We start from the raw sequence: 57,671 nt of genomic DNA on the forward strand, positions 1-57,671 counted from the left end.
CAGCATGGCGTAGGCAGCCACCTCTTCCTGCTGATAAACATTTCGTTCCAAGGCCTGCAGCTGCTGTTGCGCCCAATCATTTTTCCGGGCCAGCGCTTCATACACCGTGTTTATTTCAGTATATTTACTGCGCGCACCATCATACAACTCCAGACCAAATTCAAGGTCAGCCAGCAATTGCATCAGGCGAAATTCCCACTGTGCCTGATCATTTGTACGAATACTCGTTAAAAGATCAGCGAACACCCTTCGCGCCTCTGCCTCACGAAGCGTTTTCAGCAACGACTGCCCATAAGCAAAGGTCGTATCAAAGGATGGAACCTGCCCTGCCTCCAGAGGCAAGGTTTCGTAGAGAGAGATCACCTCTCCATACTCACCATCGGTATAGGCTTTTTTTAGCAGCAATTCCTGTGCATACAGGCTCCTGGTCATTATCGGGGTACCGGATGATGGAATAATGGCCTCGCCAGCCATCAGCTCGCTGCACTGCCCCTCCAGATAGGCGATATCCTTTTCACTGATGCGCAGCAGAGATTCTCCGGCAAGAAGCTCGGCAGCCGCAAGTTCATCCTTTTGCAGCAATCGCTGATGCAGGGCATTGTACTCGACCAGCACATCCTGCAGCTGGACACGACAGTCACTCAATGTATTAAGCGTTTCCTGCGCCGTTGAGAGCGATGCCGTCTCAGCCTGAATGGTCTTCAGCTTCTCCAGCTTTTGTTCATAGGCGTATATACGGTCATTGATAAGCGTCAATGTCGGCAGAAGGACATCCTTGACCTCCATCACCGGTGCAACGTCCTCCTGCACCTGGGACTTTTCTGCAGGTAGCGGGCCGTCGACACCCATTGCCGCTTTTTCACGCTGCTGCCGGGAGGCATAGGGGTCCACCATCCGTTTCTGCGCTACACAACCACTCAGCAGAAGGATGCAGCAGGCAATTGCCGTTGTCCACCTTTTTCCTTTCCCAGGAAATGTTTTGTGACGTATCATTGAAAAATCGCGTATATATTGGTCGTATCTGCTCCGGATTGTCACCTGCATTCCGCAGAACCGGCATGGATGGTGTTCGTCTACTTGCTTGGAAAACTGGTAACCGATAAGGGCCGTCTGTGGTTTCACTTAAAGAAAAAACGGTATCTTACACCTCAGCATTTGTCCAAAAAACCCGGAAACCAAAGAAAATTTGTGGAAGGATATCAAATAAAACAGTGAGGGACAATTGGTTTCTGCCGCTGATCGGCAAAAATCAATCTCCGCATACCATGACGGCCCAGAGCCTGAGTTGAGCATATGTTTTGTTATTCAAGGCACTACACCCATGCATTAATGTATACTCAGGCACACCTGCTGGGCTGGCAACGGATTGATTAACTGCAGTATGATCAATGGCGCTACCACCTTGTTGCTCCACTAAGGAATCCGGCGAAAGAACACCCTCCAGCGAGCAACAGCTTGTTTTTCTTGCGCCCTGTCCCCTATTGCCAGCTGTGGTCCCCTGCTTCATTTCTCCAGAACGGACGAAATGCGCGTTCCGGTTCAAAATGGCTGTCCCCTCCGAGAAACTGTCCATAGCTGAGAATGCTGGACCAGGAAGGGGCCACCTCCTGCCGCAACCCGCCATCGCCTCTGCGCAGTTTTCCGCCTTGTTCAGGGTCAACCGGTAAAAAAATCTGTCCCTGTGCAGGATATCTCAACACCAGCCCGTTAAACGCAAGGTCAATCGGATCCACCCGGTCCCCGGTCCGTTCACTCTGCAGCAGTGTATCAGCCACCTTACTCCACACCGGTAATGCTCCCTGTGCTCCACTTATCCTGTTGCTTCCCCTAACCATAGGGGCGTTGGTATCGTATCCGGCATACACCCCCACCGCGTACCCCCCCTGGAGAGAAAGCATGGTATTCCCGTTGCCTTCCAGTACCGGGACATAGCCAAGAAAGGTAGCGTTTCTATATCGGTTGGCTGTACCGGTTTTTCCCAACATCGGCACCGAAACATTCAAAGCAGCCAACTCCTGTTCACGTTCCGGGTCGCTGCTGTGCAGACGAACGCTATCCCGTGCGAATTTCCCCGTTCCATGCAGCACTGTATTCTCCAGGATATTGGAAATCGCAGCAGCAGTCTGTCCGTCAAACACACGCTCAGGGACAACGCTCTGCTCATAGATAATCTCCCCGTCCGGGGCCTCGATCCGCTCAATAACGGCAAGACCTTCCCGGTCGAACAGGTCTTCATCGTTCCCTTCGAGCGCCTTGCCGCCAGCAGAAAATAATCGGCCGGTCACCAGCGTCTCATACAACCTGGTCGCCTCCAGCAGGGTGATAACATTGGACCCAAGGGGAAAGGAGAGCACCGGCTCCAGTTGGCTGCGAATGCCGCAGGCTTGGCCCAGGCGTAAAAGGTAGCGCAGCCCGAGCATTACACGGAAGTCGCGCACCTCCATCAACACGTCTAGGGAGTAGGGCTGCTGGGAAAACAGCTGCGCTGCTTCGCGCTGCATCTGGTCCTTGAGCTGCCGGTAGGAGCGGATGGAAAGCAAATCCTCCATTTGCACCCCAGCCCAGAAGCCTTCCTGCTGCTGCCGATTGAGGGACTGGACAAAGCTCACAACCTGATCCATGGGCCACCGCTTCCACCCTTCGGGAAATGCATCTGTCCTTTTGAGGGTAAAATGCACCTCGCCCTCCGCGTCCTGCACCAAAAATCCCTGGGGATAGCTTTGCTGCGCTGGCAGCGTTCTGCCATAAATTCCCTCTGCAGAGCCGGCCTGATTTTCCACGTAACGCCGGTACGCTTCAAACAGGCGAACAATCTCTTCCACGCGGACAAAACTCCGCTGAAGGATTTTCTGCCGTAACTGCAATTCGCTGCGCGCCCGTGTGTTTAAGGACCCGTCGCTGAGCTGCTGTTGAATCTCCTCAGCAAAGCGATCGAATGCTCCACCGTATTCCATGTGTTCCAGGCGTCGATACTCAGCAATCCGGTTGTCAAAGAAAAAATCCGCACGAAGGGCTTTTTTGGCCTTATCAAAGGCGGCCTGCTCCAAAACGCGGCGATTGACGACGATCCCCAATCGATCGCGAATCCTCTGCTTATACTGTTGATAAGGCTCCACCTTGCCATTTTCCGCCTGCGGTGCCATCCCTAAATGGTCGGCAAGCTCGCCCAGCTGTATGGGTGACAGCTTATCTGTCAGGTGATAGAGCAGCCAAACTGCCGCAAGGTTTTCCGACTCTACACCAGCCCAGCTCATGGAAACCCAATCGTGCGGACTCCGGTGATCCGGCCGTGGATAATAGGGTGTATTCATGAACACAAAAACGTTTCGCCGATTATCCAGCAGATCAACAGTGCTCCACCCCAGTTGGAGGGCCGCTGCAAAAACAAAGGGTTTCAGGGTTGAACCCATCAGCCGCCTGGCGTCAACGGCACGGTTGAAATACCGATCGGACATTCCTCCCGCCATGGCCCTCACGGCCCCCTGCTGTAAGACCATAGCCGCGCCTTCAACCCTGGGGAAACGCTCCAGGTCGGCTGCAAACATACCGCCTTCTCTGCTTTCTCGAATGCTGATATACGCCATATCACCCAGCTGCAGCTGCTGCAGGAGATTACGGCGATCTTTTTTTTCCGGCTGCGCCCAGCGATTTCGCGAATAACGGGCAAGCTCGGCAACCAGGCCTGCAATCCCCGCCTCGTCAACCAACGCGGTGGCTTTTCCCTCACCAATGTCAACAGTCATCTGCACGCCGGTCTGCGGATCATCCAGTATCTGGGTAATCTCGCCAAAAACGAAAGCCCCCTGCCGCAGCTCAGAATCCCCTCCATACTCCAGCTCACTGTATTCGTCCTGAACCTCCTGCCGAGCATAACCGCGGAGACGGGCATCAAGTCGGGAAAGATGCTGGCGCAAGGCATACAGGGTTTGGTGTTGGATATTTTGATCAATAGTGGTCACTACCCGAATGCCGGAAGTGGAAACATTGGATACCCCGTGCTCCTCCAGGGCTTGCTGAATGACATTAGTGCGCAGTCCATCTTTGACCAGGTCCATGGAGGTGTTGAGACGGTAGGTCATCTTTCCCCGTTCAAATGCAACATCACTATGAATGGCGGCGGCATACTCTTCCTCGGAAAGCATGCCGGCCTGCACCATTCTCTGCAGCACATAACCGACGCGTTCATCCACCTTCTTCCGGGCAGCCACAGGATCCGCCTGATTTCGTTTAGTAAAGGGATTGTAGTAATTGGGACGCTTGACGCTCCCGGCAATAAACGCACATTCCAGCAGGGTAAGCTGCTGGGGCTCTTTGTTAAAATAATACCTTGCAGCAACGCCCACCCCATGGCCATTACCGCTGACAAAGAACTGATTGGAGTAAAATTCAAGTATCTTTTCCTTGGAATACCGATATTCCAGGCGCAAGGCGTAGAGGAGCTCCTTGAGTTTCGCTCTGTAGCTCCGAGAGGAACGTTTGAACAGATTCTTTGCTGTCTGCTGGGTGATGGTACTGCCGCCCTGCACCACTCGTCCTGCGCGGATATTGGCTATCATGGCGCGAACAATGCCCGGAATATCTACCCCGTAGTGAGAAAAAAAACCGTCGTCTTCAGCTGCGACGATGGCGTTGACAAAATGTTTGGGAAGCGCCTCAAAAGGGAGATACTGCCGATGAACATCCTGAAACAACACGCCAAGTTTGGTCCTCCCGTCACGATAGTACACCGGACTTTCCCTGCCGAGAATATTTTCGATATACTCTTCTTCAACCTCCTCTCCCGGGTTGACGACGACCAGATAGTAGAGACCGCCTGAAATTGCGGCCGCAATGAGCAGAGCGAGCCCCATCAGGCTCACCAAGAAAAACTTTATGAATTTCGCCATAACTCTATGTGGAGAAGTGTCATTCACCCCTGCCAATGCACAAGGGCACACATTGTAGCACAATCCTGGTGCACACATGCGATCGGGCGAGCCAGCGGTGGAAAAAAACGATCAACTTTCAACGCTACCGAAAAAAAACACCTAACCGTACAATTTTCCTTGTAAAAAATAACCAATAAGTGGTAAGAAAGTCAAGGTTGTGCCGATAGCGGTCCAATCATACTGCTGATTAAAAATAAAACAATATGATTTCAAAGAAATATCAGCATAGCCTCACACACCGGATTTCATGACCTCATACTACCGCATCGTTTCCTGCTGCCTCTTTCCTCTCTGTCTTCTACTGCTCACAGCCTGCAGTTCCATCACTTCCCTTCAAGACACGCAGGCCTTTCATTCTCTGTTCAATGAAGAAGAGGACATTGATGCACCTACGGCTGAAGAAATTTCCTACCTTGAAATAGAACAACCGGCCCAAAATCTGGCAGAAGAGCTGGCAGCTCTTGAAAAAACCGGCTCCTGGGAACCCCTCAAAGGCAATGACCTTGCACTTGCCGAGGAAGAGACTGTCACCTATGATTTTCCGATCACCATCAATAAACAGGTCCAATTTTACCTGGATCAGTTTCAGGGCAAGCAGCGTCGGCATTTCAGCCGCTGGCTGGCACGCTCAACTCAGTACCAACCCTATATTGAGGCAGAACTGAAAAAGGCAGGGCTTCCGCTTGACTTGGTCTATCTGGCCATGATTGAATCGGGATTCAATCCCTCCGCCTACTCTAGTGCACATGCAGCCGGCCTGTGGCAATTTATCCGAGGAACGGGAAAGAATTATGGTTTGCGGATTAACAACTGGGTCGATGAGCGTAGAAATCCGCAAAAGGCAACTCTTGCCGCCATCGAGTATCTGTCCTGTCTGCATGAGGAGTTTGACGATTGGTACCTGGCGGTTGCCGCGTATAACGCCGGAGAAGGGAAAATCGCCAGGGCTATCAAGCGCTACAATACCCGAGATTTCTGGGAACTGGCAAGTCATCGGTACCTTGCCCTGGAAACCAAGCGATATGTCCCCAAGCTGATCGCAGCCATTCTCATCGCTCGAGATCCAGCCAAATATGGATTTACTGACATTCCCTACAAACAGCCTGAATCCTACGATGTCATTACCCTGCCTCCGGCAACCGATCTGGCAGCAGTCGCGGTTACTGCCCACACCTCGGTCAAAAGTCTGCGTAAGCTCAACAATGAACTGCGTAAAAACCAGACTCCGCCGGGGAAAAAAGATTACGTCCTCCGTATACCCGAGGGCACCAAAAACCTCGTTGCCCGCAACCTGGATCGTCTCCATCCGGTGATCACCACTGCCTACACGACCCATACCGTTCGCAAAGGCGATACCATAACCTCCGTGTGCAGAAAGTATAAAATCAATAAAACTATCCTGCTTAAGGCCAACAACCTGAGGACGGCAGCGCTCAAAGGCGGGCAACGCCTGCGCATCCCCTACCGCACCACGAAGTACATCCTGCTGGCTGAAGGGGAAACACCCGAGAGTCGGTTTGCTGCGGCCGGTAAGGATGGCCGTATGATCCTCCATACCCTGAAACGGGGTGAGACGCTCTCGAAAATCTCCAAGCAGTATGATGTGCCGGTCAAGGTAATCATGCAGTGGAATGACATCACCAACGTCCGCAAAATCCGGGCCGGTGATAACCTGGCCCTGTTTCTCCACAGCCCCTCTCCCTATGCCGCCTCCGAGGTTATGTTGGCCAACTCCTCTACCAACGCCCAATCAGTGGTTATCCTCAAGGGACAGAAAAAATGGTCAGAAACCACGCTGAACAGCCGTGAGACATGGTATAAAGTACAGAATGGTGATTCCCTGTGGACCATTGCCAGAAAATTTCAGGTCTCCGCCCAACAGTTGCGTCGCTGGAACAACCTGGCCTCCAACCTGATTCATCCCGGAACCCGTCTGGTAGTGAAGAAGGGGTAACAGCACAGCTGCCCTCTATCTGCGGCCGCCTGAAACAGGCCTGTACCATTTCTTCATCGCCATTGTCTGCATTTTTTGCCTACGAGTGGGTATAATTCCCTTTCACCCTGTATTGCAATCCCGAACAATCGTCTTTATACTGTAGCCAAAGGTAAGCAGACACTGACGTTCCCCTCATCAACCCGCTCAATGCTCGCCCTGGACGGTTAGCCGACCAGGGTGTTTTTTCGGAAATATTCCATGAACGACATACCCTTTCCTCGTGGTGAGTATGCACAGGATGTCACCACCATCCAGCACGACCAAAAAACCATACTGCTTGTAGGTACCGCCCATATCTCCCAAGAATCAGCTAACCTGGTGGAGGAGATCATTGCCACGGAAAAACCAGACATGGTGTGCATTGAACTAGATGAAAAACGATTTGATGCGCTTTCAAAACGTCAACGGTGGGAAAACCTTGATCTCAAGCAGGTGGTTCGCAATAAGCAGCTCTCCACACTCATGGTCAACCTGATCCTTTCCTCGTACCAGAAAAAACTCGGTGGTCAACTGGGCGTCCTTCCCGGAACAGAACTGCTTGCCGCCGCCCAGGCTGCTGAAAAAGAAAACATTCCGGTTTGCCTCTGCGACCGGAATATTCGAGTAACCCTACGCCGGGCATGGCATGCCACCTCCTTTTTCAAAAAAAGCTACCTGCTAGCAACCCTGTTCGCCAGTATGTTCGATAAAACCCAACTGGACGAAGAAAAGCTTTCCGAGCTCAGGCGCAAGGATGTCCTTTCCGAATTAATGGATGAATTAGGTCGGACTTTTCCTGACACCAAACGGGCCCTGATCGATGAACGCGACATTTACATGGCAGAAAAAATAAAGGAAGCCGAGGGCCGTCGTGTCGTTGCCGTGGTTGGTGCAGGCCATGCTGCCGGGATCGAACAGATTCTCCATCAGGACAACAGTCATCTGATGGATGAAATCTCCACCATTCCTCCGGTTTCCAAGATGTGGAAGGTACTCGGCTGGTCCATCCCTGTACTTATCATCTTGTCCATTCTGCTGATTGGCATGAAACAAGGTATGGGAGAGGCTGGTGCAAATGCGCTCTACTGGGTCCTGGCCAATGGCATTCCCTCTGCCATCGGAGCACTCTTTGCATTGGCTCATCCGGCGACCATTTTTTCTGCTTTTGCTGCAGCACCGATTACCAGCCTTACTCCAGTCATTGGGGCCGGTTATGTCTGCGCCTTTGTCCAAATTTTAACCAAACCACCGGTGGTCAGAGAATTTGAATGCGTGGGAGAGGATATTTCCTCCCTCACCGGATGGTGGAAGAATAAACTCCTGCGGGTTTTTCTGGTCTTTATCCTTACCGGGCTGGGCTCCAGTATCGGCACCTGGGTAGGAGGATACCGAATAGTCTCCAATCTTTTCAGCTGATCGGCAACTTCAACTCCTCAAACAGATACATCGCTTTTTTCACCAGGAATACACGACACCCTACCGACTAACAACAATGCATCATGGATACCCACGATTCCTCCCCATTTCCCCTCAGCGTCAAACAACGAAAATTTCTGCGCGGTCTTGCTCATCACCTGGAGCCGACCGTTTATGTGGGCAAAGAGGGCCTCTCCTCCGCTCTCCTACAGGCGGCTGAAAGCGCATTGAAAGCCCATGAGTTGATCAAGATAAAACTGGGACAAAATTGCCCGCACGCCAAGCATGATGCTGCTGACGCCCTAGCCCGCTCTACGTCGTCGGCTCTGGTGCAGCTTATCGGTAAAATGGTCATTCTCTACCGCCCTAACCCCGACCTGGCTGCCGATAAACGCATTGAGCTGAACTAGCCAAAAATGCGCATGAACATTGAACGCACAGGCACGCTCCTTCGACGAAAGGCAACGCTTGCAAGGTAGAGGGTGTTTTCACTGGGCTTGAGAAAAACCTGTCCTTCCTACATACCACTTTCACCTTTGAGGCTGCAGCTATGGGGAACTCCTTGGTTGATCAACTGAAAAAAACTGGATTGATTGATGAAAAAAAAGCCAAGCAGGCAAAAAAAGAACACCACCAACAGCGAAAGCGGAAAAAGGGCAAGCAGCAGGCTCAGCCAGCAGGCGGCCAGCAACAGGTAATAAAAGCCCAAGCAGAAAAAGCGGCCCGGGACAGGCAGCTTAATCTACAACAAAAGCAGGTTGCCGAGAAGAAGGCCCTTCAGGCGCAGGCAAGACAGATGATCGAGCAACACCAAATCAAGGAGGAGGGGGGTGGCATCCGCTACCACTTCACCGACGGCACAACGGTGCAACGTTTGTTTGTCTCAGAATCTATACACAGTCAGCTCAGTGCCGGCAAATTAGCTATTGTAAAAACCGACGACAGCTACGCAGTCGTTCCCGTCGAGGTAGGAAGAAAAATCAAGGAACGTGATCCCGATTCGTTCATCACGGTTGCCTCCCCAGCCAACACCCCCTCCATGGAAGATGATCCTTATGCACAGTACCAGGTTCCTGATGACCTAATGTGGTAGGCAACTTTCACCCTGTATTCCAACGCAACGCCGCCCCCTCGAAACAGTTCCCTGGACAGCGGGACAGTGCAGGTGCCTGGTGATCATCCGGAAAATTTCACCAGTCCCGCTGTTACAATGACGAAGCCTTCCTCAAGCGATCGTGATTGAAGCAGAGTTTTTTTCGCCAGCACGGTGCAAAGCGGACACCCCCCCAAAAAAAAAGCCACTCTCAAATACAAAAGAGTGGCCAGGCGTCCAGCTGCTTCGCGCAGCAGGTCGACGCACATGATCAGGGTGTGGTCACCCTGTTTCAGAGATCTCCACGATCAAAAAGGTCTCGTCGATCCTCAACAAACCAGTTAATGAATCGCTCGAGTCCGTTTTGCAGAAAACGATCAAACTCCCAGGGGTCAGAAGAAAGCAGATTCAAATATTCATCTTTGAATGCATAGGCCCAGGCGTTTTTGACTGACCCGTCAGCAAGGGTTATCGGCACGACAACCCGTTCATATTTATCGCCTTCAAAGGCATCAAGTTTTTCCAGTGCTTCCTCATCGATGCCCCAGTACAGTTTTCCGGTTACCCGTTGGCCCTGCTCTTGAATAATGCCCGGGTATTCTGTTTTCTCCACACGATACCTGGCCCAGTCAAGTAATGTGGCCTCCTGCCCATCATAGGCATTGCCGGTGACCGCTTTCATAACCAGTGGCGATTGTAACGTGCCGTAACAAAAAAGTGACTCTGTTCCCATATCCGTCCTTACCTGTTGTAACCAAGTCCAGCGTTTAACCGCTTCCCATGCTGCCATGAATGAAAAACGTTCAGGACACTTTCTTCATGGCTGCCATTGGATGCTCTCTCCTTCTCCTCTCGATGATGCCCATCGCATTAAACTCTGCACTCTAACGCAACTCGCCTCTTTTTCCAAGAGCGTTAACAAAAAACAAAGGACAGATAACCGGGCCCCAGACAGGCTTTTCCTATTTGGCAACAAGGGCTTCTTCGAGAAACAGAAGAAAGCGGGCCCAGGATTTTCGATCAGCACCCTCGCGATAACGCGCAGTTCCAAAAACAGTAAACGCGTGCGGTGCTCCGCTGTAGGTCGTCATTTCATGCTTTACTCCGCTCTGTTCAAGTGATTGAGCAAGGGCTGCAAAGTCGTCCATGGAGACCGCAGTATCGGCAGTGCCGTGAAAAATCAGCACCGTTCCCTGTACCTGCTCATAATTCTGGTTTTCCGGTGTGGCCAATCCACCGTGAAAGCTGACAAACCCTTTCAGATTCGCGCCGGAACGGGCAAACTCCAGGACTGATGCCCCGCCAAAGCAATACCCGGCCACCACGGCATTGGCAACATCACCACCAAGATCACTTGCCGCCTGCAGTCCTGCCGCAAGCAGCTTTCGCATGCGGGGTCGATCACTGTAGAGAGCTCTGGTCAAGCGCTGTTTTTCCTCTCTTACCGTTGGGCGAACACCTTTACCAAACAAATCCATGGCAAACACCGAGTACCCTAAATCCGCCAGCATGGCAGCCCGACGCTTTTCATAGTCGGTAATACCATCCCAATCGTGAACCAGGAGCACCAGGGGCGCCGGTACCTTCTGGGCAATAGAGTATCCCTCAAACACTTCATCTCCCACCGTGTACTCCACATCACGACCGGCGGCAAAAGAGAGCGTGGTGGCACAGAGAACAACACCAAAGATAACCAGTAACCGCATGATACGCCTCCATAGGGTTATTGAGCATGACGTTACAGAAGGGGGGGCATTGACTCTCCTGAATGCGAACATCCTCCCTTCTTCCTGGCTATACACATTAGTATCGGCAAGTTAAAAATCAACCAAGACTGATCGGGTACAGCTGCCGTTCGTGCACTCTTCAGGTAAGCAGGCAGGCGGCTTAAACAGGCAATGCCTGAGCTCCAGCTGTTTTTTCTCCTGTCCATGCAGAACGGGGTTGATTATGCTGCCGCTCTGTTATACAGATGAAAGATTATTTGTTCATACCCCAAAAGGAAAATGCAGAGAATATATCGCCGGATAATGGCGACCTTTCGCGGCCTGATGAATAATCAGCACGCGCAGCACAAACCTCAGATTACCTAATCGGTTCATTCAGCCATTTTCGAAGTCCACATAGCCAAGGAGACCAGATGAAAAATCTGCAGCAACACGACTCACAGATATATGACCTCATACAAGAGGAGGAAAAACGCCAAGCCAGTAAAATTCGCATGATCGCTTCGGAAAACTATGTTTCCTCGTCGGTCATGGAAGCCACGGGATCGGTCTTTACCAATAAGTATTCCGAAGGATACGCTGGTAAACGGTACTATGAGGGACAACAGTACGTCGACCAGATCGAAAATCTGGCAATTGCACGGGCCAAGGACCTTTTCGGGGCCGAACATGTCAACGTACAACCCTACTCGGGTTCCCCAGCCAACCTGGCCGTCTACCTGGCCTTTATCAAGCCTGGTGATACCATACTCGGTATGGCGCTCCCTCATGGCGGGCATCTGACCCATGGTTCAAAGGTGTCGATTTCCGGTAAATTCTTCAATGCCGAATCCTACAGTCTTGACCGGGAAACCGGTAACCTTGACTATGCGGCAATCAGGGAAAAGGCCAAAGCATGCCAGCCGAAAATCCTGATCGCCGGTCACTCCGCTTATCCACGGATACTTGATTTCAAAGTCTTCCGGGAAATCGCCGATGAAGTTGGGGCGCTGCTTCTGGTTGACATGGCTCACTTCTCCGGACTGGTAGCCGGTGGAGCACATCCCTCCCCTATTCCCTATGCCGACGTGGTCACCACGACGACCCACAAGTCCCTGCGCGGACCTCGCGGTGCCATGATCCTGTGCAAACAGGAGTATGCCCAAGCTATCGACAAGGCTGTTTTCCCTGGCATTCAGGGGGGACCGCACAACAGCACCACTGCCGCCATCGCCGTGGCCCTGAAAGAGGCATCCACCGACAGCTTCAAGCAGTATGCAGCTCAGGTGGTGGCCAATGCCAAGCGGCTGGCCGCCGTACTGACAGCAAAAGGGTTTAACCTGGTCACCGGCGGGACCGACAACCACCTTATGCTGATCGACCTCACCAATAAGCAGGTTACCGGTAAGGTTGCAGCAAAGGCTTTGGATGCTGCCGGCATCGTTTTAAACTATAACTCCGTACCCTTCGACACCCGCAAGCCCTTTGACCCCAGTGGAGTACGTCTGGGCACGGCCGCTGTCACTTCCCGCGGGTTTTCGGAAAAAGAAATGGAGCAGACAGGAAAATGGATTGACTCGATCGTTTCTGATCCTGAAAACACAGACCTGCAAAGAGATATCGCCAAGCAGGTGGCTGATCTCTGTACACAATTTCCGGCCCCCGGACTGGAACATCTCGCCGCCAAATAGCGGCTCCTCGCCTGCCCTTCTCTTCTCCACCAGGGGCCGCAACCTGCGGCCCTTCGGTGAAGAAGCCCGCAACGATCAATCACTCCTCTCTCCCGTGTGCACCCAGCAGGCCTTGCACAATCTCCACTTTTGCATTTCCACCATCGCAGCGCCTACCAGGTCAAGAACACCTGATTCTTCTGGTAGCCATCCTGGTCATGATTCTGGTCAGCACCCTGCTCGTCGTCACGTGGCTGAAAGCACCAGTCCGGCGACTCACTGAACTTGCCGATATATATAATCAGGGCCAACTCGACCTGAAGAGAAGGGGAGTGGAACGAAACGACGAAATAGGACAGCTCAGTCAGACCATCGAGCGTTTGTGCACAGGTATTTGCCTGGCCATGAACTGGCTGCAGATAAAGAAGTCCTGATCACCCTTGTCTTGCCACCACTAAAAAAGGCAGCACCTGCAGTGCTGCCTTTTTTCAAATAACCGGGAATGCCTATTACAGTATTCGGCTACATAATGGTTCCAACGATCGATCCGGCAGTTGCGATAATTTTCGCAGGCAGCGCGCCCATGAGCATAATCATCAGGACCAGCGCAATGCCGGTAACCTTGGTAAGGTAATCCACCGTAACTTCTTGATCGTTTACAGGGACATCAGTGTAGGCGGTTTTCACGACCGAAAGATAGTAATAGATGGCAATGGCCGTGTTAATTGCGGCCAGGATCACAAGGATAAGGTGGTCGTGCTTCAAGGCAGAGGTCAAGAGGAAAAATTTTCCCATGAATCCAACAAACGGGGGGATACCGGCTAAGGCAAACAAACTGACGGCCAAAATAATGGCCAACAATGGCTGTCGCTTATAGAGACCGGCAAGATCGGAAATCGCCAAATTTTCTCCCTCCCGGGAAACCTGACAGATAACCAGAAAACAGGCGAGGTTCATGAGGACATACCCCGCTATATAATAGACAGCCAGGCCGTATCCCTCGGACCCAAGGGTCAGCAGACCAAGCATAATAAATCCCGCATGAGCAATACCGGAAAATCCGAGCATGCGTTTTATATCCGTCTGCACCAACGCACTCAGGTTGCCGTAAAACATAGAACAGACAGCAACAATACCGAAAAGCTGAATCAGGAATTCAGGCTGGCCGGTAGGCAGGGTCATAAACCGGATAAGCAGAGCCACCGCCCCGAGTTTGGGGACCGTGGCAATAAAGGCTGTGGTTTCATTGCTCGCCCCCTGATAGATGTCAGGGACCCAAAAATGCAGGGGAAAAACGGCCAGTTTATAGAAAAAGCCAGCCAGGACTAGCAACACCGCTACCAGCACCGCCGGTTGATGCACCTGGTCATGCAATGCAGGAACAATGGCGACCAGGTAGGTGGAGCCGGTCAATCCAAAAAGGTAGCTCATCCCAAAAAGCAGAAAACCTGTCGCCATGACACCGAACAGGATGTACTTGATACCGGCCTCCATCTGCACCCTCACGCCGGTTCGATCATCGCGCAGAGGGACCAGCAGGTAGAGGGCAAAGGATGAAAGTTCAAGGGAGATAAAAATGGTAATCAATTCAACGGAACTCACCAGCATCATTAATCCGAGCACACTGAGCAGTAAAAACATAGTGTATTCCGGCCGTACTTCATCACTGATTCCTTTGAGGTGCTGGCCGAAGATAACCACCACGGCAAAAGCAAAACCGATGAGTACTTTGAACATCTGTGAAAATGGATCTACAGCGTAGGAACCAAAGAAAAGCGTCGCCTCATGGGAAAATGTCAGGCAGGCAGCGAAAAACACTGCCAGAGCGATTACCATGCCGCTATACCGTTGCAGGCGGATACCGGGTGTTGGAAACAGGCTGACAATAAAATAGTACAGTGCGCCCGCGGTCAGCACAAGTTCGGGAAGAATAGCCATCATAGAAGAGCCCTACATATTTATTCAGTTTTGTGCTTCCGGAGCGGAAGCACTCAATAGATCCAGCTATTGCCTCTTGGTTAATTAAAACGTGGTCAGCGCTACCTGCTGATGCTGCCACTGTTGAAGCTGCTCAAGCAGATTCACCACTGAAGGATGCACAAGGTCCAGAAAAGGCTGAGGTCCCAGCCCTATCCAGAATACGAACGCAAGGAAAGGTGCCAAAATAATAATTTCCCGTGCATTCAGGTCCGTGAGATAGGATTGATCCGGATTGTTGGTTCCTCCCCACACAATCTTTTGCAGCATGCGCAGCATATAGGCTGCAGCCAGTACGGCACCGGGGATAGCTGCAAGGGCAAGCGGAATACTCATTTCAAAGGTTCCGGCAAGGACGAGAAATTCACCGATAAATGAGTTGGTGCCCGGAAACCCGAATGAGGAAAGAGAAAAGAAGGCGAGAAAAGTTACATACCACGGCATGAATCGCCCTACACCAGCGGCAAGGCTCAATTCCCGGCTGTGGGTCCGCTCATAGATCATACCGACACAGAGAAAGAGTGCGCCCGTGGTCACCCCGTGGTTGATCATCTGCATGATCGCCCCTTCAATCCCTTTGCTGTTCAATACAAAAATCCCCAGGGTAACAAACCCCATATGGCCTACGGAAGAATATGCAATCAGCTTTTTCATATCCTGCTGGGCCAGAGCTGTAAACCCACCGTAGAGAATACCGGCAATGGACAGCCAAAGGATATAGGGGGCAAAAAGAAAGGTTGCCTCGGGAGTGATGGGCAGGCAAAAACGCAGCATGCCATATGTTCCCATTTTCAAAAGGATGGAGGCAAGAATAACCGATCCTGCGGTTGGTGCTTCCACATGGGCAGCGGGCAACCAGGTATGAAAGGGAAACATGGGCACTTTGATGGCGAAAGCCAGGAAAAAGGCAAGAAACACCAGTGCCTGAAAGAGTGTGGAGTAGGTACTATTCCACATCATGTCTGGAATGAAAAAGCTGCCGGTCTTCAAGTAGAGGGCAATTATCGCCACCAGTAACAGTACCGATCCGGCGAGTGTATAGAGAAAAAACTTGATCGAGGCATATACTTTCCGAGGTCCACCCCAGATGGCAATCAACAGGTACATGGGAATAAGCATGAATTCCCAGAGGATATAAAAGAGCACAAAGTCAAGGGCGACGAAAACCCCGACCATGGAGGTCTCCATGATCAGAAGGCAGAACATGAAGGCTACCACCCGGGTGGAGATATATTTCCATGACGCCAGCACACAAAACGGCATGATCAGAGTTGTCAGAATAACCAGCAGGATGGAGATTCCATCCACTCCGACTACATAATTGATGCTGAGCTGCGGTATCCACGCATGGAGCTCGGCGAACTGGTATTTGACTGAAGAGCTGTCAAAGCCCGATATCAGCGGCAGGGAAAATACTGCCGTGAGTGAAGTGATGACCAGTGTCCATATTTTGGCAAAGGTCTCCCTGGGGTAGACCAGTAGCACCAGCGCTCCTGCCAGGGGGAAAAAAATCAGGAAACTGAGCAGGGGAAACCCCTCGTTTAAAAGTAGAACGTCCATTCCCTCCTTCCCCTTAATATAATTGGTATAAGATAAATGTAATGACAACGATGGCTGCCAGACTTGCTGCGTAAAATAAGACGTACTGAATCTGTCCGCTCTGCAGCACCCGTACTTTTCCACCAAGGGCCCGAACTGATCTGGCCAAACCATCCACAACACCGTCGATCCCGTGCCAATCAAACCAGGCCCAGAATCTGCTCACCGTCATTAACGACTGCAAGCCAACGGCTCGGTACGCCTCACCCCAGGCAGTATCAAACCACTGAATGGGGTATTTCACCAGCCAGAGGAATCCCCGGCCGAACTGCCGGTAGAGCCAATCGACATCAAGAGTTATCTTGTTCTGGGGGGTAAGCAGTCCCTTCAACAGAAAAAATGCCAGGGCAGCAAAGCCCATGAGTTGCAGGGTCTCTGCAAGATGATAGGCTGTATATGGATGGTAATCAACAGGATAGGGCAGCATGGAATAAAGAAATCCAGGAGAAGAGCCAACCATGATGCACAAAGTTGCTCCGAGCGCCATGGCGATCATCATATTCCAGGTCGGGTCTGCTGCCTTGTCCCATGTGGTATCGCTACAGTTATTCTTCCCGAAAAAGAGGAAATACGGCAGTTTGAGCCCATTATAGAGGAAAGTCCCGGTCGCACCGAACATCAACAGCCAGCTGGCAGTGTAGAGATGTTCCTCAAAACCGGCGGAGATAATCATCGATTTGGAAACATACGCGGCAAAAAACGGTGCTGCGGAAATGGAAAGACAACCAATAATGGTGAAAACCAGGGTAGCCGGCATTTTGCGGTACAGGCCGCCCAGCTCGGTAAACTTGGTTTTGCCGGTCATATAGAGCACAGATCCGGTCCCCATAAACAGCAGGCTCTTGTAGAGAATATGCACCACTGCATGGGCGGTGGCACCATTGATGGCCAGGTCTGTACCTATTCCTACACCGGCGACCATGTACCCGACCTGCGAGACAATGGACCAGGCGAGCAACCGACGGATATCATTTTCCAAGATGGCATAGATGACCCCATAAAGCGCCATAGCTACGCCGAAATAGAGCAGTACATCCATTCCGGCACAGGATCGGGCCAGAGTGTACACGGCTGTTTTGGTCGTAAATGCGCACATGAACACCGCCCCGTTAAACGATGCCTCGGCATAGGCGTCGGGCAGCCAGGAATGCAGGGGAACCACGGCAGCGTTCAGGGCAAATCCGATCATAATCAGCCAGGTATAAAGCTCAGGGTCGGCTATATCCATAAGATCAAAGGCTATGTCGCCTACGGCCTGGTAGCGAAGCATGATTCCTGCGAGCAGGATAATACCGCCCACCGTATGGACCAGCAGGTAGCGGTACCCCACCTGAAGGCTGTTTTGCCCTCGACGAAACCATACAAGAAAGACCGACGAAAAGGCCATCATCTCCCAAAAGAAAAAGAGGCTGAGGTAATCGCCGCTATAAATGGTTCCGAGGGAACCGGCCACATAGAACCATGCGGCAATATGTTCACCGGCCCGGTCTACATGCAATCCGTAGAGCGTGCCGATAACTGCCATCAGGGCCATGATAAAGGCAAAAACCGAACTCAGTTTGTCGACTCTGCCAAAAACCAAATCCCAATCCATAAAGCGATACACGCCAAAGGAATCGGAGAGTCCGGCATTCATAACAACGGCAGCAAAAGCCAGCAGAGGGACAAGAAACAGGTAGGGCCGCCGCAGGGGACCACGGATAAAAGGAAGTACCAGTGCGCCCGCGATCATTATCAGTGATGGATGAATGAAGCTGGTTGTCATTTCTCTGCCTCGCTATCGCTGCTGTTAGTGCAACCATCATAAAAATCAGGACGAACCTGCAGGCCTGCCTGCCCAAGCCAGCGCGCGACCACAATAATGACGCCTGCGGCCAGGATTCCGAAAATCGACCAGAATGCCGGAATGTGCTGCTCTACCCACGAGTGCGCATGGCTGGTGTCAACCACAAAAGCAAATCCGGCAATAGCCATGAGCAGCCCGTAGCAGCACCAGATCACTCCCTTGATATGGGCTTGCAAAAATTCTATGAGTTGTATCATCCTGTCACCATCTTAACAAATTGCATCATAAACCCAGGAAAGATGCCAATTATTACAGAAACTGTCACCGCGATAAGGATCGGTATCAGCATACTGAGCGGGGCCTCTTTGATCCCGGTTTCCACCTCTCCTTGAGGTCGTTTGCCGAAAAAGGCCTTATAGGTCACCGGCGCAAAATAACCGACATTGAGAACCGTTGAGGCAATAAGAATCAGCAGTATGCCCACCTGATGGGCCTCCATTGAACCGACCAGAAGGTACCACTTGGTCACAAAACCGGCAACCGGTGGAGCACCGATCATGGAGAGGGAGGCAATGGCAAAGGCCCCGAAAGTAAAAGGCATTGTTCGCCCCAGCCCACTCATCTCCGAGATGTATTTTTTGTGGGCGGCGATATAGATGGCACCGGCACAGAAAAAGAGCGTAATCTTGGAGAAGGCATGATTAACGATATGGATCAGTCCGCCGTCAATGGCATGAGGGGTCAACAGTGCGACGCCGAGGATAATGTAGCTCAACTGGCTGACTGTGGAATAGGCCAATCGTGATTTGAGGTTATCCTTGGAAAGAGCGATAACCGAAGCCATGATGATGGTAAACCCGACAAAATAAGCCGTTGGAATACCGAGATTAAGTGCGTTCATGGTATCCACACCAAAGACATAGAGCATGGTCCGGGTGGTACAAAATACACCGACCTTGACCACGGCCACCGCGTGGAGCAATGCCGAGACCGGAGTAGGAGCAACCATTGCCCCGGGAAGCCAGTGATGAAAGGGCATCACTCCGTTTTTGGCAAATCCGAAAATGCAGAAGACGTAGAGTAAGACCACTACCCAGCTTTTGGTATCAGCGGGGATTATTCCAGTGAAGATGTTATGAGGAAAATCAAGGTGGCCAACCAGTACGTATATGAGTATCAGTGCCGGGAGGAGAAAAAACTTTGCCGTGGTGGTCAGGTAGACGATATATTTTCTCGCTCCTTCGTAGGATTCCTCATCCTGATGATGGGCGACCAATGGATACGTGCAGACCGAAACGATCTCGTAGAAGAAATACAGGGTAAAGAGATTATCAGAAAACGCTACCCCTATGGCTCCGAATATCGCCAGGGCAAAACAGGCATTGAACCGTGTCTGATACGGTTCGTCGTGGGCTCGCATATACCCCATGGAGTAGAAGACAGCGATCATCCACAGAGAAGAGGCAACCATGGCGAAAATCATGGAAAAGCCGTCTGCCCGCAAGGTTATCGACAAGCCAGGCAGGATGTTGAAGAGGGTATACTTCAAGGTATCGCCCGCCTTGAGGGTGGGGATGAAGGAGAGGACGATAATAAAAAGCAGTATCGACGCGCAACAGGAAACGAATTCCCGCAGATTCGGATTATTTTTTAGGGTCATCACCACCAGGCTACCGAACAGTGGGATGATCACCGCCAGCAACAGGTTGGCATTCTCTATAATTGTGGAAGTGGAAACAGCGTCCATGGTCATTTATCTCCGATTACCCCTGTAGATCGCCAAGATCTTCAACATCAATAGATTTATAGTTACGGTAGACTGCAATCACGATACTGATAGCAATGGCGGCCTCAGCTGCGGCAATAGCCATAATGAACAGCGTAAAAATCTGGCCGATGGTCGGATCGGGGGACAAAAACCGATTAAACGCCATAAAATTGGTCGAGGCTGCCGCAAGGATGAATTCGGCTGAAATAAGCATCCCTATAATTGTTCGTCGGACAATCAGGCCATATACCCCGAAGGCAAAAAGCAGCGCACCTATTATCAGGTACGTCTGCAGACAGTTGTAGAGATTCAACGCCAGCATTCCTTAATACCTCCCTCGACGTGCAAGTACCAGTGCGCCGATAATGGCGAGCAGCAGTACAATGGAAATGAGCTCAAACACCATGGAATGCGAGGTTAACAGGGTTTTACCCACTGCGGTGATATCACCGGTCGCCTCTTCCGCCCGCGGAAAGACATGCCACTGGGTCTTCATCCCAAGCACCGAAAAACCGGCAAAAAACAGAGCAGCCACGCTGCAGCCAAGGGGGCCTGCGAGCTTGGAGATGTATTTGTTCCCTGGAGCTTCCTGTTCTTCCGGCGTTGCCATCATGATTCCAAAGGCAATAAGAATCGATACCGCACCGACGTAGATCAACAGCTGCATCATTGCCAGGAAAGGGCTGAGGAGAAAATAGTAGATCCCGGCCAGTCCTGTAAAACAAATTGCCAGGCCGGCAACGGCCCGCACCAAACGGTGCGATGTCACTGCAATCAGTGCGCCGATAAATACCAGTGCCACTGTCAGCAGAAAGATAACCCCGACAATCCCCTCCAAGGAAAACAGGGAAGGATTGGGTATCGGTGGGCAGAGAAGTGGTTGCATCAGTTCTGATCCTCCAGTCGTTTGATCAGGTCGATGATGAAGTCATCCTTGTTGAAACTTACTCGATTATATTCTTTGGAAAACCGAAGTGCATTGAACTTACAGCTTTCAACGCAGGAGCCACACAGACTGCATTTGGTAAAATCAAGCACATAGCGGGTAACGGTCTTCTTCTTCTCCCCTTCCATCTTTTTCCCGGCAAGGGAAATACAGTCCGAGGGACACGCGCGCTGGCAAGCCATACAGGCTATGCAATTGGGTTTACCGGTTTCTTCGTTGGCTATAAGCTCAACATGCCCTCTGAAACGTTCCGTCATCACCGGGACTTCATAGGGGTAGTTCTCGGTAACCGTCGGCTTGAAGAATTGACGGGCGGTAATCATTAGTCCAGTCACCAGACTTTTACTGCCGACCAGAATATCACTCCAATATCCACTCATAATTAAAACACCTTGATGAATGCTGCTGTGACCAGCACGTTGACAAGGGAAAACGGAATCAAAATTTTCCAGGAAAGATTAAGTAACCGATAGACCTGTGTACGCGGATAGGTCCACCGAACCCAGATAAAGGTAAATATCAGGATGTAAATCTTGAGAAGAAACCACCATACCCCAGGGGTCTTGCCGAACGGACAATCCCATCCCCCGAGAAACAGAATCGCGGTCAGGCACGCCCCGACGACGATGTTCAGGTACTCGCCCATCATGAACAGGCCAAAGCCCATGGAGCCGTATTCCGTCATAAATCCAGCTACAAGCTCACTTTCCGCTTCAGCCATATCAAAAGGAGCTCGGTTGGTCTCTGCAATGGAACAAATGAAAAAGATAATGAAACCGATCCACATATAGATAAAGTGGCCGTTCTCAAATCGAAAGATGTTCCAATGCCAGAATCCGCCCTGCTGATCGATGGCGATATCCCGAAGGTTCATGGAACCTGAGATCATCACAATGGCGATGACTGTCAGCAGCATCGGAATCTCGTAGGCAAGGTTCTGCGACACCGCTCGTGCTGAAGAAATGATGGCATATTTATTCCCGGAGGCCCAGCCGCCGAGGAGAACGGCAATCATCCCCAGGGAGGCCAGGGCAAAAAGCAGCAGTACGGAAAGTTCCATGGCTCGGGCCTGAATATTCCCGGAAAAGGGAATAACCACCATGGAGGTAATGGCTGGAATCATGGCAATGATGGGGGCGACACGAAAAATAATTCCATCCACTCCCTGGGGAACCAACAGCTGCTTGGTCATCAGCTTGATTCCATCGGCCAACGGCTGCAGCAATCCCGCTGGGCCGACTTCCTTAGGCCCAGGACGACGCTGAATTCGCCCAGCTCCCTTTCGTTCACACCAGCCGAGGTATGCGGCATTGAGGCCGGCAAAGGCCATTATACCGACCAGATACAGAATTGGGCGCAAGATACTTGTTTCCATAATAGGTAGTTGTGTGATGTGCGTACTTAACGGTCAATCTCAGGAATGACCAGATCAAGACTTCCCATAACAGCCAGGGCATCAGCGAGCAGCATGCCTTCGGCCACTTCGCCGAAAAGGCTGAGGTTGGAAAATGTGGGAGAGCGGAGTTTGAGTTTATAGGGATTTTTGCCACCGTCGCAGACCAGGCGGTGCCCCAACGATCCACGAGCCGTTTCCACTGCCGAGTAGTAATACCCTTGCTCGGGCTTCAACAGTTTGGGCACCTTGGCCTGCACCGGCCCGTCAGGAAGCTTATCCAATGCCTGCTCAATAATACGCAGGGACTGTTCGATTTCATCCATGCGCACCATGTACCTGGCCATGGAATCGCACTCGGAGTATACCGGCACATCGAAGTCGAATTCCGAATAAACGGAGAACGGTTCATTCTTGCGCACGTCATAGTCGATTCCTGAGCCTCTGGCGACCGGGCCGGTGGCACCATACCGGCGGCATTGCTCAGCCGAAATAAACCCAATATCCTTGATGCGCTTGATCAGGATTATATTATGGGTGACCAGGTCATGATACAGACTGGGCATTCGAGAGCGCAGCCGTTTGATAAAGTCTCGGGTACCGGTAATGAATTCATCATCGATATCATTATAGACCCCTCCAAAGCGCATGAAGCAGTAGGTCAAGCGCGAACCGGTTACCCGCTCCAGTAAATCCTGTATCTGTTCTCGGTCATCGAAGGCATAAAGCAAGGGCGTAAAACCGCCCAGATCGAGTAAAAAGGCAGCCCACCACAGCAGATGACTGGCAATCCGATTGAGTTCTGAAGTAATAACCCGTATGTATTCCGCCCTCTCCGGGACCTCTATGCCCATGGCCCGTTCAACGACCAGACAGTACCCTTGGTTGAACGCAAGTGCGTGCAGGTAATCCATGCGGGCAGTGTTCGGCATGAACTGGGGAAAGGTTCCGGCTTCAGCCATTTTTTCATGCATCCGATGAATATACCCGAGGACCGGCTCCGCCTTGACAATATACTCACCATCCATGGTGAGCTTGACACGCAAGACGCCATGGGTTGCAGGGTGCTGCGGCCCAAGATTGAGAACAAAGGTCTCATCATGCCGCACTTCAACAGGGAGAGTCATGGCATATAATCCTTTCGTAGGGGATAAAAATCAGCATCTTCGGGAAGCAGGATGCGGGTCAGGTCCGGGTGCCCTTCAAAGATGATTCCATAAAAATCGAATGTCTCCCGTTCGTGCCAGTTTGCGCCGGGAAAAACAGGGGAGATAGTCGGCACGACCGGATTGGACCGGGGAATAAACGTGCGAACAGTTACCCGGCACTGATCATGGTCATAGCAGGTATAGTCATACACCACTTCCATGCGTTCCTCTTTGAGCCAATCGACTCCGGCGATGGACTCGATGAAATAGCCCTCAGCATCAAGCCGTTGGGCGACAGCAACCACCTGGGAGGGTTCACAGAGCACGTCGATATGGCTGCCGTGAGGTGTATAGGGGGTAGTTATCACTCCTGGTTGCCGCTCTTCAACGGGCACATCGACGGTATCCTCTTGCCCGGACGGTTCGGCCGCTGGGGCAGTGGCCGCTACCTCCTGCTCCGGAAAAAGTTCTTCCAGAACGCTCTGCGTTTTTTCTCTTCTCTTCATGAATGTCTACCAGATAGGTATCAGACTCTCGGCCAGCGTCGCTTGCCGGTTATTTTTTCCTCCAGGGCCATAATTCCTTCAAGCAGGGCCTCCGGCCGGGGTGGACACCCGGGGATATACACATCAACCGGGAAAAGCTTGTCAGCACCTTCAACAACATTGTAATTTTCCTTCACCTTGAAAGGTCCGCCGGAAATTGCACAGTTGCCCATGGCAATGACCCATTTGGGTTCCGGCATCTGGTCGTAAAGGGTTTTTACCGCTGGTTCCAGCTTCTTGTTGATGGTCCCGGCCACGATCATAACGTCGCTCTGACGCGGCGAAGGTCGAAAAACCTCAGCCCCGAAACGGGCAATATCATATCGGGACCCACCGGTGCACATCATTTCAATGGCACAGCAGGCGAGCCCGAAGGTCATCGGCCAGAGAGAATTGGCACGCCCCAGGTTGAGCAGTTTATCCAGTTGGCTGAACTGGACTATTGATGACGGTACGTTTTCAAGTTCCACTCGAATACTCCTTTAATCCATGCATATACTACGGCCAATGACAGGATGCCGACGAATATCACAATCTCCACAAAATCCCTTATGACGAATTCCGGGCTGTTATAGGCCATGGCCACTGGGAAAAGAAAAAGGACGTCTACGTCAAAAGCCAGAAATATGAGCGCATAGAGATAATAGATAATTCCAAAGCGAATCCAGGCACTGCCAATGGGTTCCATACCGCATTCGATCAACTGTCCCGTCTTGTTGGCGGTCTGTCGGGTATGCGATGAAGGACTGAGCAGCTTAACGATAATTATGGGGCCGACGCCGAAAGATAGCGCTCCGAGTAAAAATATCGTAACATAAACGATATTCATCATGGTGACCTGATCCATATTCTACTCCATACACGTACAAATTAATCAAATATACTGATGTTTTCGATCAGCACATCTGATCGAATATATAGGAAATCAACTTTCCTGTCAAGGTCTAAACTTCCTTTAGTTCTGCCTATGTACCTCGATGTAGGCCTTTTACAATCCCTCTGCCAAACGAATAAAATCGTTGACCAATTCTGTTGAAGTGGTAGTGTAGCTCACCGACTTCAATTTCGATAATAGATGCGTTCAATCATTTTGATACGAAGTACTCATGGCTATTACTTTCAGACAACTGGAAATTTTTATTGCTGTGGCCGAAACCCAGCAGGTCACCAGAGCCAGTAAAAAACTGTTCCTGACCCAATCGGCGGTCAGCATGGCGCTGGGTGAACTGGAAAACCAGCTTGGCGGCCCTCTGTTCGATCGCCATGGCCGCAGCCTGCTGCTCAATGACCGTGGCCGCTATCTTCTGCCCCTTTCCAAGCAGATCCTTACCCAGGTTGCCAATGTGGAAACCATGCTTACCGAACAGAGTGATTCGGTAGCAGGGGTCCTGGAAATTGTCGCAAGTTCGACCATTGGCAATTATGTCTTGCCGCACCTGATCGGCGCATTCATGCAGCTCCACCCCGACGCACATATCAATATGCTGGTGGTCAACACCATGGCTGCAGAGAATCTGGTCGCCAGAGGCGAGGCTGACCTGGGTTTTGTTGAAGGAGAAATCAATGTAGATGCGCTCGTGGCGAGTGACTGGTTCGAGGATGAGCTGGGGATCATTATCAATCCCGCTCACCAGCTGGCCAACCGAAAGGCATTCAAAATCCCCGAAGACCTGAAGGAAACCAGCTGGGTCATGCGTGAAGAAGGCTCCGGTACTGCGGAAATCTTTACCAAGAAGCTCGGTAAATATGCCTCACTCTTGAAGGTCGTTACCAAAACAGGACACACCGAAGCCATTAAAAAAGCGGTTGAATCGGGCACCGGGGCGGCATGCCTCTCCACGCTCACCTGTCGGCGTGAATTGGAGCATGGGTGGCTGAAAATTCTTCCCATTGAAGGTATGGATATGCGTCGTCAGCTCCGCATCATCCAGCATAAGGATAAAATCATCACCAAACTGATGGCTGAATTTCTCGATTTTTGCAAGCTGGCCGCCAAAGGCATCAACGGCAAAGAATGTCTTTCTCTGCCGGAAAACCTGAAAGCCTTTCTCCAGCGCTACAAGCAGGAAAAAGAAACTGCCGTTTAGAAAAGCCCTCTTTGCCAAAGGCGTCCGCCATTTTTACCCGCTCCTCATCCACCCACCGTGAAAGGCGTCTTACCACCTGATCTACGCCTTTCACGGTTTTATCAACAGCCAGAATAGGCTGCAGAATAGACTGTTAACGCAGAGTCAGGTGACAATCCATCACAGCCCCTGCGTTAAACAGGTAGTCGTCTCAACAAAGCTCGGCCAATGCCCGGGCAACCCGCTCCATTCCCTCCTGCAAAACTTCCATAGAGGTTGCAAACGAGAAACGAATAAAATCATCAGCCCCAAAAGCCACCCCGGGAACACTGGCGACCAACGCTTCATCAAGCAGGTAATCGGCAAGGGAAACCGAATCGGTGATGGTATGGTTGTAGTATGCCTTCCCATAGTAGGCGGAAAAATTGGGGAAGACGTAAAACGCCCCGCCGGGGTTTACACAGGTAACCCCTTTGATTCCGTTGAGCGCATCAACGATAAACTGCCGACGCGGTAAAAAGGCCTCTTTCATCATCCGTGGAAAACCCTGGGGACCGGTCAACGCCTCCAGTGCGGCATACTGGGAGGGTGCGGCCGGGTTGGAGGTGGACTGGCTCTGGATTTTATTCATTGCCTTAATCAGGTGCAGCGGACCAGCAGAATATCCTATTCGCCACCCGGTCATGGAAAAAGATTTTGATACCCCATTCAACACCACTGTCTGCTCCTTCAGATCAGGCTCGGCATCCAGGATGTGCGGCGGCAGATCAGCATCATAGGTCAGCGTTTCATACATATCATCGGAAACCACCAGCCAGCCCTTTTCCAGGGCTATCTTTGCAACATCCTTCAGCCCCTGCATGGAGAAAACAGCTCCGGTCGGGTTGGAAGGACTGTTGAGGATAATGGCGCGGGTTTTTTCGGTCGCATGGGCGGCGAGGGTTTGTGCATCCAGGTCAAAATTGTTCTTCTCATCCAGGGGAACGATAACCGGGACACCTCCTGCAAGCTGGACCATGGGCGGGTAAGACACCCAGTAAGGGGCAGGAATCAACACCTCGTCACCAGGATTCAGTATCGCCTGAAAAACATTATACAGCCCGTGCTTGCCGCCGCAGCAAACCTGGATCTGCTCCTCATCATAGTGCCAGCCATGGTCTTCCTTAAACCTAAGGCATATGGCCTCGCGCAGCTCGGGTATACCGGAAACGGGCGTATACCGAGTGTGTCCGTCGGTAATGGCTTTCCTCCCTGCCTCGCACACGTTTTCAGGTGTGGAAAAATCCGGCTCCCCAACACTGAAATTAAGGATGTCTGCTCCGGTTGCCCGCAGGGCCTTGGCTTTGGCGTTCACGGCAAGTGTGGGCGATGGCGCGATTTGCAATACCCTTTCAGCAAGCGCAATGGTCTCTACTGTCATACTTCTCTCCTTCTCAACATCTTTGTGCGATGCATGTGCGAAAGTAGCTGCCGTATCCACTGGTTGGTGCAGCTCAAACACCTTCGACGCATGCCTTGTTAGCGGTGGTAATTATAGAATGTAGTGTATGCTTACGGCTCGGTGTATACCGGACATGGTCGCTTGGGGTCATAGTTACGATAGGCAGGATCATCGTAACTGTCGTGACACTCAAGACATAAACCGACCCGCAATATGCGGTGTAACTCTTCCCGGTTAAAGGGACGAAGGGTTGCTCGGGACCCTCTTTGCAAAGGTTCTCCTTCAATGGATACAAAGTTATCAAGCCCCACGGTTCTTCCATCCAGGGTATCCACGCCCCTGTCAACCGGATAAAATGACCACTTGCCTTCCTGTTTCACCACTGTCCCCTCACCCAGGCCGACAGTTTTGGGCGAGGCATGGCAATCTTTACAGCTCCTTCCCTTGGCCTGGGTAGTGTGGGGATTAATGGCGGCCATGGTAAAGGTGTTGAAACTGTCGGTCACCTTGCCCTGTTCGTCGATCAGGGTCACGATATCCTGGCAGCCGGGGGTAACAATTACGACTTCGTCCTCCCATATGGCCAGCATCGGCCGTTCATATCGAATGTAGGAGCGTCCTTCTTCCCACCAGCCAGCAGTTTCCTTCAGGGTCAATTTATCCAGATGGGTTTCGCGCTGATCCCTTTTTGCGTGGCACCCATAACACTGGGGAACCCAGGTGGAATGACACGCCTCACAGCTGACCCGCTTGTGACCGGGATACCCGCAGGCGCTTGCAAGTGGCGGATTCAGTGCCCGCTTTTTACCGTCATTCTTACCGGTGAGGTAATAGGCGTTCCCCTCCTGACTGAAATTTATCAGTTCATTGCCTTTTCTTGTTTTTCCTGGCTGTTTATCATGACAACTCTGGCATTGTATTTCCAACTGTTCTTCATAATGGGCGTACCTGGTGCCGTCACCCATGACCTCGTTTCGGGTATGACAATCAATGCAGGACATCCCCTTGGCGTGATGAACATCTTCCGCAATTTCCAGATAAAACCGATCACCCGGCAGCTTCTTTGCAGACAACTGCCCCTGTTCATAAGGTGTTCCATAGCCTTCCGCTTCAAACAGGCCGGTGTAGGATAACCCGATGCGACCCGATCGATTGTGACACCGAATACAATTGTCGTCAGCCACCTTTTTCACAATCATAGGGTGGGCCTTTTTCTGCTTTTCATCGGCAGATTTCTCTACCGGTTCTTCGGCAAAGGAGGTCACGGTATGCAGTCCTTCTCCTGCAGGCGCTCTGTAGTGACAGGCGGAGCAGCCGCCTCCCTTTTCATTGAAGAATGCCGGCGCCCCGGGCAGATCGTTTTTCTGTTTCCACAGATGGCAAGTCGCACAGAGTTTACGGTAATAATCAAGAGCCAGGGAGGTCTCACCACTGGCCAGTAACTGCTCTACGGTGATATCGGCATCCTGAGTATCCCTTTCCCCCCAGTAATAGAGGAGGGTCGCCAATATCCCTCGGTTGGTGGCCATCAGGGAATTTTTCACTTTGGCGACATCTGCAGGGTGACATCCCTCAACACTGCATGTCTGCTCCACAATCCGTAAATCACCAGGATTGAGCACTATCCCTTTATGTGCTTTATCCTTGTCAACTGCCAGTGCATCACCCAGGTGACACGGTGAACACCCGACAATGAGGCTGTCGTGGGCTGAGTCTAACTTTTCCGTGGTATGGCAGGAAAGGCACATCTCCACGTAGCCGGCCGTTGTGACCGCCAACTGTTCAGGTCGCTTTGTCCCCTGTTCACGAACGACGAGGTAGCCGATCAGCAGAAGAACAAATGGGAGAAAGATGAGGGTCGTTAAGAGATTACGGGGAGGTCGATGCATACTGTTCCTGCAGGGTGTCAGTGCCTAGATTCAACGCCGGCCTGTCGAGGACGCAGAGGAAGCATCTTTGGTGGCGAGAGTCCAGCCGGCCTTTGAGCCCGCATTATTCCTGAAACCTGTGAACAACCGGGTAGCGACGTCCTGGACCAAAGGCCTTGGTGGTCACCTTTATCCCTAAGGGTGCCTGCTTTCGTTTATACTCATTCAACTGAATCCGACGAATGATATCTTTAACCACAGCAGGGTCATATCCTCGAGCCGCAATCTCTTCGCTGCTTTTGTGCTCTTCCAGGTAAGCTAGCAATATGGGATCGAGAACATCATAGGGAGGCAGGTCATCCTGGTCGCACTGGTCTGGCTTTAATTCCGCTGTCGGTGGTCGGGTGATGATATTGGCGGGGATAACTTCATGGTCCCTGTTGTAGTACTGTGCCAGATTATATACCATTACTTTAGGAACATCAGCAAGCACCGCCAATCCACCGCTCATATCACCGTACAGAGTACAGTACCCGACAGCCATTTCCGATTTGTTGCCGGTAGAGAGGAGCAATCCGCCCATTTTATTAGAAATAGCCATCAACAGATTTCCACGAATCCTCGCCTGAATATTCTGCTCGGTTACATCTTCCTCAAGCCCGGAAAAAAGTGACTTCAGCGTCCCATGATATGTCTCCATGATGTCAGCTATTGCCAACAATTGGAATCCACACCCAAGGTGCTCAGTCAGCAGCCTGGCATCGTCCACCGAAGCGGCGGATGTATAGGGTGACGGCATGGCCACGCAAAGAACATTCTCAGGCCCAAGAGCCCTGCAGGCAACCACAGCCGTCACAGCGGAATCAATGCCACCGGATAAACCAATCACGGCCTTGGTAAAACCTGTTTTATGCAGATAATCACGCACCCCGAGAACCAGTGCCTGCTCCACCGTATCGATTGCATCGGCCGGAGCCTTTTCCTCTTCAAGCCCGGCAATTGCATCACTGTCAACAATCACCATATCTTCAGCGAACCCTCTGCCGGCGACAGCCACTTTGCCCTGGGCATTCATTACCATTGAGTGACCATCAAACACGATTCCATCCTGGCCGCCTACCTGGTTGACATACAAAAGAGGATAATTATTTTTGCGACACACTGCACCAAACAACGAAAACCGGTCATTCACTTTTCCGTGATAGTAGGGCGATGCGGAAATGTTGATCAGGCAGTCGGGAACAACAGCACCGAGAACAAAGGCATCAAGCGGATTTACCTGATAGGAGGTATTATCCCACCAGATATCCTCGCAGATGGTGAGGCCGAAGTGGAGCCCGTGGCAGGGGAAAATTGTCGATTCTGTGCCTGGTTCAAAATAACGGGTCTCATCAAAGACATCATAGGTCGGCAGCAATTGCTTGCGCGCGCGGTACGCGACCCTTCCCTCCTCGATGACAAATGCGGCATTATATAATTTTTTCCCTGTACCTGAGCGCTGCTCAAGCACCCCGATAACACAAGTGATTCCGGTCACCTTGGTGAGCAGCTGTTCTAGCGCACGGTCATGGGCGGCAATAAATGCAGGACGCTCCAACAAATCCTGCGGAGGATACCCACACAGGGTCAATTCTGGAAAGATAATCAGTTCACAGCCTTTCTGCCGGGCCTCTTCCAGTCTGAAAAGGACCTTCTGCAGGTTGTAGTCGAATGCACCTATTATGGGATTAGTCTGAACAAGAGCAATTTTCACGGTCTACGATTATGGATAGAGAAGAAACAAGAGAGACGCGCAGCAGCTACCGTCTCAAACTGTACATACCTGCAGGGGATGAAATGGTGATGGGGTACGGGGTAGTTGTAAAAGGTGAGCAACTCTGGGCACGGCAGCTGCCACGGTGGATGACAGCTGCCAAAAACCACAACACCCGATGTTAGGTCACTTCCATCGGGTGATACAAAGATATATACACTTATTGCTTAGCCACGTTTGCGGCAGCCGGCCCTTTGGGCCCATCAACAATTTCGAATTCTACCTTGTCCCCTTCACTCAGTGTCTTGAACCCACTACCATTGATTGCAGAATAGTGTACAAATACGTCTCTTCCCTCCTCCTGCTCAATAAAACCAAACCCCTTTGCTTCATTAAACCACTTCACAGTTCCTTTCAACATTGCCCTTTTTATCTCCTTTATTAGGCTGAATGTTTATCCATGCAATGCTCCCTGTACACTGTAGCCGAGTAAAATCAGTAATGATTATCAATACTACACCATTCAATTGCAATACATGGTCTACTGAATGAAGCGACCTTACCACTAAAAACATGAAAAACAAAGGTTTTATTCGCTCTTTTCCCTTTGGATCCTTTTCTGATATTTCCTAACCGCCCTGTTATGGTCATTTAAGGTCCTGGAAAATATGTGGGTGCCATCGTTTTTGGAGACAAAATACAACGCATCCGAGACCGCTGGTTCCAGGACAGAACGGATGGATTCCCTTCCCGGGCTGCAAATTGGTCCAGGGGGTAGACCTTTAATCATGTAGGTGTTGTAGGGAGTCAACGTCCGCAGGTCCTTCCTGGTAAGATTGCCATTAAAGTCGGGTATCCCAAAAATAACGGTCGGATCAGACTGCAGACGCATTCCCCTGTCAAGGCGGTTGAGAAAAACACGGGCAATCAGGGGGCGTTCATGGGCGGCGCCTGTCTCTTTTTCGATGATGGAGGCAATGGTGACAACCTGATGCAGAGAAAACCGGGTTTGCCGTTCAGGCTGCAGTGCTGCAGCCACCTCATGAAATCGCGCTACCATCATGCGCAGCACAAACCGTTCATCCACCGTGTCGCGTTCCAGGTAGTATGTATCAGGAAAGAGATAGCCTTCCAGGGTTGACTGTTCAATACCCAGGGACTCGATAAAAGCCGGGTCATGAGCAAGGTCAATGAACCGTTGCCGATTGACCCATCTCCCCTGGTGAAAGATTTCGGCTGTATCAGCCACAGTGAGCCCCTCAGGAATGGTGACGGGGTGATAATACTGTTTCCCTTCGGCCAGGTGGAGAAGCACCTCCAAGGGGGTGAGGCCGTAGGGAATTTGGAACTCACCGGCCTGTAATTTCCTGCCAAGGCCGGAAAATCGAGCCACCAGCAGATATCGTACATCATCCTGAAGCAGCCCTTTTTCCGCAAGTTGTCTACCGATTGAACGGACACCCGCACCTCTGGGAATCTCGACCAGGACAACGCCACTGCCCATGGAGACGGTGGTCAAGTAACGCTGGACCCACAGGGCAAAGGTCAGGCAGAGCAGGAGGATCGCAACCACACAACTGAGGAGAACATAACGTTTCATAGGAACAACCGCGTTTCAGTTCAGGAGCATCAGGTCCAAACAACAACGCCTGGCACGCAAAGCGTACCAGGCGACGGTGCCGATCTCTGGGACAGCAGCGTATCAGGCTACCGCACCCTGACTTTTACGGCGACTGTATTTGGCAATCTTCCCCAGGGTCAGGTAGATGACTTCATCCATATGTTTTACCGGATAGAAGGTGATCTTTTTTCGCAGCTCTTCCGGTATCTCGACCAGGTCCTTTTTATTATCGTAAGGAATAATCACGTTGGTGATTCCAGCGCGGAGCGCTGCCAGGGCCTTGTCCTTCAAGCCGCCGATCGGCAGTACCCTGCCCCTGAGAGTTACCTCTCCGGTCATGGCGAATTTCTTTTTGACGGGTTTGCCGCTGATAGCGGAAAACAGAGCCGTGGTCATGGTAATCCCTGCCGAAGGACCGTCCTTGGGAATAGCCCCTGCTGGTACGTGAATATGGATATCGATGGTATCAAAAAAATCGGTTTCCACCCCCAACTCATCCTTGCGACTGCGGCAGTAACTGAGCGCGGCCTGTGCTGACTCTTTCATCACCTCTCCAAGGTGGCCGGTAAGGATCAATTTTCCCTTACCCTGCAGCACGGTGGTTTCGATATGCAGCAGTTCTCCTCCCACCTCGGTCCAAGCCAATCCGACTACTAATCCTGGTTGACTACTGGTATCCAACTCCGCCTCAGGCAGATAATTCGGCGGCCCCAGGTATTTCTCCAGGGTGTTGGCAGAAATCGCGTACGGCCCCTTGCCTCCTTCAGCAACTTTGCGGGCGATTTTGCGACAGATCTTACCCAAAGCCCTCTCCAGGTTTCGAACCCCGGCTTCACGGGTATAGTTGCGGATAATGGTCTCGAGAATCTCGTCTTTCAGCTTGATCTGCCGGGGTTTTATTCCGTTTTCCGCTACCTGGCGCGGCAGCAGATATCGACGGGCGATGACTTTTTTCTCTTCCAGGGTGTATCCCGACAACTGGATAACCTCCATCCTGTCAAGCAGCGGCCCGGGTATGGTATCACTCCGATTGGCGGTGGTAATAAACATCACCTTTGACAGATCAAAGGGCAGGTTCATATAGTGGTCGGAAAAGGAACTGTTCTGTTCCGGATCCAAGACTTCGAGCAATGCTGAAGAAGGGTCGCCGCGATAATCATCGCCGATCTTGTCGATCTCATCCATCATGAACACAGGATTATTGGTCCCGACGGTCTTCAACCCCTGAAGGATACGTCCGGGCAAGGCTCCGATGTAAGTCCGCCTATGACCTCGAATTTCTGCTTCATCCCGCATGCCGCCAAGGGAAAGCCGGTAGAACTTCCTGTTCATTGCCTTGGCAATGGCTTGGCCAAGAGAAGTCTTGCCTACCCCTGGGGGGCCAACAAAACATATGATCGGCCCTTTGGTGGTTTTGTTGAGCTTCCTTACGGCAAGGTATTCCAGAATGCGCTCTTTAATGCGATCCAATCCGTAATGATCCCTGTCCAGCACTTCTGCGGCTGCTTTCAGATCCAATCTGTCGGCGGAAGATTCCTTCCATGGCAGATCCAGGAACCAATCCAGATAGGTCCGCACAATGGTGGCTTCAGAGGCATCCGGATGCATCATTTCCAGACGCTTTAACTGTTTGCGTGCCTCTTTCTTAGCGTACTTGGGCATTTTTTTCTTTTTGAGGCTCTTCTGCAGGTCTTCAATCTCCTGAGAATAGCTGTCCTCATCTCCAAGCTCTCGCTTGAGCGCCTGCATCTGTTCACGCAGAAAATACTCCCGCTGGCTCTTGGACATCTCCTCTTTGGCGTCGGACTGGATCTTTGCCTGTACAGTTGAAACCTCCAGCTCCTTGCGCAACAGGTTGGCCACCAGTCGCAGCCGCTGGACAGGATCCAGCGTCTCCAGGATCTGCTGCGATTCGGCAATTTTCAGGCGCAGATTCGACCCGACCAGATCTGCAAGCCGGCCCGGCTCCTCGATATTATTGATGATCATCATCAGGTCAGAGGAGAGGATCCCCCGTAGGGACATGATCTTTTCGGTCTGTTCGCGCACAGTACGCATCAAGGCTTCGGTCTCTACGGTCACCTCGGTGGTCTCGGGCTCCTCCAGCAGATCGATCTTCACCCGGAAATAGGGATCTTTCTGCTCAAACTCCTTTATTTGCGCCTTGGAAAGCGCCTGTACCAGTACCTTGAGGCGTCCGTCAGGCAGCTTCAGGGTGCGCATGATCATCGAGACCATCCCCACCTGATAGAGGTCTTCGACTTCCGGCTCATCCTTGGTGGCATCCTTCTGGGTTACCAGCATCAGCAGCTTATTGCTGGCGGCCGCTTCATTCACGGCCTCTACTGATCCGGGGCGCCCGACAAACAGGGGTATAATCATATAATTAAAGACAACCACATCCCGCACCGCCATCATCGGTACGGATTCCGGGATTTCCATATCTTTAGGACTTTCACCGAAATCATCCATGCTGTGGGACAACGAATCGTCAAACTCCACTCTTTTCCTCCTCTAAAAACGCCTGTAGCGAACACTGGTAGATAATTGTCCACAGGAAGGTAAACATAACCATAACCGAAGTCAAGACGATGAAATTTCCTCCACAAGCGATTAAGGAGCAGGGTAGGCAAACAACGACCTCCATACAGGATGTTTTCCGCTTCTTCCAGATGTCGCAAGTCTTACGAGTTGCCGGTAAAAGGGAAAATTACCTTGATAAAATTGCCTGCTCCACCTATAGAGACATCTACATATTCCCTTATTCTTACGCACCCACACCAAACAGGACCCGCTCATGATCAGCCCTGCCGACTTATTCTGCCTAGACGACTTTTCAGAAAAGGATATTTTCAGCAACTGTATCTACGCCTGGGATGCTCTGAAGCAGCTCAAGGAGTACACGATCAGAAGGACTGATGACTTTTTCAACCACCGCTGCCTGAAAGACGGTGTCCCTCTGCCCAGTGCTTTTGTCGTACATAACGGCAAGCTGCGCGATGCCCGCGAATGCAAGGTAAGCTATGGCGACGTCACCAAGGGAAAACTTCTGGTTACGGAAAACGGCCAGGTCCTCAAGGGGGCATCGATCATCATGGCCGGAGCGGTCCTGATAGGTAAGAAAATACACATTGGCCAAGGAGTACTGATCGAAGCAGGGGCCTATATAAAAGAGCCTGCGATCATCGGCGATTACACGGAAGTTCGACACGGAGCCTACATGCGGGGATTCTGTGTGGTGGGAAAACGATGCGTTGTCGGCCACGCCACCGAGGTCAAACATTCCATATTCCTCAACGACGCCAAGGCCGGACATTTCGCCTATCTCGGTGACTCTATCCTGGGCAACAACGTTAACCTGGGAGCAGGGACAAAATTCGCCAACCTGCGTTTTCTGCCGGGGACAGTGACTATCAAAACCCCGGACAAAAAAAATATAGACAGCGGACTACGCAAGATAGGCGCTATTTTGGGCGACGACTGTCAGACGGGGTGCAACTCGGTAACCAACCCGGGAACAGTAATGGGGAAAAAAAGCGCCCTCATGCCCAATACAACCGCTCCCTCTGGTTTTCATCTTCCAAGCACCCTGATACGATAGGCAGTCCGGAACTTTCTCCTGCCTTCTCCATGTCGCCACCTGCATATTCATACAGGGCAAAGAAAAAACCGAAGAGAATGCCGATAGTGAAATATATCCGCAAGTATCGGTCCCAGGGCAACCGCCTGACCCCGGTCATTTTCTTGAAAACCGCAGCAATGATATAGGTGAACCCCAATGCATAGGGAGCGGTCAGCAATACCTGATATAAGGTGCCGTTTACGCTCGCGGCTGCACTGGTGCCCAAACGCAGGTGGAGCAGCAGGTATGCAGCAGCGGTTAAAATAAATGTAATTTTTTCTCTTAAGGTCGTCATGTCAGATTTTACAGCCTGTATATTTCCTCAAACAATTCCGGATAGGACAATTTTCTTCCCCCTTGTACATGTTTTCCCCTCGCTTGTCTACCTTCAGGCAGTAGAGAATGATCCGGAACAGATCGGAAAGGACAGACCATGGATTCAGGACCTTGTTGAAAGGCAGCGTCTGCGTTTTTTCTGTCCGGCTCCGCTTGAGGAGGACCGTGACCGGTTTCTTTCCCTGATTGCCGATCTGCAGTACCGTCGTGACGATTACCTCAGCCAACTGTCCTCCCTCGCCTTAAGCAACCTGACGGCTGCCGACCAGGAAGAATCGCGATTTACCATCATCGGTCACCTCAATGCAAACCGGAAGGATCAAGACACCGCAGCTGCCAAGTTGCTCTGGCAGGCGCGCCTGGTACTTAAACTGGGAGAGTTGCTTGATAAAGAGCAGGCTGAGCTAGACCGACACCTTGCCCTCATTGCCAGCAAGCAGGATCAACTGCTGCAGGAATTACGCGAAGAAAGCGGCACTCCGTTTTCACGAACCCGCCAAATGAGCGAGCAGCAGAGTGCCAGCGATGGAATGCTGCCCCTGCGGCTCAAAGCGTGGGCACAACTGTACACTCTCGGCACCGTTCCCCTGCCCGAGGATTGCCGCTTTTTCATCACTCCCCGGGGGGAAGGAATCGAACAGCTTCTTGAACAGTGTACGGAGGTACTTGCTGACTCGCCTCAACAACCGGTGGTCCTTGACCTGCCGGGCGCTGTTTCTGCGAGCAAGGAAAACGGAATGGAAAAGACACTCCTCAGGCAGGAGCCTAACAGCCATTTGCTGGCCCTGTGCGCACAGCTGCTCACGCAAAACTGTTCAGCAATGGAGATTGCCAGCCATCTCGATCACTGGCAGGAGCATCTCGCCTCCACCTACCCGGCTGGAGAATATGGTCGTTCGCGGCTGACCCTGTACAGTTGCCCGACCCTTAACGCCATACACCTTTTCAAGGACAGCTTTGCCGACACCTCTCTGCCGGTTGGGCAAAGGGACCAGGCGCCTGGCGGATGCGTTCTCGGCTTTCTGGAAACAGCAGACTGAAAACAACGGCGCCATCGACCGGCAAACCGCTGTCCATAAAGGGCGCCTACATCTCCAGCAGACACCAAAAAACCTGCTGACGGTTGTCGATCCAACCGCCAGCAGGTTTTTTCTGACAAAACACACCGCAGCAACGGGAGGGAGAGAGGTCAGCCAGCCTTCTCCTCGCACTCCTGACGATAAGGATTAATGGTCATGACCGGGCAGCAGGCGGTTTTTACCACTTTATCGGCCACGCTGCCGAACATTATCCGTTCCAGCCCCTTGTACCCATGGGTCCCCATAACTATAAGCTGCACCTTATTTTCCGCAGCATAGGCAAGGATTTCCTCGGCTACATCACCGGATAGTACGCTGCTGGAGACTTTTCCCACCCCAAAGGTCTCAAAAGTCGCTTTGTGCTCTTCAACAAAAGTACTCATGCGCTGCTGTGCTGATTCAAACAGCTCTTCCTCCAGATTAGGCAGGTTGACCGGTGGGACGAAAAAACCACTGTAGTCTTCAAAATTCTGGGCGACAAATACCAGGTCCAGATCAGCTTGAAACGTTCCTGCCACATACGCAGCCGCGCTGGCAATCTTTCCGGCGTTATCGGAAAAATCAATGGGTGTGAGAACACGTTTGATTTCCTGCATACGTTACCTCCTTGTGCAACGGGAATGAGAAGAATCTTCCTCTATCTGCTGTAAATTTATAGTCATTTTCATAATTATTTCTACCTTTATTCTTGCACATGCTCTTCGACAACACAAGCCTAAACCGTAATAATTTCAGGAAAAAAGTTGACCCTGTTCTGTGCAGGGAATATATTTTGTCCTCTTTACTATTAACCAACTCGGAGCAGAGAATGGATTTTATCCCTAAATGGATAGCTTGGGAAATAACCCGCCGCTGTAACCTCAAATGCGTACATTGCCGTTCCTCCTCAGAACTTGAGGTCAGCAACCATCCCGATTTCTCCCTTGCAGAAGCCAAACGAATCCTCGACGATATTCACAGTTATGCCGACCCGGTTATCGTCCTCTCCGGCGGAGAACCGTTGCTGCGAGAGGATGTTTTCGATATTGCAGCCTACGGCACCAGCCTGGGAATGCGCATGTGCCTTGCAACCAACGGCACCCTTGTCACCGAGGAGACCTGCCATAACATCAAACAGGCAGGCATCCGAATGGTATCCCTCAGCCTTGACGGGTCCACCGCAGCAGTACATGATGATTTCCGCAGCCAGCCGGGTGCATTTGCCGGCACAATGCATGCCATTGAACTCTTCAACAAACATGGAATTGATTTCCTGATCAATTCCAGCTTTACCCAGCGCAACAAACAGGAAGCACCGAAGATTTACGAGCTGGTCAAATCATTGGGAGCCACTGCCTGGTACCTGTTCATGATCGTTCCCACAGGCAGGGGCGAGGAGATCATGGCAGAGCTTATTCCCGAAGAGGAATACGAGGATATGCTCAACTGGCACTACGACATGGAAAAAGAGGAAACAGACATTCTTGTTCGTCCCACCTGCGCGCCTCAGTACTACCGTATTGTACTGCAGCGGTCAAAAGAGGAGGGCTCTCGCTTTAAGCGCCGCAGTCTGAAATTTTCCACAGGTGGTTCGAAGGGCTGCCTTGCCGGTCAGTTAATCTGCCTTATCGATGTTGATGAGAATGTCCTCCCCTGCAGCTATTTCCCGCTTTCAGGCGGCAACTTGCGGGAGCAATCGTTTAAGGATGTATGGGAAAATTCCAAACTCCTCAAGGACATGCGTGATTTCAAAAAGTACAAGGGCACCTGCGGACAGTGCGAGTATGTCAACGTCTGCGGCGGCTGCCGGGCCCGCGCCTATGCCATGACCGGCGATTACATGGCCCAGGAACCCTTCTGCCGCTACCAGCCCGGCGAAAAAGAAAACAGCTAAAAACAACTCCAGAGAAAAACTATGAACACAACCTTTCTACAGGCATGCCGAGGCGAGAAAACCGACTATACCCCTGTCTGGTTTATGCGCCAGGCCGGCCGCTACCTGCCGGAATACCGCGAGGTAAGAGGGAAAACGACCTTTCTGGAGCTCTGTAAAAGCCCTGAACGCTGCACCGAGGTCACGCTTCAACCCATTGAACGTTTCGGTTTTGACGCCGCCATCCTCTTTTCCGACATCCTGATCCCTATGGAGGCGATGAATCTTCGTCTGGAATTTCACGAAGGCAGAGGGCCTGTCTTCCCCGACCCGGTCAGAACCGAAGCGGATGTACACGCGCTCATCGTTCCCGATCCGGAAGAGACTATGCCCTTTGTGATGGAGACGATCCGGATGCTGCGCAACGAACTGAGTATACCGCTCATAGGTTTTTCCGGCGCGCCATTCACCCTGGCCACGTACCTGCTGGAAGGCGGCTCATCCAAATTCTTTTATGAAACCAAGCGGATGATGTTTGCCGCGCCCGACCTGTACCACGCACTCCTCAAGAAAATTACCGCCTGCACCAGCTTCTACCTCCAGGCACAGGCCCGGGCAGGTGCCCAGGCGCTGCAGATTTTTGATTCATGGGCCGGCGTTCTTGCTCCAGGTGATTACGCCCGCTACGCGCTGCCTTATGTCCAGTCCATTATCAAGGACCTGAGATCGACAACCGACGTCCCTATCATCTACTTCGCCAATAACGGATCCACCCTTATCCCGCATACAGTCACAGCCGGCGCCGACGTCCTCGGTCTGGATTGGCGCATCAACATAGGCGATGCCATCAACCAGGTGGGCAACCATGCCGTACAGGGCAACCTTGACCCCATGGCGCTCTTCCTTCCTGACAAGGAACTGGAAAAACGGATCCAACGGCTCCTGGCCGATGCTTCACACGCACGAGGCCACATCTTCAACCTCGGTCACGGCATTCAACCCCAGACCCCACCGGATAAAGCGCGCGTAGCGGTTGACGCTGTACACCGTTTCAGCGGCCGCTAGTCGGACGAGAAACCAGTGCAGGGAAAGCGCGTGACAATTCCGGGGATTGACGAATGCACAAAAATGATGGCAACCTATGCGATGCTGGAAAATATCCGTCAGCATTCGCTGGTTGTAGCCCGCCTCGCCGACCGGCTGGTTACCGGGCTGGCAGAAACAGTGCAGCCGGAGCACCTCGCCTCCCGTGAACTCGTCATTGCAGGAGCACTGCTCCATGATATTGCGAAAACACCCTGCTTGGAGGGTGCCTGCAACCATGCCCATGTTGGAGCGCAAATCTGCAGGGAGCACGGCTATCCCGAAGTTGCGACTATTGTCCAGGAACATGTCATCCTCAGCTCCCATGAACCGGAGCGGTACGCGCGCGGCATTTTCACCCCTCAGGAAATCGTCTATTATGCCGATAAAAGGGTACGCCATCACCAGGTTGTTGATCTGCCGGACCGGCTGGAGTACATCCTTGATCACTATGGAAAAGACGATGCCGAGCGCAGGCAATTAATCCGCCAGAACTTCAATCGCTGCATTGAACTTGAGGAGTTGCTCTTCAAGTGGCTTCATTTTACCCCGGAACAGCTCGGTACATACTGATCTGCCCCAGCTGAGCCTGCTGATGGAAATGCCTGCCCGGGCTGGACGCCCGCAATTATGTGGTTAAGGTTCCGTTCGTTACCCGAAACGGCACCCTCGGCGACTGGCCTGGCGGGAAGTCTACTATTGAGTATCCGCAACCTTTCGGAGGAGCCTCCGATAATTGATGCTAACTTTCTCTTCAGGAGCAGAAAACATGCGATGCCTCCCCAAACTCTTCGTAGTATGCGCCACCGCAATACTGTGGCTGCTGCCATGTCCGTCTTCGCCACTCTCTGCGGATTTAGGCCAACGACCTCTCAAGCCGGCAGTAATGGAAGACACCGGTGCCCTTGTCCGCATGGCTGACAATTTTTTCATCATCTACGACCCGTCCCACACCATGAATGTCCCCTACAAGGATACAGGGCTTACCCGAATTGAAGCAGAAAAGCAGATTCTCCGGCAGAGCAACGCTTCCCTTCCTGAACTGGGGTGGCAGGCAGGACTCTATCCCCATTGGAAGGGAGGACTCTGGCTCCATGGTTCTCCCATGGGTTTCAAACCATACTATCCCCTGCACCGTTACGACCAGGAGGCGTTTGCCGCAGCAATCGACCGCCTGCCCACTCTCCCCCAAGGCCCGCCAATGCTCCAGAGAGGGCTGATGAAACTTGAGCATCTCCTGGGTCTGCCTGGCCAAACAGAAGTCTTTATTTTCTCGGACGGAAAAGAGTCTACGTATCCGGAAATAGAACCATCACCACTGGAGCAGGCCCGAAAAATCACCGAGACCTACGACGTGTGTTTCACCATCGTCAGCAGTGCCACTGAACCACTGGATCGACAGTTGCTCGACGATATCGCAGCCCTCAACAGCTGTTCTCAGGTCATGGATTTTGATACCGTCTATGCACACCCGGAACATCTACTGGGCAAGCTGTATCAGGATCAGGGAAGCAGCCACTTCAACAACATCCTCTTTGACTTTGACCAGGCTGCAATCAAACCCGAATATCGCAAGGTACTGGACGCCTTGGGCACCCACCTTGTCCAGCACCCCACAGCTCGAGTGGTGCTTTCCGGATTTACAGACAGTATAGGCAGCGAAGCCTACAACATCGGTCTTTCTCAGCGCCGCGCAGAGCAGGTACAGCGCTACCTCCGGCAAGGTTTTCAACTTGCCCCGGATCAAATCCTGCTCTACTGGTACGGGTATGCCAACCCCATCGCATCGAACGCCACCGCCGAAGGGCGAAGTCTTAATCGCCGAGTAACCATCAGTCTGCGCACCCGATAACCATTCACCGCCTCTAGCTTCCATTTCCAACGGAGAGAACATGTACCTGCAATTTCACGGCGCTGCAAAAAACGTCACCGGGTCCTGTCACTATCTCGAATGCGGAGACACCCGAATTCTTATAGATTGCGGACTGTACCAGGGAGGAAGAGAGCTGGAAGAGGAAAACCAAAACGATTTTGGTTTCGATCCTGCCAGCATTGATTTCCTGCTACTTACCCATGGCCACCTCGACCACTGCGGCAGAATCCCGCTGCTGGTCAAACGGGGATTTCAAGGGACTATTGTCACCACATCTGCGACCCGGGAGCTTGCCCGTCTGGTCATGCTTGATTCTGCCCGAATCCACGAGGAGGAAGCGCGATATAAGAACTATAAAAACAGTAAACGAAAAAAATACGACACCCCCTTTGTGCCACTGTACGATACCCTCGACGCCCTTAACAGTCTTGATTTTTTTGTTGACATAGCTGCGTTTGAAGAGGCGCACCCCCTCTGTCCCGGCATACAGGTGACCTTCTTTGATGCCGGCCATATCCTCGGGTCAGCCTCGATCCTCATCGAACTGGACACCCCGGCGTGTCGCAAACGGATTCTTTTTTCAGGCGATCTGGGGTACAACGACCGGGCGATCCTCCCTGATCCGGCAACGCCTCCCCATGCTGATGTGGTGGTTATGGAAACCACCTATGGTAATCGGCTGCACAAGCAACTTCAGCCTTCTATTGAAGAACTTTACCAGGCGATCAATACCACTATCAGCCGCAACGGCAATGTCCTCATTCCCAGCTTTGCCTTGGAACGGAGCCAGGAAATACTCTACTACCTCCGGGAGGGAGTGGAACAGGGACGACTGCCCAAAGACCTGCAGGTGTATCTCGACTCACCCATGGCCATCTCTGCAACCCAGATTTTCAGAAGGCATCCGGAATGTTTTGATGAAGAAACCTGGGATGTGGTGGCTTCAGGAAGAGACCCGTTTGAATTACCCGGTCTGCATTTCTCCCGAGAGACGGCAGAATCCATGGAGCTTAAACAGGCACGGGGAGTGGTGATCATTGCCGGTTCCGGGATGTGTACTGCGGGAAGGATTCGCCATCACCTGCGCCATAACCTCTGGCGCAGGGAAGCTGCAGTGATCTTTGTCGGTTATGCCGGAATGGGAACCCCAGCACGCAGCATCATCGACGGTGCCCAGTCCATACGCATTTTTAGAGAAGAAATAGATGTCAACGCCGATATCTATACTATTGGCGGCTTTTCCGCCCATGCTGACCAGAAAGAGCTGCTCAGCTGGCACCAAAAGACAGGCAACCCGGAGCGAACATTTCTGGTCCATGGGGAAGAAGAGGCCATGACCACCTTTGCCGAGTTGCTTTCCGATACCGAGGTGGTCATTCCCGATACCCACGATCGATACGACCTCGCACAGAAATAAGCCCACCAACGGCCTTCGTTTTTCCCTGCAGGCAAACCTCCGGTATTGCCGGCAGGGAATCAACGGCGGCTACATCTCCTGTGACGATGGAGAAACATCCTCGACGGCCTGTTGCCCCTTCTCCATTACATCGCCGGCAGCTTCCTGAACCGCCTCTGCGCTGTCAACCGCTCCCTCCTTCATGGCGTCGCTGGCTTCCTGGCCGGCTTCACCGGAAGCTTCCAGTGTCTCATTGCCCATCTCTTTGGTCTCTTGCCAGAGCTCAGATGACTCCTCCTTGGTTTTCTCCCACACCTCCCCACTCACATCTTTGGTTTTCTCCCAGGTTTCGCTGCTGACCTCCTTGGTCTTATCCCATGCTTGTGCAGACTCCTCCTTGGTCTTATCCCAGGCATCAGCACTGACCTCCTTGGTTTTGCCCCAGACCTCCTGACTCACCTCCTTGGTCTTCTTCCACCCTTTTTCAGCAGAATCGCTCGTGGCCTCAGCCACAGCTCCTGCAGCCTCCTTCACTTCCTTACCAGCGGCATCCCACTTATCCGGTGAGGTCGGGGTTTCCTCGCTTGCAGCGGCAACACCCACGCTGACAACCAGACCAATGGCCAACAGGTTTCGTACAATTTTCCACAGACTATGGACGCTATGCATACCTTATCCCTCCGCAATTATTCATTAATAGTTCTAATAACATGTACTTATAGGTCTTATTTCCATAATGGCAAGCAGGGAAATGCACAATTACGCCATCGCCAGGATACTCTCCGCCCGATTTGGGCCAGGCTAAAACCTCAATGCAAATCACCGTCACCTCAACCGCCTACAGAGTAGTACCTGCCCTAAATTACGGACATTTTATTGGACTTTCTCCATCCTCTTTCGTATAGTTTTACCCGGCTGGACAGCAAGGGGGGGCCGATCGCTACCCTCGCCGATGAAGCGCATTGATGGCCGATGCATTGTCTTCCCTCAAGCTTCTGCCAGGGTGTCCAGGCAACCGCAATTTGTATGAAAAAATCCCCTGCATAAACGGTCGACTGACCGGTGCAGCAATTCATTCACAACTCGACATGTGCATTCCGTTGCCACAGGCCTATAAGCGTTCTCTCATGATTATTTCGAGCACTGTTTTCAATGATCACCTTCAACGAGTGCGAGCCAGTATGCTTGACTATTGCTCAAAGCGTATTCCCCTGATTCTCCTCTTTTTATTCTTCCCGTTCATTTCCTCCTCCAGCGCTGCTACCGATCTTCCCGAAACGTGGACGGCCCAGGAGGCGGTACGCTTCGCCATCAGCAATAGCCCGGACGCTGAAGCGGCTAGACACCGCATCGAATCAGCGCGGGCAGATATTCGGCTTGCAAGAGCGGCTTTCTACCCGCAACTCAGCCTCCACGGCGAGTATGCCCGTACCAACAATCCCATGTACTCGTTTGGCAATATCCTCAATCAAGGTGTGTTTTCCAACACCATTGATTTCAATAACCCCGGATTAACCGACAACCTGCAGTTCAAAGCACTTCTTGTCTACCGTTTCTACAACGGAGGTGGTGATAAGGCAGAACTCGCTATGGCCGAATACCGGGAAAAGACCTCAACCCTTCAACAGCAATCAGTCCATGGACGACTGGGGCTGGAAGTCGTCCGGGCCTTCTTCACCATCGCCCAGGCCAAGGAAACGGTGCAGGCCAGGGAATCGGCCGTTAGCGCATTGAGCGCATCACTGCAGGTTGCCCAGGCACGATTTGACGAGGGTGACCTGCTCAAGGAGGAACTACTCAACCTGCAGGTACAGCACTCCCTGGCCCGAGAAAATCTCATTCAAGCCAAACATGGGCTGGCTCTGGCAAATCGCGGTTTTCTCAACCTGCTGGGCCTCACCCAGGGCGACCCGTTGATCGATCTCAGCGGCAGTGTTTTTCAGCACGTGCCCGACTCTCCAGATTTTCGACAACGTCCGGCGTATCAGGCCATGGAGACAGCGGTGGAACTCTCCGAAGTAGCTGTTCGCAAATCAGAGGCTGGATACCACCCCACTGCCGATGCCTTCGGCTCTTACCAGGTGGACAAAGGCTACCAGCTCGATGAGGGATCCGGCAACTCATGGCTGGCGGGGGTACGGGTTAACTTCACCCTTTTCAACGGACACCAGACTGCTGCTGCGGTGGAAAAAGCCAAGGCGCAACGGGGAGAGGTGAAACAGCAACTTCATCAACTGGAGCTGGACTTTAACCTCCAACTCGAGCAGGCACTCCTGGGACTGGAGCAGGCAGAAGAACGGGTGCAGGTGACTTCACAGGTTGTTGCTTCTGCCGCTGAAAGTGCCCGCCTCTCCCGCGCCCGCTTCAAGGAGGGACTGCTGCTCTCCTCGGAACTCATTGATACAGAAAACAGACTGACCGACGCAGAGGTACGCAATGCTCTGGCTCACGCCGATCATCGAATAGCAGTGGCCACCCTGCGCCATGCAGCAGGCCTAATGCAATATCCGCAATAGCAACCTCCCTCGTCAAAGGAAAGACTCATGAATCCTTTTGGTGCATTTCTCATCTGCTCTCTTCTCAGTTGTTCAGCCCTTCTTTTTCCTCCATGCCCTTCTGCCGCAGAGCAGGCAACAGGGGAACAGGTCCAGGTCACTGTCGCTCCGGTCATTCGCCAGAATGTTCCTTCCCTGATTGAGGTTGTCGGCACTATACAAGCCGCTGAGCGGGCGACCATTGCCGCCAAAGTTACCGGTGTCATCACTGATATTCCGGTGGTGCTGGGGTCTCGGGTCAATGGTGGAGACCTGCTGGTGGCTATCAGTGCGGAAGAAATATCGGCCAGGGTAAACCAGGCCGATGCCCAGCGGCAGCAGGCCAAACGCAACCTGGACAGAGAGAGAAAACTGCTCAAAAAAAATGCCACCACCTCCGAGACGGTCAAGTCCATGGAGGATAGGTACAATGTAGCCAGAGCCGCCTTTGAGGAGGCAAAAACCATGCTCGGCTACACCCGAATCAGTGCTCCGTTTCCCGGAGTCATCACCAAAAAATCGGCCCAACCCGGGGACCTGGCGACTCCTGGAATGCCCCTGCTGCATATAGAAAACGACCAACACCTTCAGGTGTCCACCTCCGTCCCCGCGAGTTTGGTTCTTGACATTCATCCAGGTGACCGTCTCCAGTTGAAGGTGCCGGCTGCCGACATTCTTGCCGAAGGAGTAGTTGCAGAAGTCGCTCCATCGGCAGATCCGGCATCGCGAACAGCGCCAGTCACCATTGATCTTCCAGCCAACCGCAACCTGCGAACAGGCCAATTCTCTCGAGTGATGCTGCCAGGTAAAGAGCAGCAAAGCCTGTTTATTCCACAGAGTGCCGTCATTGCCTGGGGGCAGATGGATCGTGTTTTTGTGGCCGAAAACGGTTTGGCCAGATTGCGCCTGGTCCGCATCGGCATGCACCACAACGGCATGGTGGAAATACTCAGCGGATTGGAACCTGGAGAGCAAGTCATCACCAGCAATAATGCTCTTCTCCTCAACGGCCAGCCACTGCAGATACGCCCATGAACGCCTCCCCCCCACAGCATCCTGGTTTTGCAGGTCGCCTGGCAGCGGCTTTTATAGATTCCAAGTTGACGCTGATCGGCATCGCCGCCTCTCTTCTGCTTGGGATGCTCGCTCTTACCTATCTTCCCCGAGAAGAGGAACCGCAAATCAAGGTTCCCATGATCGACGTCATGGTCGCCATGCCAGGGGCCGATGCCAAAGAGGTCGAGCAACGACTTTCCATCCCCATGGAAAAACTGCTGTACGAATTGCCGGGAGTGGAATACATCTATTCCACCTCCATGCCGGGCCAATCTCTGCTGGTGGTTCGCTTCTACGTGGGAGAAGATCTGGAAGATTCCATTGTTCGGCTCAACCAGAAGCTCCAGACCAATTTTGACCGCATTCCCCATGGGGTATCAACCCCACTGGTCAAGCCACGCACCATCGACGATGTTCCCATCCTGGCCCTGACCTTTCATTCAACCGTATACGACCATTACACCCTGCGGCGGCTGACAGCAGAGGTAGACGATGCCATTAAAAACATCTTCGAGGTAGCAGAAACCACGCTCATCGGCGGTACCCGACGGCAGGTACGGGTACTGTTTGATCCCCTCGAGCTGGCAGCCAGAAACCTCACCCCTCTGGAACTGGCTGGCCAACTCAAGCAGGCCAATAGACAATCCATCTCCGGCAGCCTCCAATCCTTAAACACAGAGGTCCTGCTGCAGACCGGCACCTTCCTCGAGTCGGCAGAGGCCATTGGCAGAATTGTGATTGGAGTCTATGGCGGGAAACCGGTTTATCTGGACGAGGTTGCAGAAATTATTGATGGTCCCGAGGAACCCGGCTCGTATGTGCTGCACGGTGAAGGGCAGCAGCAAACCACGGAAGCGGCGGTGACGCTCTCGGTTGCCAAACGACCGGGAGCAAACGCCGTGCATGTGGTGGAAACAGTGCTGGAGAAGGTGGACAGCCTTAAAGGAACCCTTATCCCCCCAGAGATCAGTGTTACGGTTACCCGCGATTATGGCGAGACAGCAGCAGAAAAATCCAATGAGCTGCTCCTTCATATGGGCATTGCCGTCTTTGGCGTGGCGGTCCTGATACTTGTGTTTCTCGGCTGGCGTGAATCAATCATAGTTCTGCTCGCTATTCCCTCCACCCTGTCGCTGACCCTTTTGCTCTTTTATCTTTACGGCTATACCCTTAACCGGATTACCCTCTTTGCGCTGATTTTTTCCATCGGTATCCTGGTGGATGACGCAATTGTGGTGGTGGAGAATATTGTCCGACATCTCCGTCTTCCGGAGAGTAAAAATCTCTCCTTCAGAGAAATCGCAATCGCTGCAGTCGTTGAGGTTGGCAACCCCACCATCCTGGCAACATGGGCAGTCATTGCCGCGATCCTGCCAATGGCTTTTGTCGGCGGACTTATGGGGCCCTACATGCGCCCGATTCCTGTTGGGGCAACGGCAGCCATGCTTTTCTCCTTGGTGATCGCCTTTACCGTGACGCCATGGGCCTCCATCCGGATTCTCAAACGACGATCGCAACACAACGACAGTGGTCATGATCCGGACCATGCGCCCGATGACGTCTTCACCAGACTCTACCATCGGATCATGGACCCTCTGCTGGGCAGCACGCTATGGCGGGCGTTATTTTTCATCTCCATCATCGGCTTGCTTGGCGGTTCTTTCACCATGGTCTACCTGGGGCTCGTAAAGGTAAAAATGCTGCCTTTTGACAACAAGTCCGAATTTCAAATCATCCTTGATATGCCTGAAGGCGGCACCCTGGAGCACACTGCGCGCGTGGCTATGGAGATGGCTGAGCTGATCAGTAAAGAACCGGAAGTGATCAATTACCAGGTGTATGCCGGTACAGCCTCGCCGTACAACTTCAACGGCCTGGTTCGCCACTATTTCATGCGTTCGGGACCGAACGTGGCCGATATCCAGGTCAATCTCAAACCCAAGCATGACCGAGACTCACAGAGTCACGACATTGCCCGGCGTATCCGACCCGGGGTGGCAGCCATTGCCGCCAGGCACGGCGCAGCGGTCGCTGTAGCGGAAGTGCCCCCTGGTCCGCCTGTTCTGCAGACACTGGTCGCGGAAATCTATGGCCCGTCCGAACAGGAGCGGGAACAGTTGGCGGCTGAGGTCAAACATATCTTTTCCACCACCGAAGGGGTAGTCGACATTGACTGGTATCGGGAAAAGGAACGGATGAAAACCGTCATTACTGTAGACAAGGAAAAAGCCGCACTCAATGGAATTTCTGAGGATAGTATTACTCGGGCGGTACAGATGGGGCTTGGAGGGGCGTCCATCGATCTTTTCCACCAACCCAGGGATAAAGAGGAAATCAATATCGTCCTGCGATTGCCCCAGGCGCAACGGGCCAGAATAGATACCCTGCTCAACATCGCAATCAGGTCATCGGTTACCACCACTGGGGCTGCACTTGTTCCCTTGAGAGAGCTGGTAACGATCTCCCAGGCACCAGTCGATCAGCCGATCTACCGCAAAAACCTGCGTCCGGTCATCTATGTAACCGGTGATGTTGCCGGCGCGGCAGAGAGCCCTGTTTATCCCATCCTCCAGATGAACAGCCGCATCCAGCAGCTCCAGGCAGTCGATTTCGGCGGCAGGGAGGGCACAGTCCGTCTCTACCACCTCACCCAGCCTTTCAATGAAACCGAACCGGCCATCAAATGGGACGGCGAATGGCACATCACCCTGGAAGTTTTCCGCGATCTGGGGCTCGCCTTCTGCGTGGTCATGGTGCTGATCTACATGCTCATGGTCGGCTGGTTCAAGGACTACATCACTCCGCTGGTTGTCATGGCTGCAATTCCTTTTTCCTTAATCGGTATCTTGCCGGCTCACTGGGCGCTGAATGCCTTTTTTACCGCCACCTCCATGATCGGCTTCATGGCAGGCGCCGGCATCGTTGTGCGCAACTCTATTATTCTGGTAGACTTCATTGAGCTGCGGGTCAGTCATGGCCTCGCCCTGGACGAGGCGGTTGTTGAAGCCGGCGCCATCCGTTTCCGACCGATGCTGCTCACCGCGCTTGCTGTGGTTGTTGGCGCCTCGGTCATCCTTGCCGACCCCATCTTCCAGGGGCTCGCGATTTCGCTCATGTTCGGTGAAATCGCCTCACTCATGATAAGCAGGATGGCGGTACCGGTGCTCTATTACATGGTCAAATCCAGGACACTCTAACCTTTTTCTTACCTACAATACGTTCATGTTCGGCATTGAAAATTATCCCGGATTCATCCTGGCTGGCGTCCTGCTGAATGTCGCCCCGGGAACCGATACCTTCTATATCATCAGCCGCAGCATCAGCCAGGGGACCAGAGCTGGAATAGCTTCTGCCCTGGGGGTGTGCAGTGGCGCTGTCGGCCATACCCTTCTGGCCGCCTTCGGCCTCTCGATGATCCTCACCACCTCGGCCACGCTCTTTTTCATGGTCAAACTTGCCGGCGCGGTTTACCTGGCCTACCTTGGCTGGACGCTCTTGAAAACCCCACCAGCTGCAATGGAAGGGCACCACTGCCTCCATTCATCCAGTTCGCTGCGCAGGATTTACTGTCAGGGCATTCTGACCAACCTTCTCAACCCCAAGGTTGCTCTGTTTTTTCTCGCCTTTCTTCCCCAGTTTATCAAAACGGACTCGCCCTACGGGCCATTGCCCTTCCTGATTCTGGGAGCCACCTTTGTCACTACCGGCACCCTCTGGTGTTGTTTTCTCGCCTGCAGTGCCGCAAAAACCACTGGGTATTTACGGGAGCACAGCAGTATGCAGCACCTGCTGCAGCGATGCACAGGGATGCTGTTTATTGTCTTTGGTCTCCAGTTAGCCTTCAGTCGAAACTAGTCCCGCAAACCTCAGCCAGCTTTTAGATATCCCATGGACCCAATACAACCGATCGGTCTTATTCACTCTCCCATTACCTCCCCGCAGAACGCCCCCATACAGCCGGGAGGGGCATCGAAGCTGGAGGGGAAAGTCGAACTCTATCCGGAGTACACCCCTGGACTCGAAGATCTCGAAGGCTTCAGCCACATCTACCTCCTCTATCGTTTCCACCTGGCCAGACGTACGGAATTATCTGTCACCCCGTTCATGGATACCGTCCCCCGGGGCGTCTTTTCCACCCGTTCCCCGCTCAGACCCAACCACATAGGTATTTCTATTGTTCGCCTGATCAGCAGAGAGGACAATATCCTGCATATCTGCGGAGTGGATACCGTTGATCAAACCCCACTACTGGACATCAAACCCTATATCCATGCCTTTGACGGAGTGGAAGAAAGTCGATCTGGATGGATGACCGCAGACGCGGCAACCGTTGCCGCCAGACGCTCAGACAACCGGTTTACCTGAGCTAACGAAAAGGCACGGCCAGCCTCCCCCTTTTACACGCTCTTCACCGGGTGCAGGTAATTCTGTATCTGCTCCCCCGGTAAACCGAGTAATTCCGCCATTGCAACGGCAATCAGCAGTCCCCTGGCAGCGCTGATCCCTACAACTTCACGATGACAGGGGTACGTTGTCTGTTGCGTTGTCAGTCGTACTCCTGTCAACTGGCAGTCCCTGATCTTGTGCGGGGAGCGGTTCACCCCCTCCAACCGGGAAAGGTAGGGGTCATCACCAACCCAGATAACCCTGGACGGCATCACAACCGATGCGATGTGATCAATGCCTTCGCCAATGGCAGCATAGTCCAGGTGGGGATCGGCCTCCATTCCGCTGACAATGAGCCAGTCGGGTACGGCAATGCCAAGAAGCGTTGTCGCATCCCGGAGGGAGCGAATTCCATACTCAAGAATCAGAATCTCAGCTGTCTCCTTCCCCCACAGCGCCTTGCCGCCCAAAGCAAAGGGAAATTCCATTTTTTCCATGGTGGTCCGTGGATTGCCCACCTGCAAAATGGAGAGCGGCAACCCCACTTCGGTATTGTACGATAGAAGGGTACCCCTGGTTTCTCTGCTGGTGCTGAGCAGTTCTACCAAGGTTCGTTTGATCGTTGTTTTCCCCGTAATACCGACAATACCTATGACCAACACCGGGTTTCTCTGCAGGTAGTGACGACTGGCATGAGCAAGCATCCATCGCGCTGTTTTGCCGAGCAGCGAGGGTCCCCTGGACGGAGAAGAGAGCGATTCGACCTCTGGGACCGGTATCGACGCGGGCCGTGATGGCCTTGATTGGGGCTGATGGAAATAGGTTTCCAGGCGATCAAATCCCTGTTCCAGGTCGGCCATCTCCCTGCCAAAGTTAATTCGCAGATGGGATTCCCCGGATGGACCGAAAGCCACGCCGGGCACAGTGGCCACCTTGACCTTGTCCAGGATGTCATAGGCCAGACGGTGACTGTCACCGGCAAGGGGAACAATATCTTTGATCCGGGGAAAAACAAAATAGGTAGCCTTGGGGAGCTGGTAATCCATCACCTGCGATAATCCATCAAGACGGGTGATGCAGTAGTTGCGTCGACGCTTGAACTCGGATCGAAACTCGTCAAGGAATTCTGCTCCGTAGCGCAGAGCCCCAATGGCTGCATATTGGGATGGAACAGGGGCGCAGGTCACCATGGCATCATGGAACTTGACCATGCGGTTTATCCGTTCCCGAGCACCATGGACAAACCCGACCCTCCAGCCGGTCATGGCATAAGCCTTGGAGAAGGAACAGGCGCGAATGATCCGGTCTCTGGCCTCGGGAATCAGGGTAGCGGAAAAGTGGGGTTCATCGACGTAGTAAAAATCCTTATACACCTCATCGATCAGAATCAGCAGGTTGTGATCGATACAAATTTTTACCAGTTCCCGGGTCTTTTCCTCGGAAAAAAGCGTTCCGGTCGGATTATTGGGGCTGCAGTAGAGCAGAATCCTGGTTTTTTTGGTGATTCCGCGGGTAATCCGCTCCACATGAAAATCAAAATTTTTTTCCTCGTCCAGCTCGACATATCGCGGAACGCACCCGGCAATGGATATTGCTCCCAGATAGGAGGCATAGGAAGGGCTGGGCAGCAACACCTCGTCACCGGGTGAAGTGAATGCAAGCAGGGTGGCGGTAATCCCCTCTATGGATCCTGCGGTAACCAGGATCTCGCCGTCCGGGTCATAGTACAATCCGTCGGACTCGAGAGAAAGGGCAATCTCCTCCCGCAGTTCTGTCAGACCGGTGGTGAGCGAATACTTATCGCAGAGGCCGGCGGCAATTTTCTCCTGGGCAAAGCCGATAACACGAGCAGGCGTCCGAAAACTGGGAATCCCTTGCGCCAGGGAGACGGTGCCGGGAAGGCGGGCGGCTGCCAGTTCCATCGCCTTGATAGGCGAAAGTTGAAACTGTTCGGATGGCGGAGTCTTGGAAAGCAAGGTCATAGGCGGCAAGCAGCGTTGAGGTCGGCGATACCGTCCTCGGTCCCGCTGATAAAAATCATCGCGCATACACCGGGGAAAAACCGCCTTCCATTATCAGTAATTGATGATCGACCGTGTGGATGACGCCCCCCGTAAGGGAAAATATCTAAAAACTTCTGCCCTTCCGGGGGGAATGAAACGTAGAGGGTCTATTCCGCAGTGGTCGGATCGATGACTGTATGTACGGTGGCGATGCTGTTGGCAGGAAAGCCTCCCTGTTCGGCGTGCTGACGCACTGTCGCCTCATCCGGTGCAATATAGACGCAGTAAACCTTGTCGTTGGTGACGTAACTCTCCACCCATTGGATGGCCGGCCCCATTTCCTGCAGTACTCCGCAGGATGTGCGGGAAATCGCCTTCAATTCATCGGCGGAAAGGTTACCTGCTCCAGGAATTTCACGTTCAATGATGTATTTCGGCATTGCTGGTCCTCCGGTTTTGCATGGGGCCATACATTGAAGAAAACCACTTATCCTGACCTCAATCCAATGTACAGCATTGATTGACCTCAACGGCCACCTATGAACAGTATTACCCGCAAATTGGCTCTCGAGCAACAAATGTATATCCTCCTTCCTACCGGAGTCCTCTCTATCCCGCACCAGCTTCAACCGATGAAAGTTTACAGAAACACAGTACGCTCTGTGGTATACTTCCACGTCCAGGAGCCGATATTCTGGAGTCGACCAACAGCGTGACCGGAGAGATTCCCCCTGGCTCACTGAACCAATGAAACGCTCCCTTCCAGAAAGGCGGGCAAACAACCCAGCTTACTCTATCAGAGCACCTGCTATGCTTGGCAGGACAGACACCGATATGATCAACCAAACCCTCACATTTATCCTTGCAGGAGGTATAGGTTCGCGCCTCTTCCCTTTGACAGCTAAACGCTCCAAGCCTGCCGTCCCCTTCGGCGGCAAGTACCGGATTATCGATTTCACCCTTGCCAACTGCCTGCACTCAGGACTGCGCAGAGTGCTGGTGCTCACCCAGTATAAATCTCACTCCCTGAACAAGCACCTCCGTGATGGCTGGTCGATTTTCAACCCGGAACTGAATGAATACATCACCCCGGTACCAGCACAGATGAATCGGGGTCAACACTGGTACGAAGGGACAGCCGATGCCATTTACCAGAACCTCAACCTCATCGAACGAAACCATTCCGAATATACCCTTATACTCTCCGGCGATCACATCTATCGCATGGATTATGCCGCGATGCTCCAGTATCACAGGGAACAGGCAGCTGGGATAACCATTGCCTGCATGGAGGTACCACTTGCCGAGGCTCCTGCTTTCGGAGTGGTCACATGTAACGAGCAGAACAGGATTACAGGCTATGAGGAAAAGCCGACTCACCCCACACCCCGGCACGCAGCACCGGACAAGGCATTGGTTTCCATGGGCCTGTATGTCTTTTCCACCAATCTTCTCAAAGAGGCGCTTGCCGCGGACCAGCAGAACAAGGATTCACAGCACGATTTCGGTATGGACGTCCTGCCACAGCTGGTTGCTGAGCAGCACGTCTGTGCATACCACTTCGGCGGCATTGCAGGGAGGGTAACACCTGATCGTTACTGGCGGGATGTTGGAACCATAGACGCCTTTTACACGGCCAATATGGATCTTCTCCAACCAACGCCACCGTTAGACCTCTACCAGTCCGACTGGCCTATTCGAACCTATCAACCGCAAACGCCCCCAGCACGAACCTTTCCCGGTCCTTCGGGCAAAGAGGGTATTTTTATGAACTCCATCCTGGGCGGTGGAGTCATCGTTGCCGGCGGTACAGTGACACACTCGGTGCTGTTTGCAGGTACCGTTATCCACGATCAGGCCTTGGTGAAGCGGTGCATCCTCTTTGAAGGGGTACGTGTCGGCAAGAGGGTCAGGCTCAACAACTGCATCGTAGACAAGTATGTTGTCATCCCGGAGGGTGAGTGCATCGGTTTCGATCCGGAACGGGACCGGCAACGTTTTGCTGTCAGCGACAAGGGCATAGTGGTGATTCCCGAAGGTTTCCAATTCTCCTGAAAATGGAGCAGCTCTTTGTTTCAAATAAAGCAAGCGGGGAGGTAACCCCTGCGCCATGCGGCATCTGCCCCACCTAGGCGCCCCACCCGAGTCAGTTGTGATTACCTCGCCCGAAAGCTCACCGATATTCATCGCGTTGCCCACTGCCCTTCGCTGGCGGCATGGACCACCTCCTCCAATTCGCGAAAAAACCAGGGTTGAGCGGCATGACGTTTCCTGCCTTGGCGAATAAGCCGCTGCAGCCTGTCTCGAAGTTCTCCAAGCTCGCATGATGCGTCTTTCCACGTGTGTGCATGGGGAGCCTTGACGCCTCCCGGACGGTTAACTGCGGTGTAAAGGCTTTCTGCCAGGGGCAGGGTAATGTTTCCATCCACCTGGAGGTGCATGGCCTGCTGATAATGCCTTATGGCCCGGCGGGTCTGCTTGCCAAGCACTCCATCCACTGCACCGCGATAATACCCCAGTATGGAGAGCTGCCGCTGTACTCTGCGAACCGTATTTTTATCGGTGTAGACAGTCACTCGAGCGCCTGCTGCGTCCCTCTGCAGGTGATCGGCGATGAGCTGTCTTGCCCAGCGTTCCTCTTCGGGAGAGAGCTTCCTGCCTACTTTCTCTTTTAATCTTCCGGCGGGTACACTGCCTTTCTCGGCAGCCAGGGTGAGCCATTTATAAGCGAGGAGGTAATCCCTGGGTGTTCCTTCTCCTCTGGCATACATCCTTCCCACCATATATTGGGCATAGGGATCGTTCTTGCGAGACAGTGAGGAAAATTCCCGTAACGCGGTGCGATACTCCCCCCGTTCATAGGCATTGGTGGCAGCGGTATAATTTGCTGCATCTGCGATGGAGGACAGCCCTAGAGAGAGAACAACTCCTATAGCCACGAGTATTCGATGAATGTATTGCATACGTTTACCTCCTGATGAATAAAAGAAACACGCGATTTGCCATGATTGCGTGGTCATGGCTTAGCCTGCAGGAATGACAACGATCTCTACCCGGCGGTTCATGGCATGACTGGAAGAAACAGGTTGACGCTCTCCATACCCGACAACCGATATACGATGCCGGGGAACACCATGCTGAACAAGACCATCCGCAACGGCCTCTGCCCGTTCTCGGGAAAGTTGCTGGTTACACCCATGAGCTCCGGTGGCATCGCTATGACCTCGCACTTCTATTCTGGTCTCAGGATATCGGTTGAGAACCCCAGCCACGCGTGCCACCTCTCGCTGTCCCTGGGGCAAGAGAACTGCCGAGTCATGGTGAAAAAAGGTTGCTCCTTGAAAGGTCGCTGTGAGTACATCACGATTTCTGGCAACACTCGCCGCTTCGGAGGCGGCTATTGCGCTCCGCAGTTCCTGCTCCTGGTAATCCAAATACCTGCCGACCTGGCTGCCTGCAAGACCTCCCACCAGTGCACCGACACCGGCACCGACCAAGGTGGAGTCGGTATTCTTGCCTATTGCCTGTCCAAGGAGGGCACCTGCAGCAGCACCCACCCCGGTACCTATAGCAGTACCCTGCTGATGTTGGGTTTGCAGAGGTGCGCAGGCTGCCAGCGCGCCAAGCAGCAGTGAACCATAAACAAGATGTGAAAAAACCTGTGTACTCATGACCGTCTCTCCTTATTGCATCGTGGCAGGGGTAATGGGGATGTTCTTATTGGGTGAACCCTCTCCTTATGTCTGCACTAT

50 protein-coding genes (1 of these 50 only partly in view) are annotated in these 57,671 nt (G+C 52.5%); 20 read left to right on the top strand and 30 right to left on the bottom strand.

Features of this window, described 5'->3' with window-relative positions:
- Positions 1-993 carry the 5' portion of a hypothetical protein gene (locus ACZ52Z_RS06900; protein ID WP_464270016.1) on the bottom strand. 729 nt of this gene lie to the left of the window's left edge, so 993 of the gene's 1,722 nt are visible here — the first part of the coding sequence; its start codon is at positions 991-993; its stop codon lies off the left edge, out of view.
- A 485-nt stretch (positions 994-1,478) separates the two neighbouring features.
- Positions 1,479-4,886, bottom strand: coding sequence for a transglycosylase domain-containing protein (locus ACZ52Z_RS06905; RefSeq protein ID WP_464270017.1), 3,408 nt, complete (start codon positions 4,884-4,886; stop codon positions 1,479-1,481).
- 289 nt (positions 4,887-5,175) lie between these two features.
- Between ACZ52Z_RS06905 and ACZ52Z_RS06910 the strand changes: the two genes are divergently transcribed.
- From ACZ52Z_RS06910 to ACZ52Z_RS06925, 4 genes are all read left to right on the top strand, one after another.
- A complete protein-coding gene (locus tag ACZ52Z_RS06910) occupies positions 5,176-6,882 on the top strand; it encodes a LysM peptidoglycan-binding domain-containing protein (RefSeq protein WP_464270018.1) in 1,707 nt (568 codons plus the stop codon).
- Between the two features lie 240 nt (positions 6,883-7,122).
- Complete coding sequence (locus ACZ52Z_RS06915) at positions 7,123-8,319, top strand: TraB/GumN family protein (RefSeq protein ID WP_464270019.1); 1,197 nt, start codon at positions 7,123-7,125, stop codon at positions 8,317-8,319.
- A gap of 83 nt (positions 8,320-8,402) precedes the next feature.
- Complete coding sequence (yhbY, locus tag ACZ52Z_RS06920; protein ID WP_464270020.1) at positions 8,403-8,729, top strand: ribosome assembly RNA-binding protein YhbY; 327 nt, start codon at positions 8,403-8,405, stop codon at positions 8,727-8,729.
- 140 nt (positions 8,730-8,869) lie between these two features.
- Complete coding sequence (locus tag ACZ52Z_RS06925) at positions 8,870-9,412, top strand: DUF2058 domain-containing protein (RefSeq protein WP_464270021.1); 543 nt, start codon at positions 8,870-8,872, stop codon at positions 9,410-9,412.
- 292 nt (positions 9,413-9,704) lie between these two features.
- Here ACZ52Z_RS06925 and ACZ52Z_RS06930 read toward each other — a convergent pair whose 3' ends face one another.
- Positions 9,705-10,145 (bottom strand): gamma-glutamylcyclotransferase family protein, encoded by a 441-nt coding sequence (locus ACZ52Z_RS06930; RefSeq protein WP_464270022.1) that lies wholly within the window; start codon positions 10,143-10,145, stop codon positions 9,705-9,707.
- A gap of 229 nt (positions 10,146-10,374) precedes the next feature.
- Entirely contained in the window at positions 10,375-11,118 is a 744-nt protein-coding gene (locus ACZ52Z_RS06935) for a dienelactone hydrolase family protein (RefSeq protein WP_464270023.1), read from the bottom strand.
- Between the two features lie 434 nt (positions 11,119-11,552).
- Here ACZ52Z_RS06935 and ACZ52Z_RS06940 point away from each other — a divergent pair, with 434 nt between their 5' ends.
- Positions 11,553-12,809, top strand: a complete 1,257-nt coding sequence (locus tag ACZ52Z_RS06940) for a serine hydroxymethyltransferase (RefSeq protein WP_464270024.1) — start codon at positions 11,553-11,555, stop codon at positions 12,807-12,809.
- Positions 12,810-13,006: 197 nt separating this feature from the next.
- Positions 13,007-13,222 (top strand): HAMP domain-containing protein, encoded by a 216-nt coding sequence (locus ACZ52Z_RS06945; protein ID WP_464270025.1) that lies wholly within the window; start codon positions 13,007-13,009, stop codon positions 13,220-13,222.
- An 88-nt stretch (positions 13,223-13,310) separates the two neighbouring features.
- On the opposite strand, the gene ACZ52Z_RS06950 is transcribed toward ACZ52Z_RS06945, so the two are convergent.
- The 13 genes from ACZ52Z_RS06950 to ACZ52Z_RS07010 all read right to left on the bottom strand — a co-directional run bounded on the left by ACZ52Z_RS06950 (position 13,311) and on the right by ACZ52Z_RS07010 (position 24,797).
- Positions 13,311-14,729 (bottom strand): NADH-quinone oxidoreductase subunit N, encoded by a 1,419-nt coding sequence (locus ACZ52Z_RS06950; RefSeq protein WP_464270026.1) that lies wholly within the window; start codon positions 14,727-14,729, stop codon positions 13,311-13,313.
- Positions 14,730-14,810: 81 nt separating this feature from the next.
- On the bottom strand, positions 14,811-16,325 hold the full coding sequence (locus ACZ52Z_RS06955; protein WP_464270027.1) for a complex I subunit 4 family protein: 1,515 nt from the start codon (positions 16,323-16,325) through the stop codon (positions 14,811-14,813).
- A gap of 13 nt (positions 16,326-16,338) precedes the next feature.
- Positions 16,339-18,129 (bottom strand): Na(+)/H(+) antiporter subunit D, encoded by a 1,791-nt coding sequence (locus ACZ52Z_RS06960; RefSeq protein WP_464270028.1) that lies wholly within the window; start codon positions 18,127-18,129, stop codon positions 16,339-16,341.
- Positions 18,126-18,407, bottom strand: coding sequence for a hypothetical protein (locus ACZ52Z_RS06965; RefSeq protein WP_464270029.1), 282 nt, complete (start codon positions 18,405-18,407; stop codon positions 18,126-18,128). Before ACZ52Z_RS06965 ends, ACZ52Z_RS06960 begins: the two co-directional genes overlap by 4 nt.
- Positions 18,404-19,903 (bottom strand): monovalent cation/H+ antiporter subunit D family protein, encoded by a 1,500-nt coding sequence (locus ACZ52Z_RS06970; protein ID WP_464270030.1) that lies wholly within the window; start codon positions 19,901-19,903, stop codon positions 18,404-18,406. The genes ACZ52Z_RS06965 and ACZ52Z_RS06970 overlap by 4 nt, the downstream gene beginning before the upstream one ends.
- A gap of 10 nt (positions 19,904-19,913) precedes the next feature.
- Positions 19,914-20,240: an NADH-quinone oxidoreductase subunit NuoK gene (gene nuoK / locus ACZ52Z_RS06975; RefSeq protein ID WP_464270031.1), complete on the bottom strand. Its 327-nt coding sequence runs from the start codon at positions 20,238-20,240 to the stop codon at positions 19,914-19,916.
- A 3-nt stretch (positions 20,241-20,243) separates the two neighbouring features.
- Entirely contained in the window at positions 20,244-20,804 is a 561-nt protein-coding gene (locus tag ACZ52Z_RS06980) for an NADH-quinone oxidoreductase subunit J family protein (RefSeq protein WP_464270032.1), read from the bottom strand.
- Positions 20,804-21,244: a 4Fe-4S dicluster domain-containing protein gene (locus tag ACZ52Z_RS06985; RefSeq protein ID WP_464270033.1), complete on the bottom strand. Its 441-nt coding sequence runs from the start codon at positions 21,242-21,244 to the stop codon at positions 20,804-20,806. Before ACZ52Z_RS06985 ends, ACZ52Z_RS06980 begins: the two co-directional genes overlap by 1 nt.
- A 2-nt stretch (positions 21,245-21,246) precedes the next feature.
- Complete coding sequence (gene nuoH, locus ACZ52Z_RS06990) at positions 21,247-22,239, bottom strand: NADH-quinone oxidoreductase subunit NuoH (RefSeq protein ID WP_464270034.1); 993 nt, start codon at positions 22,237-22,239, stop codon at positions 21,247-21,249.
- Between the two features lie 26 nt (positions 22,240-22,265).
- The gene (locus tag ACZ52Z_RS06995; protein ID WP_464270035.1) at positions 22,266-23,384 is read right to left on the bottom strand and encodes an NADH-quinone oxidoreductase subunit D; all 1,119 of its coding nucleotides are present in this window, start codon (positions 23,382-23,384) and stop codon (positions 22,266-22,268) included.
- The gene (locus tag ACZ52Z_RS07000; protein ID WP_464270036.1) at positions 23,381-23,911 is read right to left on the bottom strand and encodes an NADH-quinone oxidoreductase subunit C; all 531 of its coding nucleotides are present in this window, start codon (positions 23,909-23,911) and stop codon (positions 23,381-23,383) included. Before ACZ52Z_RS07000 ends, ACZ52Z_RS06995 begins: the two co-directional genes overlap by 4 nt.
- Before the next feature lie 20 nt (positions 23,912-23,931).
- The gene (locus ACZ52Z_RS07005) at positions 23,932-24,393 is read right to left on the bottom strand and encodes an NADH-quinone oxidoreductase subunit B (protein ID WP_464270768.1); all 462 of its coding nucleotides are present in this window, start codon (positions 24,391-24,393) and stop codon (positions 23,932-23,934) included.
- Positions 24,390-24,797 (bottom strand): NADH-quinone oxidoreductase subunit A, encoded by a 408-nt coding sequence (locus tag ACZ52Z_RS07010; protein ID WP_464270037.1) that lies wholly within the window; start codon positions 24,795-24,797, stop codon positions 24,390-24,392. Before ACZ52Z_RS07010 ends, ACZ52Z_RS07005 begins: the two co-directional genes overlap by 4 nt.
- A gap of 259 nt (positions 24,798-25,056) precedes the next feature.
- On the opposite strand from ACZ52Z_RS07010, the gene ACZ52Z_RS07015 reads away from it, so the two are divergent.
- On the top strand, positions 25,057-26,037 hold the full coding sequence (locus tag ACZ52Z_RS07015) for a LysR substrate-binding domain-containing protein (RefSeq protein ID WP_464270038.1): 981 nt from the start codon (positions 25,057-25,059) through the stop codon (positions 26,035-26,037).
- A gap of 190 nt (positions 26,038-26,227) precedes the next feature.
- Here the strand turns inward: ACZ52Z_RS07015 and ACZ52Z_RS07020 are convergent, their stop codons facing one another.
- The 6 genes from ACZ52Z_RS07020 to lon all read right to left on the bottom strand — a co-directional run bounded on the left by ACZ52Z_RS07020 (position 26,228) and on the right by lon (position 35,201).
- Complete coding sequence (locus ACZ52Z_RS07020) at positions 26,228-27,436, bottom strand: pyridoxal phosphate-dependent aminotransferase (RefSeq protein WP_464270039.1); 1,209 nt, start codon at positions 27,434-27,436, stop codon at positions 26,228-26,230.
- A 131-nt stretch (positions 27,437-27,567) separates the two neighbouring features.
- On the bottom strand, positions 27,568-29,346 hold the full coding sequence (locus ACZ52Z_RS07025; protein ID WP_464270040.1) for a hypothetical protein: 1,779 nt from the start codon (positions 29,344-29,346) through the stop codon (positions 27,568-27,570).
- Positions 29,347-29,449: 103 nt separating this feature from the next.
- Positions 29,450-31,078: an NAD+ synthase gene (locus ACZ52Z_RS07030; RefSeq protein ID WP_464270041.1), complete on the bottom strand. Its 1,629-nt coding sequence runs from the start codon at positions 31,076-31,078 to the stop codon at positions 29,450-29,452.
- A gap of 220 nt (positions 31,079-31,298) precedes the next feature.
- Entirely contained in the window at positions 31,299-31,499 is a 201-nt protein-coding gene (locus ACZ52Z_RS07035) for a cold-shock protein (protein ID WP_464270042.1), read from the bottom strand.
- Between the two features lie 168 nt (positions 31,500-31,667).
- Positions 31,668-32,678, bottom strand: a complete 1,011-nt coding sequence (gene mltG, locus ACZ52Z_RS07040; RefSeq protein WP_464270043.1) for an endolytic transglycosylase MltG — start codon at positions 32,676-32,678, stop codon at positions 31,668-31,670.
- A gap of 102 nt (positions 32,679-32,780) precedes the next feature.
- Positions 32,781-35,201 carry an endopeptidase La gene (lon, locus tag ACZ52Z_RS07045; protein ID WP_464270044.1) on the bottom strand — a complete coding sequence of 807 codons (2,421 nt, stop codon included), beginning with the start codon at positions 35,199-35,201 and terminating at the stop codon, positions 32,781-32,783.
- Positions 35,202-35,496: 295 nt separating this feature from the next.
- On the opposite strand from lon, the gene ACZ52Z_RS07050 reads away from it, so the two are divergent.
- Positions 35,497-36,300 (top strand): acyltransferase, encoded by an 804-nt coding sequence (locus ACZ52Z_RS07050; protein ID WP_464270045.1) that lies wholly within the window; start codon positions 35,497-35,499, stop codon positions 36,298-36,300.
- Here the strand turns inward: ACZ52Z_RS07050 and ACZ52Z_RS07055 are convergent.
- Complete coding sequence (locus ACZ52Z_RS07055; RefSeq protein WP_464270046.1) at positions 36,242-36,616, bottom strand: hypothetical protein; 375 nt, start codon at positions 36,614-36,616, stop codon at positions 36,242-36,244. The genes ACZ52Z_RS07050 and ACZ52Z_RS07055 overlap by 59 nt on opposite strands.
- On the opposite strand from ACZ52Z_RS07055, the gene ACZ52Z_RS07060 reads away from it, so the two are divergent.
- Positions 36,615-37,697 (top strand): hypothetical protein, encoded by a 1,083-nt coding sequence (locus ACZ52Z_RS07060; protein ID WP_464270047.1) that lies wholly within the window; start codon positions 36,615-36,617, stop codon positions 37,695-37,697. The genes ACZ52Z_RS07055 and ACZ52Z_RS07060 overlap by 2 nt on opposite strands.
- Before the next feature lie 149 nt (positions 37,698-37,846).
- Here ACZ52Z_RS07060 and ACZ52Z_RS07065 read toward each other — a convergent pair whose 3' ends face one another.
- Positions 37,847-38,332 (bottom strand): universal stress protein, encoded by a 486-nt coding sequence (locus ACZ52Z_RS07065; protein ID WP_464270048.1) that lies wholly within the window; start codon positions 38,330-38,332, stop codon positions 37,847-37,849.
- A 212-nt stretch (positions 38,333-38,544) separates the two neighbouring features.
- Between ACZ52Z_RS07065 and ACZ52Z_RS07070 the strand changes: the two genes are divergently transcribed.
- The 5 genes from ACZ52Z_RS07070 to ACZ52Z_RS07090 all read left to right on the top strand — a co-directional run bounded on the left by ACZ52Z_RS07070 (position 38,545) and on the right by ACZ52Z_RS07090 (position 43,961).
- Complete coding sequence (locus ACZ52Z_RS07070) at positions 38,545-39,609, top strand: radical SAM protein (RefSeq protein ID WP_464270049.1); 1,065 nt, start codon at positions 38,545-38,547, stop codon at positions 39,607-39,609.
- A 21-nt stretch (positions 39,610-39,630) separates the two neighbouring features.
- A complete protein-coding gene (gene hemE / locus ACZ52Z_RS07075; RefSeq protein ID WP_464270050.1) occupies positions 39,631-40,653 on the top strand; it encodes a uroporphyrinogen decarboxylase in 1,023 nt (340 codons plus the stop codon).
- 30 nt (positions 40,654-40,683) lie between these two features.
- Positions 40,684-41,244 (top strand): HDIG domain-containing metalloprotein, encoded by a 561-nt coding sequence (locus tag ACZ52Z_RS07080; protein ID WP_464270051.1) that lies wholly within the window; start codon positions 40,684-40,686, stop codon positions 41,242-41,244.
- 196 nt (positions 41,245-41,440) lie between these two features.
- Positions 41,441-42,523, top strand: coding sequence for an OmpA family protein (locus ACZ52Z_RS07085; protein ID WP_464270052.1), 1,083 nt, complete (start codon positions 41,441-41,443; stop codon positions 42,521-42,523).
- A 40-nt stretch (positions 42,524-42,563) separates the two neighbouring features.
- A complete protein-coding gene (locus tag ACZ52Z_RS07090; RefSeq protein WP_464270053.1) occupies positions 42,564-43,961 on the top strand; it encodes an MBL fold metallo-hydrolase RNA specificity domain-containing protein in 1,398 nt (465 codons plus the stop codon).
- Positions 43,962-44,030: 69 nt separating this feature from the next.
- Here the strand turns inward: ACZ52Z_RS07090 and ACZ52Z_RS07095 are convergent, their stop codons facing one another.
- Positions 44,031-44,609: a hypothetical protein gene (locus tag ACZ52Z_RS07095; RefSeq protein ID WP_464270054.1), complete on the bottom strand. Its 579-nt coding sequence runs from the start codon at positions 44,607-44,609 to the stop codon at positions 44,031-44,033.
- A gap of 296 nt (positions 44,610-44,905) precedes the next feature.
- Here ACZ52Z_RS07095 and ACZ52Z_RS07100 point away from each other — a divergent pair, with 296 nt between their 5' ends.
- Genes ACZ52Z_RS07100 through tsaA form a run of 5 tightly spaced genes read left to right on the top strand, consistent with a single transcriptional unit; the run spans position 44,906 to position 51,895 of the window.
- On the top strand, positions 44,906-46,456 hold the full coding sequence (locus ACZ52Z_RS07100) for a TolC family protein (protein WP_464270055.1): 1,551 nt from the start codon (positions 44,906-44,908) through the stop codon (positions 46,454-46,456).
- 27 nt (positions 46,457-46,483) lie between these two features.
- The gene (locus ACZ52Z_RS07105) at positions 46,484-47,509 is read left to right on the top strand and encodes an efflux RND transporter periplasmic adaptor subunit (RefSeq protein WP_464270056.1); all 1,026 of its coding nucleotides are present in this window, start codon (positions 46,484-46,486) and stop codon (positions 47,507-47,509) included.
- Positions 47,506-50,727, top strand: coding sequence for an efflux RND transporter permease subunit (locus ACZ52Z_RS07110; RefSeq protein ID WP_464270057.1), 3,222 nt, complete (start codon positions 47,506-47,508; stop codon positions 50,725-50,727). The genes ACZ52Z_RS07105 and ACZ52Z_RS07110 overlap by 4 nt, the downstream gene beginning before the upstream one ends.
- A gap of 25 nt (positions 50,728-50,752) precedes the next feature.
- On the top strand, positions 50,753-51,385 hold the full coding sequence (locus tag ACZ52Z_RS07115) for a LysE family translocator (protein ID WP_464270058.1): 633 nt from the start codon (positions 50,753-50,755) through the stop codon (positions 51,383-51,385).
- Positions 51,386-51,418: 33 nt separating this feature from the next.
- The gene (tsaA, locus tag ACZ52Z_RS07120; RefSeq protein ID WP_464270059.1) at positions 51,419-51,895 is read left to right on the top strand and encodes a tRNA (N6-threonylcarbamoyladenosine(37)-N6)-methyltransferase TrmO; all 477 of its coding nucleotides are present in this window, start codon (positions 51,419-51,421) and stop codon (positions 51,893-51,895) included.
- A 32-nt stretch (positions 51,896-51,927) separates the two neighbouring features.
- Here the strand turns inward: tsaA and ACZ52Z_RS07125 are convergent, their stop codons facing one another.
- Together ACZ52Z_RS07125 and ACZ52Z_RS07130 are read right to left on the bottom strand one after the other, a co-directional pair.
- Complete coding sequence (locus ACZ52Z_RS07125; protein WP_464270060.1) at positions 51,928-53,964, bottom strand: aminotransferase class I/II-fold pyridoxal phosphate-dependent enzyme; 2,037 nt, start codon at positions 53,962-53,964, stop codon at positions 51,928-51,930.
- Between the two features lie 122 nt (positions 53,965-54,086).
- Complete coding sequence (locus tag ACZ52Z_RS07130) at positions 54,087-54,359, bottom strand: DUF4242 domain-containing protein (protein ID WP_464270061.1); 273 nt, start codon at positions 54,357-54,359, stop codon at positions 54,087-54,089.
- A gap of 394 nt (positions 54,360-54,753) precedes the next feature.
- On the opposite strand from ACZ52Z_RS07130, the gene glgC reads away from it, so the two are divergent.
- A complete protein-coding gene (glgC, locus tag ACZ52Z_RS07135) occupies positions 54,754-55,974 on the top strand; it encodes a glucose-1-phosphate adenylyltransferase (protein WP_464270062.1) in 1,221 nt (406 codons plus the stop codon).
- 128 nt (positions 55,975-56,102) lie between these two features.
- Here the strand turns inward: glgC and ACZ52Z_RS07140 are convergent, their stop codons facing one another.
- Both ACZ52Z_RS07140 and ACZ52Z_RS07145 read right to left on the bottom strand, forming a co-directional pair.
- Positions 56,103-56,882 carry a peptidoglycan-binding protein gene (locus tag ACZ52Z_RS07140; protein ID WP_464270063.1) on the bottom strand — a complete coding sequence of 260 codons (780 nt, stop codon included), beginning with the start codon at positions 56,880-56,882 and terminating at the stop codon, positions 56,103-56,105.
- Between the two features lie 60 nt (positions 56,883-56,942).
- Positions 56,943-57,590: a YiaD family glycine zipper/OmpA-like lipoprotein gene (locus ACZ52Z_RS07145; RefSeq protein WP_464270064.1), complete on the bottom strand. Its 648-nt coding sequence runs from the start codon at positions 57,588-57,590 to the stop codon at positions 56,943-56,945.
- Between the last annotated feature and the right edge of the window lie 81 nt (positions 57,591-57,671).

The sequence above is a fragment of the Desulfogranum aggregans genome (assembly GCF_055398265.1).

Excerpts from the sequence above, each read along its gene's own strand:
- ACZ52Z_RS06905 (WP_464270017.1), bottom strand. The coding sequence starts at position 4,886 with ATGGCGAAATTCATAAAGTTTTTCTTGGTGAGCCTGATGGGGCTCGCT.
- ACZ52Z_RS06910 (WP_464270018.1), top strand. The coding sequence starts at position 5,176 with ATGACCTCATACTACCGCATCGTTTCCTGCTGCCTCTTTCCTCTCTGT.
- ACZ52Z_RS06915 (WP_464270019.1), top strand. The coding sequence starts at position 7,123 with ATGAACGACATACCCTTTCCTCGTGGTGAGTATGCACAGGATGTCACC.
- yhbY (WP_464270020.1), top strand. The coding sequence starts at position 8,403 with ATGGATACCCACGATTCCTCCCCATTTCCCCTCAGCGTCAAACAACGA.
- ACZ52Z_RS06925 (WP_464270021.1), top strand. The coding sequence starts at position 8,870 with ATGGGGAACTCCTTGGTTGATCAACTGAAAAAAACTGGATTGATTGAT.
- ACZ52Z_RS06930 (WP_464270022.1), bottom strand. The coding sequence starts at position 10,145 with ATGGGAACAGAGTCACTTTTTTGTTACGGCACGTTACAATCGCCACTG.
- ACZ52Z_RS06935 (WP_464270023.1), bottom strand. The coding sequence starts at position 11,118 with ATGCGGTTACTGGTTATCTTTGGTGTTGTTCTCTGTGCCACCACGCTC.
- ACZ52Z_RS06940 (WP_464270024.1), top strand. The coding sequence starts at position 11,553 with ATGAAAAATCTGCAGCAACACGACTCACAGATATATGACCTCATACAA.
- ACZ52Z_RS06945 (WP_464270025.1), top strand. The coding sequence starts at position 13,007 with ATGATTCTGGTCAGCACCCTGCTCGTCGTCACGTGGCTGAAAGCACCA.
- ACZ52Z_RS06950 (WP_464270026.1), bottom strand. The coding sequence starts at position 14,729 with ATGATGGCTATTCTTCCCGAACTTGTGCTGACCGCGGGCGCACTGTAC.
- ACZ52Z_RS06955 (WP_464270027.1), bottom strand. The coding sequence starts at position 16,325 with ATGGACGTTCTACTTTTAAACGAGGGGTTTCCCCTGCTCAGTTTCCTG.
- ACZ52Z_RS06960 (WP_464270028.1), bottom strand. The coding sequence starts at position 18,129 with ATGACAACCAGCTTCATTCATCCATCACTGATAATGATCGCGGGCGCA.
- ACZ52Z_RS06965 (WP_464270029.1), bottom strand. The coding sequence starts at position 18,407 with ATGATACAACTCATAGAATTTTTGCAAGCCCATATCAAGGGAGTGATC.
- ACZ52Z_RS06970 (WP_464270030.1), bottom strand. The coding sequence starts at position 19,903 with ATGACCATGGACGCTGTTTCCACTTCCACAATTATAGAGAATGCCAAC.
- nuoK (WP_464270031.1), bottom strand. The coding sequence starts at position 20,240 with ATGCTGGCGTTGAATCTCTACAACTGTCTGCAGACGTACCTGATAATA.
- ACZ52Z_RS06980 (WP_464270032.1), bottom strand. The coding sequence starts at position 20,804 with ATGCAACCACTTCTCTGCCCACCGATACCCAATCCTTCCCTGTTTTCC.
- ACZ52Z_RS06985 (WP_464270033.1), bottom strand. The coding sequence starts at position 21,244 with ATGAGTGGATATTGGAGTGATATTCTGGTCGGCAGTAAAAGTCTGGTG.
- nuoH (WP_464270034.1), bottom strand. The coding sequence starts at position 22,239 with ATGGAAACAAGTATCTTGCGCCCAATTCTGTATCTGGTCGGTATAATG.
- ACZ52Z_RS06995 (WP_464270035.1), bottom strand. The coding sequence starts at position 23,384 with ATGACTCTCCCTGTTGAAGTGCGGCATGATGAGACCTTTGTTCTCAAT.
- ACZ52Z_RS07000 (WP_464270036.1), bottom strand. The coding sequence starts at position 23,911 with ATGAAGAGAAGAGAAAAAACGCAGAGCGTTCTGGAAGAACTTTTTCCG.
- ACZ52Z_RS07010 (WP_464270037.1), bottom strand. The coding sequence starts at position 24,797 with ATGGATCAGGTCACCATGATGAATATCGTTTATGTTACGATATTTTTA.
- ACZ52Z_RS07015 (WP_464270038.1), top strand. The coding sequence starts at position 25,057 with ATGGCTATTACTTTCAGACAACTGGAAATTTTTATTGCTGTGGCCGAA.
- ACZ52Z_RS07020 (WP_464270039.1), bottom strand. The coding sequence starts at position 27,436 with ATGACAGTAGAGACCATTGCGCTTGCTGAAAGGGTATTGCAAATCGCG.
- ACZ52Z_RS07025 (WP_464270040.1), bottom strand. The coding sequence starts at position 29,346 with ATGCATCGACCTCCCCGTAATCTCTTAACGACCCTCATCTTTCTCCCA.
- ACZ52Z_RS07035 (WP_464270042.1), bottom strand. The coding sequence starts at position 31,499 with ATGTTGAAAGGAACTGTGAAGTGGTTTAATGAAGCAAAGGGGTTTGGT.
- mltG (WP_464270043.1), bottom strand. The coding sequence starts at position 32,678 with ATGAAACGTTATGTTCTCCTCAGTTGTGTGGTTGCGATCCTCCTGCTC.
- ACZ52Z_RS07050 (WP_464270045.1), top strand. The coding sequence starts at position 35,497 with ATGATCAGCCCTGCCGACTTATTCTGCCTAGACGACTTTTCAGAAAAG.
- ACZ52Z_RS07060 (WP_464270047.1), top strand. The coding sequence starts at position 36,615 with ATGTCAGATTTTACAGCCTGTATATTTCCTCAAACAATTCCGGATAGG.
- ACZ52Z_RS07055 (WP_464270046.1), bottom strand. The coding sequence starts at position 36,616 with ATGACGACCTTAAGAGAAAAAATTACATTTATTTTAACCGCTGCTGCA.
- ACZ52Z_RS07065 (WP_464270048.1), bottom strand. The coding sequence starts at position 38,332 with ATGCAGGAAATCAAACGTGTTCTCACACCCATTGATTTTTCCGATAAC.
- ACZ52Z_RS07070 (WP_464270049.1), top strand. The coding sequence starts at position 38,545 with ATGGATTTTATCCCTAAATGGATAGCTTGGGAAATAACCCGCCGCTGT.
- hemE (WP_464270050.1), top strand. The coding sequence starts at position 39,631 with ATGAACACAACCTTTCTACAGGCATGCCGAGGCGAGAAAACCGACTAT.
- ACZ52Z_RS07085 (WP_464270052.1), top strand. The coding sequence starts at position 41,441 with ATGCGATGCCTCCCCAAACTCTTCGTAGTATGCGCCACCGCAATACTG.
- ACZ52Z_RS07090 (WP_464270053.1), top strand. The coding sequence starts at position 42,564 with ATGTACCTGCAATTTCACGGCGCTGCAAAAAACGTCACCGGGTCCTGT.
- ACZ52Z_RS07095 (WP_464270054.1), bottom strand. The coding sequence starts at position 44,609 with ATGCATAGCGTCCATAGTCTGTGGAAAATTGTACGAAACCTGTTGGCC.
- ACZ52Z_RS07100 (WP_464270055.1), top strand. The coding sequence starts at position 44,906 with ATGGCCGATGCATTGTCTTCCCTCAAGCTTCTGCCAGGGTGTCCAGGC.
- ACZ52Z_RS07105 (WP_464270056.1), top strand. The coding sequence starts at position 46,484 with ATGAATCCTTTTGGTGCATTTCTCATCTGCTCTCTTCTCAGTTGTTCA.
- ACZ52Z_RS07110 (WP_464270057.1), top strand. The coding sequence starts at position 47,506 with ATGAACGCCTCCCCCCCACAGCATCCTGGTTTTGCAGGTCGCCTGGCA.
- ACZ52Z_RS07115 (WP_464270058.1), top strand. The coding sequence starts at position 50,753 with ATGTTCGGCATTGAAAATTATCCCGGATTCATCCTGGCTGGCGTCCTG.
- tsaA (WP_464270059.1), top strand. The coding sequence starts at position 51,419 with ATGGACCCAATACAACCGATCGGTCTTATTCACTCTCCCATTACCTCC.
- ACZ52Z_RS07125 (WP_464270060.1), bottom strand. The coding sequence starts at position 53,964 with ATGCGCGATGATTTTTATCAGCGGGACCGAGGACGGTATCGCCGACCT.
- ACZ52Z_RS07130 (WP_464270061.1), bottom strand. The coding sequence starts at position 54,359 with ATGCCGAAATACATCATTGAACGTGAAATTCCTGGAGCAGGTAACCTT.
- glgC (WP_464270062.1), top strand. The coding sequence starts at position 54,754 with ATGATCAACCAAACCCTCACATTTATCCTTGCAGGAGGTATAGGTTCG.
- ACZ52Z_RS07140 (WP_464270063.1), bottom strand. The coding sequence starts at position 56,882 with ATGCAATACATTCATCGAATACTCGTGGCTATAGGAGTTGTTCTCTCT.
- ACZ52Z_RS07145 (WP_464270064.1), bottom strand. The coding sequence starts at position 57,590 with ATGAGTACACAGGTTTTTTCACATCTTGTTTATGGTTCACTGCTGCTT.